The following is a 54,324-nucleotide window of genomic DNA, read 5'->3' on the forward strand; positions in this document are numbered from 1 at the left end:
TCTGTTCGGCAACATGCTGGGCGGTCACGTGGCGCTGAAGATCTTCGCCGGTTTCGTCGTCTCCCTGGGCGCTCTGGCCATGGGCGGCGGGCTGAACCTGCTGGCCTTCCCGGTCGCCGCTCTGTCGCTGGGCATGGTCGTCGCGCTGACGGCTCTGGAATTCCTCGTGGCCTTCCTTCAGGCTTTCGTTTTCGCCGTTCTGGCCTGCATCTATCTCAATGATGTGGTCAACCTGGACCACGCCCACTAAGGGCTGGACCAGTCTCTAAACCCCAACCTCCAAACTCCAACTCTAGGATACACATCATGGACGCTGAAGCCGCCAAGTACATCGGCGCCGGTCTGGCTACCCTCGGCATGATCGGCTCGGCCGTCGGCGTGGGCAACATCTTCGGCCAATTCCTGTCGGGCGCCCTGCGCAACCCGTCGGCCGCCGCCGGCCAAGTCGGCAACCTGTTCGTCGGCGCCGCCCTGGCGGAAGCCCTGGGCATCCTGGCCTTCGTGCTGGGCGTCCTGATGATCTTCGGCTGATCGGTTCACCCGAACGCCTTTTCGAGTCGGCGCCGCTGGGCCTGGGGTCCGCGGCGCCGCCTTCATTCTGATTTTCGACAGCACGGTTATGGCCACGACACCTACCCCTATTGCTGCGATCCCGCCTTCGGTTGAGGCGGATCTGCACACCGAGACGGCGGTTCCGGAAGCCCATCACGAATCGGGCGGCCTGCCGCAGTTCGACTTCGCCCACTGGGGCGGGCAGATCGTCTACCTGCTGTTCCTGTTCGTCATTCTCTACATCCTGATCGCCAAGGTCTTCGCGCCGCGTCTGCGTCGCGTGCTTGACGAACGGGCCGAGACCATTTCATCGGCGGTCGCCACCGCGCGTTCGGTTCAGGCCGAAGCCGCCGGTCAGGCCGAAGCCGCCAAGGCCGAGGTCGAAAAGGCCCGGGCCGAGGCTCGCGCCACCGCCGTCGCCGCCAAGGCCCGCGTCGCCGAGGAAGCTCAGGCGCGTCAGGCCCAGGAAGAAGCCGTCGTTTCGGCGCGCATCGCCGAAGCCGAGGCCGCCATCGCCAAGACCCGCGACGCCGCCATGGTTCATGTCTCGACCGTCGCCGCCGACACGGCTCACGCCATGATCGAGCGTCTGACGGGCAAGGCCCCGACCGCCGCTGAAGTCGCCGCCGCCGTCAAGGGAGCCGCCTGATATGAACATGTTCATGGAGCCGGGCTTCTGGAGCCTCGGCAGCGCTGAACTGTGGGTCCTGGTCGGCCTGCTGATTTTTGTGGCCATCGTCATCGCCGCCGGCGTGCCGAAAATGGTCGCCAAGGCCCTGGACGACAAGGGAGCCAAGATTCAGTCGGAACTGGACGAAGCCGCTCGCCTGCGCTCCGAAGCCGAAGCCATGCTGGCCCAGATCCGTCAGGAGAAGGCCGAAGCCGAAGCCCAGGCCGCTGACATGCTGGCCGCCGCCGAAGCCGACGCTCGTCGCATCGAGGCCGAGGCCAAGGCCAAGCTGGAAGAGGCCCTGACCCGTCGTCAGGCCCTGGCCGAGCGTCGTATCGCCCAGGCCGAGGCCCAGGCCACGACCGAGGTCAAGGCTGTGGCCGCCGACCTGGCCGCCAAGGCTGCTCAGGATATCCTGACCGCCCGTCTGGCCGCCGCCAAGTCGGACCCGCTGATCGACGCCGCCATCGCCCAGATCGGCGACAAGCTGAACTGACCGCGGTTACAGTGACAAGCACATCAGGCCCCGCCGGCGACGGCGGGGCCTTTTGCATTCCAGACGTACGCCCTCCTTAGTGGGCGGGGGCACCGTGGATGAAGCCGGCGGCGCGTTTCTCGCGGGCCAGCAAGCGGGCGAAGACATTGCCCATCACCCCGCCGAAGATCATGTGGGTGATCAGCATCCAGCCGAAGGTGCCGAAGCCGGCGCTGCCCGAGAAGGTGCGCGGATCGCCCATCATGCTGATGATCAGCATCATCGCCACCCAGGCCGCCACCGCGAACAGGATGCCCTTGGTTTCAGGGGTCTTGGTCGGCAGCCGGGCATAGAGAAGCGCGAACAGCGGCCCCATGACCAGGGAACCGATGACGAAGTGGATGGCCCACCCCGCCATCAGGTTGTCGCCCAACTGGAACATGCGGGCGACGATTTCGGGGAAGGGATCGAAGATCTTGGCGAACAGCAGGTTCGCCGCTTCAAGAATGGAGACCGCGACGGTGGCTGCAAAGCCGGCGGCGATTCCCTGTTTTACGCGTGACATCATGAGAAAAGCGCCTCCCAACGCCATCTGCTTTTTGACTACGCGAGGATGAGCATACGCCGTTCGGCGCAAACGCGATCGCACCGCCGTTCACGTTACCGTGTGCGGCGAAGCGTCGCTGTTCAGCGGAAGGCGCGGCGCAGGACGCGGCGAGCGCGTTTGCGAACCCGGATCAGCTGCCGCGAGGGGCGTTTGCGAAGCACCACCTTCTCGGCGCGCAGGGCCTGCTGCCAGAAGACCGGCGCGATCTCCGGCTTCTTCCGCATCAGGCGGCGGAAGGGATAGACCCACTTGGGCCGGGCGTGCTGGGCGCGGATGAACTGGCGCTTGGCCCACCAGGAATTGCGCAGCAGCAGAACCAGTCCCAGAGCGATGACCGGTACGCCGCCGGGGCCGGGCAGGGGGGCGATCAGGATGCCCAGGCCGATGACCAGGAAGCCCAGCGTCATCATGCTCAGACGCTTCGCACGACGCAGCAGCCCGGGCCTCGAACGAGGCCGGCTGTCGGCGCGGAAGGGGATCAGGGCGAGGGTCACGGGCGTCACGGTCGGGGGAGGAGCGGCGACAGCCTTGGGAGAGGCTGTCAGCCTATCCTAGACACGGGTGACAAGGCCGAACCGTGGCGTGCCCATGAAGCTTTCGTAAGAGGCCTCTGAAATGCAAAACGCCGTGTCTCGAAAGACACGGCGTTTCACTTCAAGTCGGGTTCGCAGCCCTACTCGGCGGCGATGTTGGAGCCTTCCGGGGCCGACCAGCGCAGGCGCGGCGAGCGCGCGGCGCGAGTCTCGTCCAGACGCCGCAGGGGCGCATGGAAGGGGGCGCCCTTGAAGCGTTCAACCTCGCCGGCTTTCGCCGCTTCGGCCAGAAGGCGCATGGCGTGGATGAAGCGGTCCAGTTCGGCCTTGGATTCCGTCTCGGTCGGCTCGATCAGCATGGCCCCGTGGACGACCAGCGGGAAATACATGGTCATCGGGTGGAAGCCCTCGTCGATCATCGCCTTGGCGAAGTCGAGCGTGGTGATGTCCGTGCCCTTCAGCCATTCATCGTCGAACAGGGCTTCGTGCATGCACGGCCCCTCGGGGAAGGCCGGGCTCATCAGGTCCTCGAGGCGGGCCTTGATGTAGTTGGCGTTCAGGACGGCGTCCTCGGCCACCTGACGCAGACCGTCCGAGCCGTGCGACATCATGTAGGACAGGGCGCGCACATACATGCCCATCTGCCCCTGGAAGGCGCACAGGCGTCCGAAGGCCTGGGCAGCCTCGTCTTCCTCACGCTCGACCAGCTTGTAGCCGTCGCCGGTGTTCACGACCCACGGAGCGGGGGCGAACGGGGCCAGGGCTTCGGACAGCACGACCGGACCGGCGCCGGGACCGCCGCCGCCGTGGGGCGTCGAGAAGGTCTTGTGCAGGTTGATGTGCATGGCGTCGACGCCCAGGTCGCCGGGGCGCACCCGGCCGACGATGGCGTTGAAGTTGGCGCCGTCGCAATAGAAGTAGGCGCCTGCCTCGTGGGTCAGACGGCTGATCTCCAGGATGTCGCGCTCGAACAGGCCGCAGGTGTTCGGGTTGGTGACCATGATGGCCGCCACGTCCGGACCCAGCTTGGACGCCAGGTCGGCCACATCCACGCGACCGTCGTCGGTCTGGGCGACCTCGACGACCGAGTAGCCGACGAAGGCGGCGGTGGCCGGGTTGGTGCCGTGGGCCGAGGTCGGGACAAGGACCTTGCGGCGCTGCTCATGCTCGCCCTTGGCCTCGTGGGCGGCGCGGATGGCCATCAGGCCGCACAGCTCGCCGTGGGCGCCGGCCTTGGGCGACAGGGCCACCGCAGGCATGCCCGTCAGCGTCGTCAGCCAATGGGCCAGATTGTCCATCAGCTCCAGCGCGCCCTGCACCGTCGATTGCGGTTGCAGCGGGTGGATGTCCGAGAAGCCCGGCAGACGCGCCATCTTCTCGTTCAGGCGCGGATTGTGCTTCATCGTGCACGAGCCCAGCGGATAGATGGCCAGGTCGATGGCGTGGTTCTTCTGGCTCAGGCGCACATAGTGGCGCATGGCCTCGGGCTCCGACAGGCCGGGCAGGCCGATCGGGTCCTTGCGGACAAGGTCGCCCAGGTCCGAACCGTCGGTGGCCGGCTTGGGCAGGTCGACGCCGGTCTTGTTCCAGCCGTCGCCTTCGAAGATCAGGGCTTCGTCCTGCAGCAGGCCGCGCGCGCCCGTCAGGGTCGGGTGCTTGTAGTCGTTGTCCGGCAGGGCGTTCGGGGTGGTCGGACGGCCGACAGTGTTCATCGTGCTCATGGTTCCAAACTCCCTTTAGGCGGCCAGGACCTTGGCGAGCGCACCCGCCAGGATCTTGATGTCGGCGTCCAGCGTGGTCTCGGTCGCGGCGACCAGCAGGACATCGTCCAGACCCGCTTCCGGGGCCAGACGGCTGTAGGGCACGCCCGCCAGGATGCCGTTGTCGGCCAGGGTCTGAACCACCTCGGCGGCGTTCTTGGGCAGTTTGACCGCGAACTCGTTGAAGAAGCGCGGGGTCAGGACCTCGACGCCGGGAATGGCGGCCAGGGCGTCGCGGGTGGCGACGGCCTTCTCGTGGTTGAGCAGGGCCATCTGGCGCAGGCCCGTCTCGCCCAGCAGGCTCATGTGGATGGTGAAGGCCAGGCAGCAGAGGCCCGAGTTGGTGCAGATGTTCGACGTGGCCTTGTCGCGGCGGATGTGCTGCTCGCGCGTGGACAGGGTCAGGACGAAGCCACGACGGCCGTCGGCATCCACCGTCTCACCGCAGTAGCGGCCGGGCGTCTGGCGCAGCAGCTTCTCGCGGGTGGCGAACAGGCCGATGTAGGGGCCGCCGAAGTTCAGGGCGTTGCCGATCGACTGGCCTTCGGCCGCGACGATGTCGGCACCCATTTCGCCGGGCGACTTCAGCAGGCCCATCGACACGGCTTCCGTGACGACGACGATCAGCAGGGCGCCGGCGGCGTGGGCGGCCTCGGCGATCTTCGTGACGTCGGTGGCGGTGCCGAAGACGTTGGGGGTCTGGACGACGACGCAGGCCGTGTCCTTGTCGATGGCCGCGATGACGGCGTCTTCAGCGTCAACGGCGGCGGTCAGGGCTTCAGTCTCGACGCCGACGGCGTGGACCACGGTCTCGGTGGCCTTGACGTAGTGCGGGTGCACGCCGCCCGAGATGACGGCCTTGTTGCGGCGGGTCACGCGGGTGGCCATCAGCACGCCCTCGGCCATGGCGGTCGAACCGTCATAGAGGGAGGCGTTGGCGACTTCCATGCCGGACAGGTTCGCGACCTGGGTCTGGAACTCGTACAGGTACTGCAGGGTGCCCTGCGCGATTTCCGGCTGATAGGGGGTGTAGCTGGTCAGGAATTCCGACCGCTGGATCACGTGATCGACCGTGGCCGGGACGTGGTGCTTGTAGGCGCCGGCGCCGCAGAAGAAGGGCACGGTCGAGGCCGTGGCGTTCTTGCCCGCCATGGCCGAGAGGGCGCGTTCGACCTCCAGTTCGCCCGCCACGCGGGGCAGGTCGACAAAGCCGTCACGGCGCGCGGCCTGCGGCACGTCGACAAACAGGTCGTCGATGGATTTGGCGCCGATGGCGGCCAGCATGGCCTCACGGTCGTCGGGCGTCAGGGGGAGGTAGCGCATTACTTTATTCCGCTCATCCCCGCGGAAGCGGGGACCCAGGTTTAAGCTTCAAACACCGCTGCTTGATCCCAAAGAACTGGGTCCCCGCTTCCGCGGGGATGAGCGGAGAAGGCGGGAGCCTTAAAGGGTGGCGAGGTAGGCGTCGTAGGCGGCCTGGTCCATCAGGGCGTCGACGGCCGAGGCGTCGGAGACCTTGATCTTGGCGAACCAGCCTTCGCCTTCGGGATCGGCGTTGACGGTTTCCGGGGCCGAGGCCAGGGCCTCGTTGCCCTCGATGACCTCTCCGGCCACGGGGGCGTAGACGTCCGAGGCGGCCTTGACCGATTCCACGACGGCGAAGCTGTCGCCGACCGAGACGGTCTTGCCGGCTTCCGGCGTCTCGACAAACACCACGTCGCCCAGGGCGTCAGCAGCGTGCTTGGAGATGCCGACCGTGGCGACGTCGCCCTCGAGGCGAACCCACTCGTGATCTTTGGTGAAGCGCATGTGTCTGATCTCTCAGGCTTTAGGTTTGCGATAGTAGCGGGTGGCCACGAAGGGGGTGGCGACGACTTCGGCGGCGGCGGGTTTGCCGCGCACGATGACTTTCAGGTCCGAGCCCAGCTCGGCGAAGGCCGGCGGGACGTAGCCCATGGCGATGTTGTGCCCCAGGGTCGGCGACGGGCCGCCCGAGGTGATCTTGCCGATGACATTGCCTTCCATGTCGGCGATCTCGGCGCCTTCGCGGGCCGGGGCGCCTTCCTTGACGTGCAGACCGATGCGGACGCGCGAGGGGCTATCGGCCAGTTGCTTCAGGATGGTCTCGGCGCCGTTGAAGTCGGCGGCTTCCTTGCGCGACTTCGACAGGGCGAACGTCAGCGCGGCTTCGACCGGGGTGGTCCCGGCGTCGATGTCGTGGCCGTGCAGCGGCAGACCGGCTTCGAGGCGCAGGCTGTCGCGGGCGCCCAGGCCGATCGGTTTCACGCGGGCGTCGGACAGCAGCAGGTTCCACACCCGCTCGGCGTCGGCGTTCGGCACCGAAATCTCGTAGCCGTCCTCGCCGGTGTAGCCGGAGCGCGAGATATAGCATTCGACGCCGAACAGCATCAGGCGCGCCGAATCCATGAAGCCCATGTCGGCCAGCACCGGTTCGTGCCTGGCCATGACCTCGGCGGCTTCCGGCCCCTGGATGGCCAGCAGGGCGCGGTCGTCCAGGATGGTCAGCTTGGCGTCGCCGTCCAGGTTGGCGTTCAGGAAGGCGAAGTCGGCGTCCTTGTTGCCCGCGTTGACTACGACATAGAGGCCGTCATGGTCCGGCTTTCCGGCCATCAGGTCGTCCATGATGCCGCCCTCGGCGTTCAGCAGCAGCGAGTACTTCTGCTTGCCGGCCTTCAGGATCTCGTAGTCGCCGGGGACGAAGCGCTGGAATTGCTGGATGGCGTCAGCGCCGGTGATCTTGGCCTGACCCATGTGCGAGACGTCGAACAGGCCGGCGTGTTCGCGGGTCCAGCGGTGCTCGGCCAGCACGCCTTCGTACTGGACCGGCATGTCATAGCCGCCGAACCCGACCATGCGGGCGCCGAGCGCGCGATGCGCCGCGTTGAGGGGGGTGGTCTTCAGGGCCTGGTCGCTCATCGAGCATCCTCCGGTCGCGGGTTGCGGCGATAGCTTCGCCGTCGTCGCGCCCCCGCTGTCCTGAAGCCTGAGAGATTCCGACCATCCCCGGAAACGAGGGCGGCCTTGCTCCGTCGGCGCGCCCATGAATCCCGGGAAGGGGGGCGACTTTCCAGCGTCCGTGCGCTTTCGCGGTCCTTTTGCCTGAGCGTTTCCGGGGCGGTTGCGCCTTCGGCCCCGACAGCCGTTTCACGACCGCCGATCTCTCCCGCGAGAGCGCTCGACCTAAGGCCCCGACTCCGGGGCGAAGTCAAGCGGCGCCGGGCTTGCCGTGTACGATCCGAAGGGCCATGAGGGGCGCGAACAGCTCTCGTGACAGGATTGAACGCCGCCATGACCGCCCGCACCGACCTCGCCGCCCACCTGGCCTCTCTCGATCTGCCGCAGGGCCTGAGCCAGACCCTGACGGTCGCCGCCGCCGCCTGCGTCGAAATCCGCAAGATCGTCTCGGGCGGCGCCCTGGTCGGGGCTCTGGGCGCATCGGGCGCGGTGAATGTGCAGGACGAAGAGCAGAAGAAGCTCGACGTCATCTCCAACGACGTTCTGACGGATATGCTTCTGGCCTGTCCGTCCGTGGCGGGCGTGGCGTCGGAAGAAATGGACACGGTTCAGCCCGCGCCCAACCCGGCGGGCGAGTATCTGGTTCTGTTCGACCCGCTGGACGGCTCGTCCAACATCGACATCAACGCCCCCGTCGGCACCATCGTCTCTGTGCTGAAATCACCGTCGGCCACGCCGACCGAGGCCGACTTCCTGCAGTCGGGTCGTCAGCAGGTCGCGGCCCTCTATTGCCTCTACGGCGGCCAGACCATGCTGGTGCTGACGACGGGCAAGGGCGTGGCGGGCTTCACCCTGTCGCATGACGGCCAGTGGCTGATGACGCACGAGAAGATCACCGTCCCGGCGGACACCAAGGAGTTCGCCATCAACATGTCGAACCAGCGCCACTGGGCCGAGAGCGTCCAACGCTACGTCGACGGCTGCCTGCAGGGCGCGGACGGACCCCGGGCTAAGAATTTCAACATGCGCTGGGTCGCCGCCATGGTGGCCGATGTGCACCGCATCCTGATGCGCGGCGGCGTCTTCCTCTATCCGTGGGACAAGCGCGAGCCGAACAAGCCGGGCAAACTGCGGCTCATGTACGAGGGCAACCCCATGGCCTTTCTGATCGAACAGGCGGGCGGCAAGGCGACCACGGACGGCCAGCAGGCCATTCTGGACGTAACCCCGACCGAACTGCACCAGCGCATCCCGGTGGCGCTTGGCTCGGCCAACGAGGTCGATCAGATCGCGGCGGCCTGAACCGTGAGGATCACCGCATCAGACGCGCTTCTGGTCATCGACGCCCAGAACGACTTCTGCGAGGGCGGCGCCCTGGCGGTGCAGGGCGGGGCGGGGATCATGCCCCTGATCAACCGCCTGGCCGAACGCTTCGACACGGTGATCGCCACCCAGGACTGGCACAAGCCGGACCAGATCAGCTTCGCTTCCAACCACGACGGAGCGACCCCCTTCACCGAGATCGAGGTCGCTTACGGCCCCCAGATGCTGTGGCCGGACCATTGTGTGCAGGGGACGCCGGGGGCGGACTTTCACCCCGACGTCGCCCCCGCCGTGGTCAAGGCCCTGGCTGTGGTCCGCAAGGGCTACAACCCGGCGGTCGACAGTTATTCCGGCTTCTTCGAGAACGACCATCGCACGGCGACAGGCCTGGCGGGTCTGCTGCGCGACCGGGGCGTGACGCGCGTCTTCCTGTGCGGCCTGGCCTATGACTATTGCGTCCGCTTCACCGCCGAGGACGCGGTACGCGAAGGCTTTGAGGCCATGGTGATCGAGGACGCCTGCCGGGCGATTGCCCAAGAGACGGCGGCGGCGTCCAAGGCGAGCTTCGCGGCGCTGGGGGTGGTTGAGGTCGAGGCGGTCTCGCTCTTATAGCTGTCATCCCGGCCAAGCCTCGCACCGCGAGGCGCCGAGCCGGGACCGCAGGAAGCTCGACATTCAAACCATCGCGTGTTTGGCGGTCCCGGATCAGGCCTTCGGCCTGTCCGGGATGACGGAAGATAGGGATCAGTGCCCCGCCGCGTAAGCCTCGACCTCGGCGATCCGCGCGGCCTTGTCGGCCTCGCTCAGGAAGCTGCCCTCGAAGCTGTTCTTCGCCAGTTGCGTCACCTGCTCGCGGGTCAGGCCGACGGCCTCAGCCAACTGGATGTAGTTGGCGTTCACATAGCCGCCGAAATAGGAGGGGTCGTCTGAGTTCAGGGTGACGTGCAGGCCGCGGCGCAGCATCTCGGGGACCGGGTGGTCCTTCAGGTCCTTGACCACGCACAGCTTCAGGTTCGACAGCGGGCAGACGGTCAGGGTCATCTGCTCGGCGGCCAGACGCGCGATCAGGCCCTCGTCCTCCATCGAGCGGTTGCCGTGGTCCATGCGGTCGATGTGCAGCAGGTCCAGGGCCTCGTGGACATAGGCGGGCGGGCCTTCCTCGCCGGCGTGGGCGCACAGCTTCAGGCCCAGTTCGCGGGCGGCGGCGAAGACGCGCTGGAACTTGGCCGGCGGATGGCCTACCTCGGACGAATCCAGCCCGACGCCGATGAAGTGGTGCAGGTAGGGCTTGGCGGCCTCCAGCGTGGCGAAGGCTTCGTTTTCGCTCAGATGGCGCAGGAAGCTGAGGATCAGGCCGCTGGTGACGCCCAGCTCGGCTTTGGCGCGGTCCATGCCCGCGATCAGGCCCTCGACCACCACGCCGAAGGGGACGCCCCGGTCGGTGTGGGTCTGGGGATCGAAGAAGATCTCGGCGTGGCGCACGTTGTCGGCGGCGGCGCGCTGGAAATAGGCGAAGGCCAGATCCTCGAAATCCTGACGCGTCAGCAGCACGGCGGCGCCCGCGTAATAGATGTCGAGGAAGTCCTGCAGGTTCGAGAAGTCATAGGCCGCGCGCACGGCCTCGACGCTGTCGTAGGGGATGGCGACGCCGTTGCGCTGCGCCAGTTCGAACATCAGTTCCGGCTCCAGCGAGCCCTCGATGTGCAGGTGCAGTTCGGCCTTGGGCAGGCCGGCGATGAAGGCGTCGAGGGACATGGGGAGGCTCCGTAACTTGGAGCGCAACCTAGCGGTCTGAGGCCTTGCCGTCATCAGCAGCAGCGATCCTCCCCTGCGTAGCGGGGGAGGGGGACCATGCGGAGCATGGTGGAGGGGGCGAGAGCGAACGCCACAATCGAAGGTCAGGCGCGGGTAGCGAAGAGATTCGAGCGGAGCGGTTGAGGCCGCCCCCTCCACCGCTTCGCGGTCCCCCTCCCCCGTAAACGGGGGAGGATTGAGGTTACTACATCCGCTCGGGCGTCTCGATGCCCAGCAGGCGCAGGGCCGTCTCCAGCTGGTGCAGGGTCGCGGCGGCCAGGGCCAGGCGCGAGCCCTTGGCGGCGGCGTCGGGCGCGACTAGGATCGGGCAGGCGGCGTAGAACTTGGAGAAGCTCTGCGCCAGGCGATAGGCGTGCTCGGCGATCAGGTTGGGCGAGCGCTTGTCATAGGCGTCGGCCGTGGCCGCGTCGAAGGCGTCCAGCGTCAGGGCCAGGTCGCGCTCGGCCGGTTCGGCGACGACGATGGGGGTCAGGGCCACGCCTTGTTCCGCCGCCTTGCGCAGCAGGGATTTCACCCGCACGGCCTGATACAGCAGATAGGGGCCGGTCTTGCCCTCGAAGCTCATGAAGCGGTCGAGGTCGAAGACGTAGCTGGTCGTGCGGTTGTTCGACAGGTCCGAGAACTTCAGCGCGGCCACGGCCACCTTGCGGGCGATGTCCTCGAACTCCTCGGCGGGCAGGTCGTCGCCCAGCTTGGCCTCGTGCAGGCGCTCGCGCGCCTTTTCGGTCGCCTGATCGATCAGGTCGCGCAGCTTCAAAACGCCGCCCGCGCGGGTCTTGAAGGGCTTGCCGTCGGCGCCGTTCATGGTGCCGAAGCCGAGGTGCTCCAGCGACTTCTCCGGGGCGTAGCCGGCCAGGTAGGCGGCGCGGAAGACCTGCTCGAAATGCTCGGCTTGGCGCTCGTCGACGACGTAGAGGATCAGGTCCGGGCCGATCGACTTCTTGCGGTCGAGGATCGTCGCGAGATCGGTCGTGCCGTACATGGCCGAGCCTTCCGAGCTGATGACCAGCAGCGGCGGAGGCGACGGCGCTTCTATCACCGAGCCGTCGGCCAGCTTCTTCTTGCGGGTTTCGCCGTCGCGGGCGACGTGGACCACCTGGGCGCCGTCGTCCTCGACCAGCAGGCCCTTGGCCTTCAGGTCGGCGATCATCTCGCCCATCAGGGGATCGGCGTCGCTTTCGCCGTTCCACAGGTCGAAATCGACCGACAGGTCGTCATATTCGCGCTTCAACGCCTCGCGGCTGACGGCGACGAAGTGCGACCACAGGGCGCGATAGCCGGGGCGGCCGCCCTGCAGCTCCGCCGTCGCCTTGCGGGCGCGGTCGCGGAAGGCGGGGTCTTCCTTGGCCTTGCCCGCGGCCAGCGGATAGAGGCGGTCGAGGTCGGCCAGCGTCACCGGCGTCTCGGCCGGGAAGGGGCCGTCGCCCTCGGCCATGAAGGCGTCGGCCAGACCCTCGTCGCCGCAGGCGGTGATCAGCAGGCCCATCTGGAAGCCCCAGTCGCCGAAGTGGGCGTCGCCGACGACTTCGTCGCCGCGCAGGCGGAACAGCCGCTTCAGGCTCTCGCCGATGATGGCGCTGCGCAGGTGGCCGACGTGCATGGGCTTGGCCACGTTCGGGCCGCCGTAGTCGATGACCACCTTGCGCGGTTCGACGCGTGAGGCGCCGGCCAGTTCCTCGTCCGCCGCGACCTCGGCCGCGCGCTGGGCCAGGGCCGCGTTCGACAGCTTCATGTTGATGAAGCCGGGGCCAGCGACCTCGACTGAGGACAGGCGCGGATCGGCGGCCAGACGCTCGGCCACCCTGGCGGCCAGTTCGCGCGGATTGGCCTTCAGCGCCTTGGCGGCGGCCAGGGCGCCGTTCGACTGGAAGTCGGCCAGGTCGGGGCGGTCGGACGCGGTGACGCGGGCCAGGGCCTTGTCCACGCCTTCGGCGGCGAAGGCGGACCCGACCGCTTCGCTGAGAGAGGTCTTGAGATCAGTCATGGCTTTTAGGGATTCGGTTGGGTCTGGCCGGCGGTGACGCGGAAGCGGCTGCCCGAGCGGTTGAACTCGGCCATTTCAGGCGTGACGTCGAAGCCGATCAGGACTTCGAAGTTGTTGCCGCTGGTGGTGGCGTCGGCGCGGGGGATGACGATGGACTGGGCCTGCTGGACCGAGGTGGTCGTCTGGCCTGCGAAATCGACCGGTAGGTCGAAGTATTCCTTGGCCAGGACGGCGTTGTTCCGTTCGGTCACGGCGATCCAGTAGCGATAGGTGCGGCCGTCGCCGCTGGCCTGCGGGCCCTTGCCGAGGTTGAACAGGACGTTGAAGTCCAGGCGGATGGGGTCGGATTCGCGATAGACGCAGTCAGCCGAGACGCCTTCGATCTCGCCGGTGAAGCCGACGCCCGCCGCCGAGGGGCGGCTGAAGTCGGCCATCTCGACATAGCGCGCGGCGTCGTAGAGCACCTTGACGTAGGGGCAGGGGCCGGCGTTGGCACGGCGGTTCAGCGGCGCGATGCGTACGCGACGTGCATTCTGCGAGGTTCCCTGGTCGGGCGATTGTTCGCGGCTTTGCTGGCCGCCCTGGCGGCCGCTGGACTGGGCCTCGGCGGATTGGGGAATCAGCACGGCCGCGATGGAGAGGGCGGCAAGGGCGGTCAGGACGCGACGCATCAGGAGCTTTCCGGCAGTCGAAGGGGGCGTGGAACGATCGGACGTCCGACCAGGCCACGCTCGGTGGTGATAGCGGCTAAAGCGAGGCGCGGCAAACGCGACCACGCAGCCAGTGGCGGCAAGACGCGTGAGCGACTAGGTTCCGCCCATGAACGCGCCCGTACCGCCCTGGAGTTTTGACCGCCGCCCCCTGGACGTGCGCCTCGCCACGCCGCGCGGCTTCTGCGCCGGGGTTGATCGGGCCATCCAGATCGTCGAGCGCGCCATCGAGAAGTTCGGGGCGCCCGTCTATGTGCGCCACGAGATTGTGCACAACCGCCATGTCGTCGAGCGGCTGAAGGGCATGGGGGCGGTCTTCGTCAAGGAACTGGACGAATGCCCGGACGACCGGCCCGTGGTCTTCTCGGCTCATGGCGTGCCCAAGTCGGTGCCGGCGACGGCGCGGTCGCGCGAGATGCTCTTTCTCGACGCCACATGCCCCCTGGTCTCCAAGGTCCACGTCGAGGCCGAGCGCCATCATGCGGCGGGACGGCATATCATCCTGATCGGCCACGCCGGCCACCCCGAAGTCGTCGGCACCATGGGCCAGCTGCCGCCCGGCGCCATCAGCCTGGTCGAGACGGTGGCGGACGCCGAGACCTTCCAGCGGCCAGGCGATCAGCCACTGGCCTATGCGACCCAGACGACGCTGTCGGTGGACGACACCGCCGACATCCTGGCGGCGCTGAAGCGCCGCTTCCCGGAACTACCGGACCCGCACAAGGAAGACATCTGCTACGCCACCACCAACCGTCAGGAAGCGGTCAAGCGTCTGGGCGAGGGCTGCCAGCTGGTGCTGGTGGTGGGGTCAAAGAACTCGTCCAACTCGGCGCGCCTGGTTGATGTCGCGCTGAAGGCCGGGGCGGGCGACGCCCGTCTGGTCGATGACGCCGGCGATGTGGACTGGTCGTGGTTCGAGGGCGTGACCACGGTGGGGGTCACCGCCGGCGCCTCGGCCCCCGAGCCTCTGATCGAGGCCCTGATCGACGCCATCCGGGCCCGTTTCGACGCGACCGTGACCGAGGACGACGGCGCGCGCGAGACTGTTTCGTTCAAGCTGCCGCGCGTCTTGACCGCCTGAGACCGCGCAAGAAAAAGGGCGCGCCCCGCATTCACGAAGCGCGCCCGTTCGGGTCTGGCTGGACCTGAGGTCTTAGAGGCCGGGCAGCTTGAAGCCGCGGTCCTGACGCGGAGCGATCGTGATGCCCTGCTGCGTGCCGGTGAGGGCTTGAAGGCGGGCGTGTTCGGTGCTGGCGTCGATGGTGCGCGCACCATCGGCGGTCTGGGTAACGGTCGCGGTCTGCGTGGCCGGATCGTTCTTGCGCCAGAACATGACGCGGTTGGCCCAGCTTTCTTCCTTGTGCGCCAGATCGCCGAACTCGTCGTCGACGACATAGCGAGCCAGGGGATCGGCGCGGTCGGCGCCGGCCTGGTTGACCAGGATCTGTTCGCCGCCGGTACGCGTCACAGCCTGGCGTTGGCCGAGAAGAATCTGACGGGCGGCGCTTTCCGGCGCCAGTTCCTGCGGACGCGGCTGGCCTGGCGACGGCGGGGTCAGGCCGTACTCGGGCGGCACGGAGAGCGGGGCGCTGGCGACCGTGACGAACTCGTCGGGCACGACCTTGGTCAGGCCGATGCTCTGCTTCATGCTCGAGCAGGCGGTCAGGCCGAGGGCGGTGGTGGCGAGAAGGGCCACGGTGAGGGCGCTACGGATACGCATAGGGTCAGCTCGGCTCCGGGAGGCGCGTCCAATGACGCTGGCTCGGGACGGTAACGAAGAGGGGGTGATTACGACTTTTCGTGGGCCGCGCCAACCGTGGAGCGGCGTTCCGACAGGAAGCTGTCGAGGATCAGCAGGACGACGCCCACGGTGATGCCCGCGTCGGCGATGTTGAAAATCCACGGAAACAGGCCGGTTCCCGAGAAGTCGAGGAAGTCGACCACGCCGCCAAAGCGGATGCGGTCGAAGACATTGCCCAGGGCGCCGCCCATCACCAGACCGATGGCGGCGATCATCAGCTTGCGGTCCGAACGCGTGGCCCAGACGGCCAGGGCGACGGCCACCAGAACCGAGAAGGCGCTCAGGATCCAGCGCCCGGCGCCGCCGCCGAACAGGCCGAAGCTGACGCCTGTGTTCAACACATAGGTCAGGTTGAAGATCGGCGGCATGACCTCGGCGATGCGATAGCCGTCGGGGATCTGCGAGATGTGGGCCGCGTCGATGGCGCCCAGGACCATGGCCTTGGTCAGCTGGTCCAGCACGATGACGACAAGGGCGGTGCCGTAGGCGGCGAGAGCGAGGCGAGAAATTTTCATGCTGAAAGCCGGTTAGCAGGAAGCAGGGCGAGGGCGAAGAGGGAAAGCGACGGGCGCCCGATGGGGACTGGAGCCGGCTGCGGCCTTTCCCCCGGCGGCGCGGCGGCTATAAGCGCTTCATGACCCTGCCTCACGCTCTGCCCCGCCTGTCCGCCGTCGCCGATGACTATGACATCCTGCTGTGCGACGTCTGGGGGGTGATCCACAACGGCCGCGAAAGCTGGCCCGTGGCCTGCGAGGCCCTGACGAAGTTCAATGAGAAGGGCGGCCATGTCGTCCTGATCTCCAACTCGCCGCGGCCCTCGTCGGACGTGGTGGCGCAACTGGATTCGCTGGGCGTGCCGCGCAGCGCCTGGAAGGCCTTCGTCACCTCGGGCGACGCCACCCGCGCCGAACTGGCCCGCCGCGCTCCCGGCCCGGCCTGGATCATCGGCCCCGACCGTGACTTCGTCCTGTACGAAGGGCTGAACCTGACCAGCGCCCATGACGCCTCGGACGCCGCCTTCCTGTCGGTCACCGGTCTGTTCGACGACGCGACCGAGACGCCCGAGGACTATCGCCAGCGCCTGATCCCCGCCGTCGAGCGCGATCTGGAGCTGATCTGCGCCAACCCCGACCGCATCGTGCAGAAGGGCGACAGCATCATCTATTGCGGCGGCGCCATCGCCGACCTGTACGAGGAAATGGGCGGGCGCGTGGTCATGGCCGGCAAGCCCTTCGGTCCCATCTATGAGCTGGCCCTGCGCGAGGCGCAGGGCCTGATGGGCCGCCCCGTCGATCGCTCGCGCGTTCTGTGCATCGGCGACGGCGTGATCACCGACGTCCTGGGCGCCGCCGAGCAGGCGCTGGACTGCCTCTTCATCGCCCAGGGCATCCACGGCGACGCCGCCAAGGGGCCGGACGGGGCGCTGGACCCGGCGCTCGCAGCCGAATTGCTCCGGGCCGAGACGACCTTTGCGCGCTACGCCGCGCTCGAACTGGCGTGGTGAGGCTCGCCATTTCGTCGCACCTGCCGTAAAGCCCGCACATGGTCGAATACGTCACACAGCATCCGTCGGGCGGTTACATCCTCGACGAACTCCACGTCGGCATGGCCGCAGAGAAGATCGTCCACGTCACCGAGGACCGGATTCGCCTGTTCGCCGAGGCGTCGGACGACTTCAATCCAGTCCATCTGGACGAGGAGTTCGCCTCCAAGACCGCCTATCGCGGCCGCATCGCTCATGGCCTGCTCAGCGCCGCCTTCGGCTCGGCGGTGGTCGGCACTATCCTGCCGGGCGCCGGGTCGATCTATATTTCCCAGACCCTGGCCTTCCACTTCCCGGTCCGCATCGGCGATTCGGTCCGCATCGTCATCACGGTGATCGAAATGGATCAGGAGGGCGCCCGCGCCCAGCTGAAGTGCGAGGGCTTCGTCGGCGACAAGCTGATCATGGACGGGGTCGCCGTCGTGCGCGTGCCGCGTCGCCGCAAGCCCTCGGCCCGCTGAGTCTCCGAGGTGGTTGAGGTCATCCGCGGCTGGCGCGATCTGCCGGCCTCGCAGCGCGGGGCGGCGGTGGCCGTCGGCGCCTTCGACGGGGTGCATCGCGGCCACCAGGCGGTCATCGCCTCGGCCCGCGCCGCCGCTGAACGTCTGGGCGTCCCGCTGGGCGTCGTCAGCTTCGATCCGCATCCGCGCCGCCTTTTCCAGCCCGAGGCCGCGCCCTTTCGCCTGATGTCGCCGGACCAGATGGCCCGGGCGCTTGCGCCGCTGGGCGTCGACCGTCTGTACCTGATCCCCTTTGACGCCGAGATGGCGGGGATGAGCGACGAGGCGTTCGCCCGTCGCGTCCTGTCGGAAGGTCTGGGCATCGTCCACGCCGCCGTCGGCTTCGACTTCACCTTCGGCAAGGGCCGCTCCGGTTCGCCCGCCCTGCTGCGCACCTATGGCGAGAGCCTGGGCTTCACCGTCTCCGTCACCGACCGCATCGACGACGCCTCGGGCCTGAAACTGTCGTCTTCGGCTGTCCGTGAGGCGCTGAAGGCCGGCGACATGGACCGCGCCGCCGCCATCCTGGGGCGTCCCTTCTCCATCCAGGGCGAGGTGATCCACGGCGATAAGCGCGGCCGCACCATCGGCGTACCGACCGCCAACGTGGCCATGGGCGACTATATGCGCCCCGCCTATGGGGTCTACGCCACCCGCACCCGCCTGCCGGACGGACGGGTGATAAAGGGCGTCGCCAACCTGGGCGTCCGCCCCATGTTCGAGATCGAAGCACCCTTGCTGGAAGTCTGGCTGCTGGACTTCGATGAGAGCCTCTACGGCCAGACCATCGAGACCGAACTGATCGCCTTCCTGCGCGGCGAGATGAAGTTCGACGGGCTGGATGCGCTGAAGGTGCAGATCGAGGCGGATGCGGCGGCGGCGCGGGCTGTGCTCGGGTCTTCCTAGTTCCCGGACATAGGCTGATCAGCCTCTGCCTTGGCGGCCAAGGCTGCTGCGGCTAGGGCTGACCGCTGGTTGCCGATCTGGATACGCGTCAAGTCAGATTGATAGAGCGCTGAGAGGTAGGCCTTGTCCCAACTTGTCAGACCGGCGGGCGTGGCTACGGTTTCATCGAACAGATTTAGAATGGTGCTGAATTCCCGAGTTTGCCCTGCGGGGTCGATCTGGGCGAAGGCGACCATCGACAAGTAGTCGCTCAGTTGGTCGAGCGAGAGGGACCCCGCCTCGTCGGTATCGACGATGATGATGACCTGGGACAGAAAATCGGAAATGGCTGAGCGAATACGAGATGCGCTGGTCGTCCTTACTGCTGGCGCGTAGGCGTGAACATCGCTCCCATCGGCCATCATGCCCTTCGCGTCATAAAAACCTGGCAACCGCACGGCTAGCTCGCCTGTTTCGGCATTGCCAGGGTAGCTGAGATGCCACCAGCGCACTGGGCGTTCGTCCCTTATGAAGGCGTTAAGCTTGGCGCGTCCCTGATCCGTGCCGCTGCCGCCGGTGTGAAAAGACCTGAAGGACTGACCCACGAGCGAAGCCGCTAGGCCAGAAGGGTCATCCGTAACCGAAATAATGATATTGGGTTTGCATCCTGGGTCGCCAGGCCTGAGGCCCAGGTCAATCGCGACTGCCGATATTCGATCGATAATGTGTTGCGCGGCCTCTGGCTGCAGGTTGGCGACGCTGACGCAAACCTCGCTCCGCCAACGCGCCAGGCCGCGACTACCGGCGGGATTGGCGACCGCCCCAACATACCGAGCGGCCGCTTCCTCGAATCTCCGACCGTTCACGATGATGTCCTCGACCTCAACCGGTTCGCCCAGTGAAGTCGAGGGCGTGGAATCCTGAGGCGCGACGCTGATAAGCGCGGCGGCGAAAAGGGCAGCAACGGACATGATGTCTCTTCAACGAAGGTTCAATTAGAACATGTCGCTCAAGTTGAAGTCACCGCGCATTCAAGTCAATCATGCGGGAACCCTGTTATATCACGCAGGGAAGGTGAGCCGGTATTGTCCGTCCTTGCTGGGCAGAGGCAGGTTTGGTGACGTAACGTCGTAAAAGGCCTAAGACAGCCGGTCGCGGAACTCCGTCCAGTCGAACTCGCGGATCATCTTCAGCTCGTCCGTGGCGCTGTTCCACAGGGCGATGGCGGGCAGGGGGACGCCGTTGAAGGTGTTGGTCTTCACCATCGAATAGTGGGCCTGATCGAGGAAGGCGAGGCGCGTTCCGGGCACAGGGCGCTCGGCGAAGACGTAGTCGCCGATGATGTCGCCGGCCAGGCAGGACGGGCCGCCGAGGCGCACCGTGACGCCGTCCTCGGGCTCATGCAGCATGGCGGGGCGATAGGGGGCCTCGATCACGTCCGGCATGTGGCAGGTGGCCGACAGGTCGGTGATGGCGATGGGCATGCCGTTGTCGAAGACGTCGAGGATCTCGCCGATCAGGATGCCGGCGTCCAGGGCCACGGCCTCGCCCGGCTCCAGATAGGCGGTGACGCCGTAGCGCGCCTGAATGTCGTTGAGAAAGGCGACCAGATCTTCGATCTGATAGTCGGCGCGGGTGACGTGGTGGCCGCCGCCCAGGTTGATCCACTTCACGTCGCCCAGCAGCGGGGCCAGCTTGGGCTCGACCGCCGCCCAGATGCGCGACAGGGGCGCGAAGTCCTGTTCGCAAAGGGCGTGGATGTGGATGCCGTCGATGCTGACCATCTTTTCCGGCGTCAGCTGCGACACGGGATAGCCCAGGCGCGAGCAGGGCTGGGCCGGATCGTATTTGGCGACCTCGCCCTCGGAATGTTCGGGGTTCAGCCGCAGGCCGATCTCGAAGGTCTCGCCGGCCGCGCGAGCCTCGGCAATCAGGTCGGCGAAGCGCGTCACCTGATCGGGCGAGTTGAAGATGACGTGGTCGGACAGGCGCAGGATCTCGGGCAGATCCTCGGCCTTGTAGGCGGGCGAATAGGTGGTCAGTTCGCCCTTGTAGAACTCGCGCGCCAGTCGCGCCTCCCACAGACCGGAGGCGCAGACGCCGTCGAGGTATTCCCCGACGACGTCCGCCAATGACCACATGGAAAAGGCCTTGAGGGCCAGCAGCACCCGCGCATTGCCCCGGTCGCGCACGTCCTTCAGCACGGCCAGATTGCGCCGCACCGCCGCCTCGTCCACCACGAAGGCGGGCGAGGCGACACGGTTCAGGTCGAAGTGCGCAAAGGCGCCCGGATCACCGGCCTGGGTTTCCATGTGTTCTTACTCGGGTCTTAGAAGGCCAGCGGAGCGTCCAGCTCCTCGACGGTCCACGGCAGGCCATGCTTGTTCAGCATGTCCATGAAGGGATCGGGGTCCAACTGCTCCATGTTGAAGACGCCGGCGCCCGACCACTTGCCGGTCAGCATCATGGCCGCGCCGATCATGGCCGGAACGCCCGTGGTGTAGCTGACGGCCTGGTTGCCGGTTTCGGCATAGGCGGCTTCGTGGTCGCAGATGTTCTTGACGTAGAAGGTCTTCTGAACGCCGTCCTTCTCGCCCGTGGCGATGGTGCCGATGTTCGTCTTGCCCTTGGTGATCGGACCCAGCGAGGCCGGTTCCGGCAGCAGGGCCTTCAGGAACTCGATCGGGATGATCTCGCGGCCCTGGAACATCATCGGCTCGATCGAGGTCATGCCGATGTTTTCCAGCACTTCCAGGTGCTTCAGGTAGCTGTCGCCGAAGGTCATCCAGAAGCGGATGCGTTTGATTTCCGGGTAGAACTTGGCCAGTGACTCCAGTTCCTCATGGTACATGAGGTACATGTTCTTCTGACCCACGCCCTCGAAATCGAAGGTCTGCTTGTGGCTCAGGGCCGGGCCCTCGACCCACTGGCCGTTTTCCCAGTGACGCGAGTTGGCGGTCACTTCGCGCAGGTTGATTTCCGGGTTGAAGTTGGTGGCGAAGGGCAGACCCGTGTCGCCGCCGTTGCAGTCCAGGATGTCGAGCGTGTCGATCCGGTCCAGCAGGTGCTTCTTGGTGTAGGTGGCGAAGACCGAGGTCACGCCCGGGTCGAAGCCCGAACCCAGCAGCGCCATCAGGCCGGCTTCCTTGAAGCGCTCCTGATAGGCCCACTGCCACTTGTATTCGAACTTGGCTTCGTCGCGCGGCTCGTAGTTGGCCGTGTCGAGATAGTTGACGCCGGCGGCCAGGCAGGCGTCCATGATGGACAGGTCCTGATAGGGCAGGGCCAGGTTGACCACCAGGGCCGGCTTGACCGACTGGATCAGGGCCGTGGTCGCGGCGACGTCGTCGGCGTCGATGGCCGCCGTGTCGATGGTCACGCCAAAGCGCGCCTTGACCGATTCGGCGATGGCGTCGCACTTCGACTTCGTCCGGCTCGCCAGGGTGATATGCGAGAAGATGTCCGAGTTCATCGCCATCTTGTGGACGGCGACCGAGCTGACGCCGCCTGCGCCGATAACCAGCACCTTGCTCATGTGTGGCTTCTCCTGAGAAGTCTGAAAGGCCTTGGCGACACCGCCGCCGCTATAAAGGGCGGGGCTCTTAACACGATGATGACAGGATCGCTAACGGTCGCGTGTCGCAGGAGTTGCCGGGCTCAGCCCTCGGCCTTCTCGGCGATGGCCATCAAGGCGTCGTGGAGGGACTTGCCCTTGGCGTCGACGACGTCGGCGATACGCCACATGGGGCCTTCCCTGACCAGTTTCAGCGTCTGTTGCTGCGTCTGGCCGTGGTTGGTGAAGGTCACCTCCGCCGTGGCCGCCTTGTCACCGTCAGGCGTCATCTTCAGCGCGGTCAGGGCGAAGCCGTCGGCGTCCTGACAGGCGCAGACGGGGTCATAGTTCAGATAGGGAACCTCGTCGCGGGACTGGGCGTCGCGGAAGTCGACGCCGATCAGGGCGTTGAGGGTGCGCGAATAGAGCGGGTCGCGACCGGGCCTGACCGTCGTCGCCGCCGGGTCCGGCGTGGCCGAGGGCGGGGCGGCGTAGAGGGCGCGAGCGAAGGCCTCGGCGCTCTGTTCGCCGGCGGCGTAGATGGCGGCGCGCCCGGTCAGCGGGGCTTCTACGGGGGCAGGGGTCTTCTCCTCGGCGGGCGAGCAGGCCGCCGTCGTCAGGGCCAGCATCGCCGCCGTCATCATCGCCTGAACGCGCATCTGATCGCCTCCTGTCTGTTCGCATCGACTATGGCGCAGGCGCCGCCCGGTCTGCTAGACGGTTTCAACCATGACCGTTCGCGTGATCCGTCCGATTTCGATTAGCCGCCCGGCGTAGCGCCAGGGCCGTAGAGCCCCGCGCACGTCGGGATCGAATATCGCCGATGCCGTTCAACGGCCTTCACGCTAGACTGCGTCCGCGCCGCCTCCTCGGCGCCCGCGCTAAAGACAAAGATTACCCCATGGCCGACGCCACCAACGACACCGCTTCCGACGCATCGGGCCGCGACTATCGCGACACCGTCTTCCTGCCCGAGACGCCCTTCCCCATGCGGGGCGGCCTGCCGAAGAAGGAGCCGGAAATCCTGGCCCAGTGGGGCGACCTCTATGGCCATCTGCGCGCGACGCGTCAGGCCCAGAAGGCGCCCCTCTACGTCCTGCACGACGGCCCGCCCTACGCCAACGGCGACATCCACATCGGCCACGCCCTGAACAAGACGCTGAAGGACTTCGTGGTCCGCTCGCGCTTCCTGCTGGGCTATGACGTCGACTACGTCCCCGGCTGGGACTGCCACGGCCTGCCGATCGAGTGGAAGATCGAAGAACAGTTCCGCGCCAAGGGTCGTCGCAAGGACGAGGTCTCGAAGGAAGAGTTCCGCACCGCCTGTCGCGAATACGCCGGGAAATACATCGACCTGCAGCGCGACCAGTTCCTGCGCCTGGGCATCACCGGCGACTTCGCCAACCGCTACGCCACCATGGACTTCACGTCCGAGGCGGCCATCGTCGCCGAGTTCCACAAGTTCAAGAACTCGGGCCAGCTGTATCGCGGCTCCAAGCCGGTCATGTGGTCGCCGGTCGAGCGCACGGCTCTGGCCGACGCCGAGGTCGAGTATCACGATCACGTTTCGCCCACGATCTGGGTCAAGTTCCCGGTGGTCGGCGCGACCGACAGCCACCCGGACGACCTGCTGTCCTTCCGTGCGGCCACGCCCTCGGTGGTGATCTGGACGACCACGCCCTGGACCATCCCGGCCAACCGGGCCATCAGCTACGGCCCGGAGATCGCCTATGGCCTCTATGAGGTCACGGCCCTGGAAGAAGGCCTGGACTACGAGCCCTGGGCCAAGCCGGGCGACCGCTTCATCATCGCCGACAAGCTGGCCGAGGACGTGTTCAAGGCGGCCAAGATCAGCGGCTTCACCCGCGTCGACGCCATCAACCCCTCGGGTCTGGAATGCGCCCACCCGCTGGCGGCGCTGGACAGCGGCTATGGCTTCTCCGTGCCCCTGCTGGCCGGCGATCACGTCACCGATGACGCCGGCACCGGCTTCGTCCACACGGCGCCGGGCCACGGCGCGGACGACTACAATGTCTGGCTGGCCCACGGCCACCGCGAGGTGCCGGACACGGTCGATCCCGACGGCGCCTATTATGAGCATGTCCCGCTGTTCGCCGGCCTCAAGGTGCTGGAGATCGAGGGCAAGAAGACCGGCAAGTTCGGTCCCGCCAACGGCGCGGTGATGGAAAAGCTGATCGAGGCCGGCAACCTGCTGGCGCGCGGCCGGATGGAACACTCCTATCCGCACTCGTGGCGCTCCAAGGCCCCGATCATCTTCCGCAACACGCCGCAGTGGTTCATCCGCATGGATGAGACGCTGGACGACGACAACACCCTGCGCGACCGCGCCCTGAACGCCATCGACGCCACCGCCTTCCACCCTGCGGCGGGCAAGAACCGCATCCGGTCGATGGTCGAGGGCCGCCCTGACTGGCTGATCAGCCGTCAGCGCGCCTGGGGCACGCCGCTGGCCATGTTCGTGGACAAGCAGACCGGCCAGCCGCTGCACGACCCCGAAGTCGACGCCCGCATCGTCAAGGCCGTGGCCGAGGGCGGCGCCGACGTCTGGTTCTCGGCCCCCGACGCCGACTTCCTGGGCGCGCACGATCCCGAGCGCTTCGAGAAGGTCACCGACATCCTCGACGTCTGGTTCGACAGCGGCTCGACCCACGCCTTCACCCTGGACCCGCGCACGGCCGCGCACGGCTATGCCGGCGACCGCCCCTCGCACTGGCCCGCCGACCTCTATCTGGAAGGCTCGGACCAGCACCGCGGCTGGTTCCAGTCGTCCCTGCTGGAAGGCTGCGGCACGCGCGGCCGCGCGCCCTTCAAGGCCGTCCTGACCCACGGCTTCACCCTGGACGAAAACGGGGAGAAGATGTCGAAGTCGCGGGGCAATACGACCGACCCCCTGACCATCATCAAGGAGTCGGGCGCCGACATCCTGCGTCTGTGGGTGGCCCTGGTCGACTATTCGGACGACCAGCGCATCGGCAAGCAGATCCTGCAGACCACGGTCGACGCTTATCGCAAGCTGCGCAACACCGTCCGCTATCTGCTGGGCGCGCTGAACGGCTTCGACGAGGCCGAACGCCTGCCCTACGATCAGATGCCGCCGCTGGAGCAGTTCATCCTGCATCAGTTGTGGGGATTGGATGCGACGGTTCGCAAAGCCTATGAGGAATATCGCTTCCAGGACGTGATCCGTCCGGTGCTGGAGTTCTGCTCAGGCGACCTGTCCGCCCTTTACTTCGATATCCGCAAGGACAGCCTCTACTGCGATCGTCCAGACAGCGTCCGCCGCCGCGCCGTGCGCACGGTGATGGACGAGGTCTTCATGCGCCTGACCGCTTGGCTGGCCCCGCTGACGCCCTTCACCATGGAAGAGGCCTGGACGACCCGCTTCCCGGAAGCCGGCACCAACTGCGCCCGTGTCATTCCAGAAACCCCGTTCGAGTGGACCAATGAGGCCGAACGCCGACGTTGGCTGGGCGTTCAAGCGGTGCTGGAAGTGGTCAACGAGGCGCTGGAAGCGGCGCGTCGCGACAAGCTGATCGGCGGCGCCCTGGACGCCTGGCCGGTGGTCACGGCTCCGGCTGAATTGCTGGCCCCGTTCGAGGGTCTGGACGCCGCCGAGGTCTTCCGCACCTCGGGCGCTGAGCTTGTGGTTGGCGGCGACGCTGTCGCCGTCGAGGTCAAGCTGGCCGACTATCCCAAGTGCGCCCGTTCCTGGCGCCGGGTGCCTGACGTCGGCTCCGACGCCGACTTCCCCGACCTATCGGCCCGCGACGCTGACGCCGTCCGGTGGCTGGACGCCCGCAAGGCTTAAAGGATCAGGCCCCTTCGCTTCGGCGGAGGGGCCTTTTCATTGGGCGGGATACCACTACCCGCTCATCCCCGCGGAGGCGGGGACCCAGTGCTTTGGGTGCAGGCGCTGCGCTTGGGATTGTTCCGGGCTTCAAACGAATCCGCGTGAGGCTCTCACTGGGTCCCCGCCTCCGCGGGGATGAGCGGATTTATCCTAGCTCGCATCATGAAAGATCAGCCCCAGCGTCATGCGCTGGCCCGACCGCACCGAGCTGACCCCGTGTCGCATCTGCACGCGATAGTCGCCGCGCATCCCGGCGACGGGCCGTTCGCGCACGGCGAAGATTACGGCCTCGCCCTGTTTCAGCGGCACGACATGGGCCTGTGACTGGGATCGAGGCTTCTGCTCGACCAGCACGAACTCGCCGCCTTCGAAATCGGCAGGATCGCTCAGCAGGATGGCGGCCTGCAGCGGGAAGGCCAGATCGCCGTACAGGTCCTGATGCAGCCGATTGTAGTCGCCGGGTCCGTAGCGCAGCATCAGCGAGGTCGGCCGCGTCTGGCCCGCCGCCCGGCATTGGGCGGTCAGGTCGTCGAGGCTGTCGGGAAAACCCGGCCGATCCAGTCGCGCCGCCCAGCCGCTGGCGATGGGCGCCAGACCTTCATAGAGCCGCGCCCGTAGCCGGAGCAGGGGATCGGGCAGGGGATTGGCGAAATACTGATACTCGCCCTGACCGAAGCCGTGGCGCTGCATGACGATACGGCTGCGGAACCGCTCGGGCTGGTCGTAGAGGGCTTGCAGCGCCTCACAGGTCGCGGGCGTCAGCAGGGGCCCGACCACAGCCCAGCCTCGGGCGTTCAGGTCGTCGGCGATGCGGGGCCAGTCGAGGGCGGGAGCGGCGTCGGTCATGGCCGTCATAGACGCTGGCCGAAGTGACCTGTCTGGCGGCTTTCGGCTGCGGGATCAGAAACGGCGGCGCTGCTCCGCCGACTTCAGCGTCGAACGGACGAACTCGACCGGGGGGTCGGTCTCGGCCAGGACGGCTTCCTTGATGGCGCGCGGCTCGCCGAACAGGTGGCCCTGGCCCATGCCGACGTCCAGTTCGAGGATGTCGACGACCTGTTTCTCGCTCTCGACCTTCTCGGCGATCAGTTCCAGGCCGTAGCGGCGCGTCAGCGGGGCGAAGTCGGCGGCCTGGATGTCGGGCTGGGTCGGCAGGGGCGCGGCGCCGTCCAGATCCAGCAGTTGCTCGATCAGCAGGTCGGCGGCGATCTTGATGAAGCGCACGTCCGAGCGTTGCAGGTCGGCGAAGTCCAGATCCAGGGTCTGCACCTTGTCGATGGAGAAGCGGAAGCCCAGGTCGGCCAGCTTGGCCATGTTGCGGGCCTCGGACGCGCCGCGCGCGTCGAAGGTCGCCTGACCCAGTTCGAAGATCAGGGCGTCCTTCAGGTCGCGGTTCTGGCTGAGGAAGTCGAGGAACTGCGGGAAGAAGGTCTCGTCGCCCAGCGAGGCCAGGGAGATGTTGCAGAAGACGCCGACCTTGCGGTCCTGACGCGCCAGCCGACGCACGATCTGGGCGCACCGGAACAGCAGCAGGTTGTCGATGGCGGGCAGCAGGCCCTCGCCCTCGGCCACCGATAGGTATTCGGCCGGCATCATGACCCGGTTGGACGGATCGCGCAGGCGGGTGAAGCTCTCGTAGAAGACGGTCCGGCGCTGCGGCAGGGTGACGACCGGCTGCAGATAGAGGTCGATGCGGTTTTCCGTCAGGGCGTCGTGGACGGTCTTCAGCAGGGTGTTCGACTGGACCTGACGACGGCCCTCATAGGTGTCGGCGGTGATCGGCGACGAGGCCAGACGCTCGTCGATCGATTCGCTCATCTGCTGGACCAGACCCTCCAGCATCCGCACCTCGCCGGTCAGGGCCTCCGTCTTGGACAGGGCGCCGCTCTCGATGGCTTCGGCCAGTTCGGTCAGGGCGCCTTGCGTCGACTCCATCGCGTCGGCCAGCAGACGGTGCGCCTCGCGGACCTTGGCGACCTCCTTGCGCAGGGCGCGACGGTCCAGGATGCCGGCGATCACGGCGTGCAGCCCGATCAGGACCCCAAGCGCGCCCAGCACACCTGCCGCGCCCGCGCCGGCGCCCATACCGGCGCGCCAGATCGCCGCCCCGATGGTCAGGGACAGGAAGAGGTAGCCGAAGAACAGAAAACCGCCGGTGATCTTGCGCATGGGGCCGGTATCGAGCCGCCTTTCCCTTATGGAATCGGCCGAGTATCGGTCTAACTAGAGATAACGGCTAGGGTTGGGGCGCATAAAACCGCCCTCAAGGGAGGTTAACGCATGGAATTGTTCGATCTGACCGGCAAGGTCGCGGTCATCACCGGCTCCTCCAAGGGCATAGGCAAGGCGATCGCCGAGCGTCTGGCCGAGCACGGCGCACGCGTCGTGATCTCTTCGCGCAAGGCCGGGCCGTGCGAAGAGGTCGCCGCCGCCATCAATGACAGGCACGGCGCGGGCCGCGCCATCGCCATCCCCGCGAACATCGCCTCCAAGGAAGATCTGCAGCGGCTGGTGGACGAGACCAACAGCGCTTTCGGCCAGATCGACATCCTGGTGTGCAACGCCGCGACCAACCCCTATGCCGGGCCGATGGCGGGCATCGCGGATGAGCAGTTCGAGAAGATCCTTCAGAACAACGTCATCTCCAACCACTGGCTGATCCAGATGGTCGCGCCGCAGATGCTGGAGCGCAGGGACGGCGCGATCCTGATCATCTCCTCCATTGGCGGGCTTCGCGGCAACGCCCTGATCGGCGCCTACAACATCTCCAAGGCCGCCGATATGCAGCTGGCGCGCAATCTGGCGGTGGAATACGGCCCGTCGAACGTGCGCGTGAACTGCATCGCTCCGGGCCTGGTCCAGACGGATTTCGCCAAATACCTCTGGGAGAACCCCGAGCTGCTGAAGACCGTGACCGAACCGGCGCCGCTGAAAAGGATTGGCCAGCCTGATGAAATCGCGGGCACGGCGGTCTATCTGTGCAGCCCTGCCTCGGCCTATGTGACCGGGCAGACCCTGGTTGTGGACGGCGGACTGACGATTGCCTGGTGATAAAGACAATAAGGTCGGCTTTTTCCAGGACCTGAACTGGCGGCTGGAGGCGGTGGCGTTCAAGGCGCTGTTCGCCTTCCTGCGGGCGCTGGGCGTCGAAGGGGCTTCAGGTTTTGGCGGCAAGCTGTTGCGCGGACTGGGGCCGCTGACCGGGACCCACAAGACGGTGACGCGCAACCTGCGCATCGCCTTCCCGGACATGGACCCCGCCGAGCGCGACCGTTTGGCCGTGGATCAGTGGGAACAGACGGGACGGACCTTCGCCGAGTTGGCCGTCATGGACCGCCTGACGCCCGAAAGCGGCCGGATCGACATCGTCGGACTGGAGCGGCTGCACGCCGTGCGCGACAGCGGCAAACCGGTGGTCCTGATCTCAGGTCACCTGGCCAATTTCGAGGTCATGGCGGCGGTCATCATGGCGGCGGGCGTGCCCTGCCAGGTGACCTATCGCGCCGCCAACAACCCCTATGTCGACGCCCTGATCCGCCAGAGCCGCGAGCGCTACGGCATCAAGCTGTTCGCGCCCAAGGGCGACGGCACGCGCGAGCTGATGGCAGGGATGAAGCGCGGCGAGTCCATCGCCCTGCTGGTCGATCAGAAATACAATCAGGGCCCGGAGGTCGAGTTCTTCGGCCAGCCGGTCAACGCCTCGCCCGGCGCCGCCCGTCTGGCCCTGAAGTTCGGCACGGTGATGCAGCCTCTGTCGGTGACGCGCCTGCCCGGCGTGCGCTTCCGTGTCACGGCGCACGAGCTGATCGCCGTGCCGGACACCGGAGACAAGGCCGCCGACGTCCTGGCGGGCATTCAGGCGGTCAACCGCTTCGTCGAGGATCGGGTGCGCGAGCATCCCGTGGACTGGTTCTGGGTCCACAAGCGCTGGCCGGCCGCTGTCTATGCTGCGCTGAAGGCTTCGGACGCCTAGTCGATCACGGCGTCGCCGGCGCGGCGGAACGGGCCGTCATAGTTGTCCGGCTGGGTCCGGCGCCGGTCGGGGCCGAAATAGTCGCCGCCCCGGATGAAGGGACGCGGGCGCATGATCACCGCCTCGATCCGCGCCAGAAGCGCGGGGGCGTTGACCGGCTTGGCCACGAACTCCGTCACGCCTGCATCACGCGCCTCTGTGACGCGGCGCTTCTCTGAATGACCCGTCATCATGATGATCGGCAGATAGGGATTGGGGCTGTCCTCAGCCGTGCGGATCAGCTGGGTGAAGGTCACGCCGTCCACCGGCAGCATCCGGAAGTCGACGATGGCCATGTCGGCCGGTCGCTTTTTCAGGGCTTCCAGGGCGGCGGCGCCGTCCTCGACTTCGCGCACCCGGCCCACGCCGACTGACTTCAACATAGCCGAGACGATGGCCCGCATGTTGGGATTGTCGTCGGCGAGCAGGATGTCGAGCGACTGCAGGGCGGACATGGGACACGACACGATCTGACGGCCGCCCGAAGCGCGCCGCGAAGGAAAAGCGGATGGCGAGGGTCAGGCGTCGCGCGCGGCGGCCATGAATTCCAGCGGACTGGCGTAGGCTTCCTGCCGCTCGGCCGACCAGTAGCGCAGGGCGGGCAGTGGAATAGGCACGCCGCTGACGGCGCACGTCACATAGGCGCCGGGGCGCAGCACGGCGAACTCGCCGTCGCCGTAGTGGAGCGTGGCGGGCGAGGGCGAAACAGGAGGAGAAGCAGGCGTCGTCATGTAGCGATGATTGGCATGGCTTGTCGCAAGAGACGAGAGGCGAATCGATGTCATTTGAAAACTGGTCAGTGACAGGAACCGCCGATGATCCGTTCGCCTCTCATGTGGTCCGCTTTCGCCCTGGCGACGGTGCTGGCGACGTCGCCGGTCGTCGCGCAAACGGGCGGGGCGCGACCGACGATTCGTGATCTGGGCCGGACGCCGGGCGTCCTGTCGCCCGGACCGCTGAACGCCATCACCGACGTGGCGGGCGTGCGCGTGGGCCAGGTGACGCTGCGGCGCGGCGACAGTATCCGCACCGGGGTGACGGCCATCCTGCCGCACGGCGGCGACCTGTTCCGTGACAAGGTTCCGGCGGGGCTGTCAGTGGCCAACGGCTTCGGCAAGCTGGCGGGCGCCACCCAGATTCGTGAGCTGGGCGAGATCGAGACTCCTATCGTCCTGACCAACACCCTGTCGGTGGCGCGCGGAATTGACGGAATCCTGGACTGGACGTTGAAACAGCCGGGGCACGAGGACATCCGCTCGGTCAACGCTGTGGTGGGCGAGACCAACGACGGCGGGCTGAATGACATTCGCGCGCGGGTGGTCACCGCGGCCGACGTGGTGCGGGCTATCGAGACGGCGACGCCGGGTCCGGTCGAGCAGGGGGCTGTGGGCGCCGGGACGGGCACCATCGCGTTCGGCTTCAAGGGCGGGATCGGCACCAGTTCGCGCAAGCTGCCCGCCAGCCTCGGCGGCTTCACCGTGGGCGTATTGGTCCAGTCCAACTTCGGCGGGGTGTTGAGCATGGACGGCGCGCCCGTCGGGGTGCCGCTGGGTCGCTACTTCCTGCGTCAAGAGGTCGAGGCCGAGCGTGCGGACGGCTCCATCATGATCGTGGTGGCGACCGACGCCCCCCTGTCGGACCGCAATCTGGAGCGGCTGGCCGTCCGCGCCTTCGCTGGACTGGCGCGGACGGGGGCGGCCTTCTCGAACGGATCGGGCGACTACGCCATCGCCTTCTCTACGGCCGAGGGCGTGCGCCGAACGCTCGGGCGGCGCGGCGGGCAGGCGACGGTCGTCGACTGGCCCAACGACCGCATGTCGCCCCTGTTCGTCGCCGTGGCCGAGGCGACCGAGGAGGCCATCCTCAACTCCCTGCTGAAGGCCGAAACCACCACCTCGATCATCGACGGCAAGCCGGTGACGGTCGAGGCGTTGGATGTCGAGACGGTGAGGGGCCTGCTGGCGGCGGGACGCTAGAAAAGGTCGCCCTGATTCACCGTCGGCGCCTTCGGGCGCGGCGCGGGCTTAGGTGTTAGCGGCGCGACGGGCCGAGGCGCAGCCCCCTCGCCGTCGATGGTCGCGCCCTTCGCGCCGTCGCCGAAGACGATGCGCACCGCCTGACCGGGCGACAGGGCGGCGGCCGAGGCGATCATGGCGCCGGCTTCGTCCTCGATGCGGGCGAAGCCGGGCTTGGGGCGATTGGGATCGAGGGTGGCCAGAGCCCGCGACAGGGCGGCCAGCCGGGTCTCGTCGCGGTCCAGCCGCCGCTTCATCGCCGGGCCGAAGCGGTCGGCATAGGCGGCCAGCCGGTCGCCGCGCCGTTCGATGGCGCGGTCCAGCAGACCTTTGGACAGACGCCCGCCGACCACCGCCAGCTGACGCTCGTGCACGGCGACGTTGCGGTGCAGGCCTGAGCCAAGGCGGCTGGCGGCGTGGTCGAGGCGTTGCTGCGGCAGGGCCAGCAGGTCCTCCGGCCGGGCGGGCAGGCCGCGGGCTGCGGCGCGCAGCCGGGTGCGGCGGTCTTCCAGCAGGCGCGACCCGGCCCGCGCCAGACGCGCCTCCAGATCGCTCAACGCCCAGCGCAGGTCCGACAGCACCGGGGTCGCTATCTCGGCCGCCCCGGTCGGCGTCGGTGCGCGACGGTCGGAGACGAAGTCGATCAGGGTGGTGTCGGTCTCGTGTCCCACGGCCGAGATGATGGGGATGCGGGCCTCGGCCACGGTACGGGCCAGGCCTTCGTCATTGAAGCACCACAGGTCCTCGACCGAGCCGCCGCCGCGCGCGACGATCAGAAGGTCGGGGCGGGGGATCGGGCCATCCGGGCGCATCGCGTCGAAGCCGCGAATGGCGTTGGCCACCTGACCGCTGGCGGCGTCGCCCTGCACCACCACCGGCCAGACGATGACGCGGCAGGGCCAGCGCTCGGCGATGCGGTGCAGGATGTCGCGGATCACGGCCCCGGTCGGGCTGGTGATGACGCCGATGGTCGCGGGGAAGGTCGGCAGGGGTTTCTTGCGCGACGGCTCGAACAGGCCCTCGTCGCGCAGACGCGCCTTCAGCCGTTCCAGCTGGGCCAGCAGGGCGCCGGCGCCCGCCGGCTCCATGCTCTCGATCACGATCTGATAGGAGGAGCGCGCCGGATAGGAGGTGATCTTGCCGGTGACGATGACTTCCAGCCCGCTTTCCGGCTGGGCGCCCAGACCCTTGACCACGCCCTTCCAGATGACGCCGTCGATGGCGGCCTTGTCGTCCTTCAGCGTCAGATAGACGTGGCCCGAGGCGTGGCGGTTCACCTTGGAGATCTCGCCGCGCAGCCGCACGTGACCGAAGCGGTCCTCCAGCGTGCGCTTCAGCGCGAAGCTGAGCTCCGAGATCGACAGGGGCGGATTGTTGTCGCGCGCGGCGGCGGGCGCCTCGGCGGGGCCTTCGAAAGCATAGTCGTCGTCGGAGATCATGGCCCGACCTTAGCCCGTCTTGTCGCAGGCGGGAACGGGGCGGGGCCGCGTCCGTTAGCTTGACCATGGAGCCCGCCGATCCGCCCGGAACCGATCCCGCCGAACGCGCACCGCGTGAGCGGCAGATGTCGCGCCGTAGTCATGCGCCCTCGGTCAGCCCGTGGCTAGTGATCGGCTCCATCCTGTTGCTGGGGGCGGTGATCTATGTCGCCTCCGCATTGTTTTAAAGCCAAGGAAGCCTGATGAAGATCCATGCCCTGACCGCCGCCTCCGTCGCCGCTCTCATGCTGGCCGCCTGCGGTGATAACCGTACCGACGACGTGGTTCAGTCGCCCGCACCCGGCGCGCAACCAGCCCCGGTGACCGAGACGCGCGCCGACGCGGCGACGGCTGACGCAGCCCTGGCCTTCGGCATGTCGCGCTCTCAGTTGGAAGACGCAAATCTTCTGTCCGCCGACAACACCGACCTCGGGGATGTCGAAACCCTTGTCCTGGATGCGTCCGGCAAGTTGACCCACGTGGTGGTCGAACTTGAAGGGCCGGACGACGTGAAGGTGCAGGTTCCCGTCGATCAGGTTCGCGGTCTTGCGCGCAACAACGCCGCCGACAAGGATCTGACCACTGACCTGACGGCGCAGCAGTTGGCGGCCCTGCCGCGCTGGACGCCCCCGGCGAAGTAACCCTTTCTCCCGCTTGACCCGGACGGCGCGGGCGGTCATTGCGCAGACATGAACATTCTGCTCGTCGGATCCGGAGGGCGTGAGCACGCCCTGGCCTGGAAGATCGCCCAGTCGCCGCTGGTTGCGCGGCTCGTCGCCGCGCCCGGCAATCCCGGCATGGCGAAGCACGCCGAGCTCAAGCCCGAGATCAAGGCGACCGACGCCGACGCCCTGACCGCCCTGGCGCGCGAGATGAAGGCGGACCTGGTCGTGGTCGGCCCGGAATCGGCCTTGGCCGAGGGCCTGGCCGACCGCCTCAACAGCGTGGGCATCCCCTGCTTCGGCCCGACGGCCAAGGCGGCGCAGCTGGAAACCTCGAAAGCGTTTTCGAAGGCCTTCCTGCAGCGTCACGGCATCCCGACGGCGGGCTACGGCGTCTATGAGAACGTGGCCGAGGCCAAGGCGGCGCTGAACAACTATGCCGCCCCCTATGTCATCAAGGCCGACGGCCTGGCGGCGGGCAAGGGCGTGGCCATCAGCCCCGACAAGGCCGACGCCGAGGCCGAGATCGAGCGGATGCTGGGCGGCCGCTTCGGCTCGGCCGGGTCGCGCGTGGTGATCGAGGAGTTCATGGACGGCGAGGAGGGCTCGCTGTTCGCCCTGTGCGACGGGAAGCAGGCCGTCCTGTTCGGTGGGGCGCAGGACCACAAGCGCGCCTTCGACGGCGACATGGGGCCGAACACGGGCGGCATGGGCGCCTATTCGCCGGCGCCGGTCTTCACGCCCGAACTGGTGCAGCAGGCCGACGAACGCGTGGTCCAGCCGACCATCCGCATGATGGCCGCCGAGGGCGCGCCCTATCGCGGCGTCCTCTACGCCGGCCTGATGGCGACGGATGAAGGCCCCAAGGTGGTCGAGTTCAACGCCCGCTTCGGCGACCCCGAATGCCAGGTGCTGATGATGCGCTTCGACGGCGACATCGTGCCCCTGCTGCTGGCCTGCGCGCGCGGCGACCTGTCGAAGGCGCCGGCGCCCCGGTTCAAGGACGGGGTGGTCATCACCGTGGTTCTGGCGGCCAAGGGCTATCCCGACAGCCCGCTGGAGGGCTCGGTCATCCGCGGCGCCGATCAGGACTTCGGCCCCCACGTCCAGGTCTTCCATGCGGGGACCAGAAAGCGCGACGACGGCGCTCTGGTCGCGGCGGGCGGTCGGGTGCTGAACGTCTGCGCCCATGGCGCCGATATCGCCGAGGCGCGTGCGCGCGCCTATGAGGCGGTCGCAAAGATCGACTGGCCCGGCGGTTTCCACCGCAGCGACATCGGCTGGCGGGCGCTGGAGCCGCGTTAAGCGGATCATGGAAGAATGGAGCCGCGTCAAGCGGCTCCAAAACACCTAGGTCATGGCGAACAGCAGCCGGCCCTCGCCCATGCGTTCGCGCAAGGGGGCCAGGTCGGCGTGGGACACGGAAAAGCAGCCGTAGGACCGGCCCAGCTTGCCTTCGCGGGCCAGGAAGGCCGGGTCGGCGTAGTCGGCGCCGTGGATGATGATGGCCCGCTCGCGCGCCCGGTCGTTGGAATACTCCAGCCCGTCCAGCAGGACGTTCGGCCCCTGCTGCGAGCCCCAGCTGGCGCCGGCCGTGGCGAAGGCGCCGATCGACGACATGTGGCTGTTCATCTCGTTCGAGAAGCGCTGGGCGAAGCCCGAGTGCGCCGGGTCCGAGCCGCGCCCGTGGCTGGTGCGGTAGGCCGTGACCCAGCCGCCTTCCAGATCGACTTCGTAGAAGCGGTCCTCGCCCGAGAACTTCTGGAAATCGACCAGATACATCCGGTCGCGTTTGCTGATCTTGCGACCGTGGGTGTCCAGCGCGGCGCGGGCGCGCTCCATCAGGTCCTTGCGGACGACGCCGTGCGGATCGATGACGGGGCCGGACGCCTTGGCCTTAAGCACAGGCTGGGCCACAACGGTCGGGACCGGAACGACAGGAAGGCTGGCAGGCGCGGCGCCGGCGAGCTGAACGGTAGAGGCGGCGGAGGAGCACCCCGCCAACAGGGCCGAACCGCCCAAGATCAAGCCACGTCTGGAAAGCCGCATGCGACGCCCCTCGCACGATTTAAACAACTGTATCGGCTTGTTTCACAAAGCCCCGTAACGACGCAACCTGAGCCTTGGCGAAAGCCGCCGACCCGGTAAGGTGACGCCCATAGTTTTGGGAGGGACCGATGAAGAAACTGGCTCTGATTGTGACCGTCGCCGTTCTGGCCGCCACCTCGGCGCAGGCGCAACAAGCCCCTGCGGTCGCTGCCGTTTCGGCGGAACAGCCGACCACGTTCGTCCAAGTGGGGCGACTTCTGGCCGATCCGGCCATCGGCCGGGTGCTGCGTGATAAAACTCTCGTGATCAGAGGGAACCAAGTCGTCGAAATCCGCGACGGCTTCGTAGGCGACGGAAAAGTCGTCGATCTGCGCGGCGCCTTCGTCCTGCCCGGCCTGATCGACAGCCACGTCCACCTGACCAGCCAGCAGAACCCCAACGGGCGTCTTGAGAACGTCACCGAGTCGAACGCGACCCAGGCCATGATCGGTGCGCGCTACGCCCGTCGCACCCTGAACGCCGGCTTCACCACGGTCGCCGATCTGGGGGCCAGCAACGAATCCATCTTCGCCCTGCGGGACGCCGTGAAGCGCGGCGACGTGCCTGGACCGCGCATCATCGCGGCGGGCTCGGCCGTGTCGGTTCACGGAGGTCACGGCGACATCAACGGCTATCGCGAGGACATCATGCATGTCCTGTCGCCGGAAAGCGTCTGCTCGGGCGTCGAGGACTGCATGCGGGCGGTGCGCCTTCAGGTCCGCAGCGGCGCCGACATCATCAAGATCACCGCTACGGGCGGCGTCCTGTCCAATACGGCGGCGGGTCTGGCCCAGCAGTTCAGCGAGGACGAACTGGCCGCCATCGTCGCCTCGGCCCACCGCATGGGGCGCCAGGTCACGGCCCATGCCCACGGCGTTGACGGCATCAACGCCTTCCTCAAGGCGGGCGGCGACTCCATCGAGCACGGCACCTATCTGGACGACGAATCCATGCGGTTGTTCAAGTCGCACGACGCCTGGCTGGTGCCGACCCTGATGGCCGGGGACTATGTGGCCCGCATGGCGTCCGGCCCGGACAACTTCTTCACCCCGGCCCAGACCGCCAAGGCGCTGGAGGCCGGGCCCAAGATGCTGGACATGGCGCGTCGGGCGCACGCGGGCGGCGTCCGTATCGCCTTCGGCACCGACTCGGGCGTTTCGGCCCACGGCGACAACGCCCAGGAGTTCGCCCTGCTGGTCCGCGCGGGTCTGACCCCGCTGGAGGCCATTCAGGCCGCCACCGTCGGCGCCGCCGAGCACCTGAAGATCTCGAACGAAGCGGGCCGTTTGGCGCCGGGCATGCCCGCCGACCTGATCGCGGTCTCGGGCGATCCGCTGAGCGACGTGACCGAACTGGAACGCGTCCGCTTCGTGATGAAGGGCGGTCAGGTCTTCCGTCAGGACTGACGGTTCAGCCGACCCAGCAGGAAGTCGGCGAAGGCCGCTTCCTGCTCCAGCCGAGCGACGACCGGCCAGGCGACGATCCGGTCGCGCCACGCGGGCGGCAGGCGCACCCAGTCCTTCTCCGTCGTGACCAAACCGGCGTCGAACAGGGTCGCGCGGTCGTTCAGGAATGCGAAGTCGCGCTCCGACAGTTCGGCGTGGTCTGGGAAGGGGACGAAGTCCTTCAGGTCGCAACCGGCGGCGATCAGCGAGCGCTCGACCTTCCACGGCTTGGCGATGCCGGCGAAGCCGACCTGCGGTCCTGACGGCGGCGCGGCGGCGGGCTCCAGACGGGCGATGAAGACGTGCAGGGCACCGAAGGTCTCGACCAGTTCTGGATCGGCTTCTGGCAGGTCAGCGGGCAGGAGGATGACGACCGCATCGGTGCGCGCCAGCCCGGCCTGCAGCGGCTCCCGCATGGGGCCCGACGGAAACACGGAGCCATCGCCGAAGGGCCATTCGTCGCCGCGCGTCTCGCCATCGACGACGATCAGGCTGAGGGTCTTTTGCAGCGCCGGGTTCTGATGGGCGTCGTCCAGCACCAGGGCCTCGGCCCCGGCGGCGACGGCGGCGCGGGCTCCGGCCACGCGATCACGGGCGATCCAGGCGGGGGCGTCGCCCGCCAGCATCAGAGGCTCGTCGCCGACCTCGGCGGCGGTGTGGGCGGCCAGATCGACCTGAACCGGCCCTTCCAGCGTCCCGCCATAGCCGCGCGACAGGGCGGCGGCCTTGATCCCCTCGGCATGCAGCAGGCGCAGCACCTCGCGCGCGATCGGCGTCTTGCCCGACCCGCCCACCGTCAGATTGCCGATGGAGATGACCGGGGCGCCGGGATCGACCGGCGTGGTCCTGGCGATACGGTGGGCGGTGACGCCAGCCCAGATCCAGGAGGCGGGCTTGAGCAGCATCCGCGCCACCGGGGCATGGCGGCGGTCGCGGCTGTACCACCAGCGGGGCGTGTTCAGCTTCATCGGCGGCCTCGCGAGGGGGCGGCGGGCAGATGGGCCTGCAACGCCAGCCACAGGCGGTCCAGCCCGGCGGTGGCCTCGGCGGCGGCGCGGCGGCCGCGCTCGCCCATGTCGCGCGCCGCGTCGGGATGGGCGAGCAGCGGGCCGACGATGCCCGGCAGCTCAGCGGGCGACAGAACTGAGATCAGGCCGCCGGAGTTTTTCAACATCCGCGTCACCGCGTTCCAGTTGCTGGCGTCGGGGCCGGTGACGACCGGCTTGCCCAGACGCGCGGGCTCCAGCGGATTGTGGCCGCCCACGGCCCCGCCGCCCAGAGCGGGCGCGAAAGATCCGCCCATCACCACCACGTCGGCCAGCCGCATGAACAGGCCCAGTTCGCCGAGGGTGTCGGCCAGATAGATGTCGGTGTCGTCGGTGATCGGCTGGCGCAGGCTGCGCCGCGCGAAGCTGTAACCGTCCTGGGCCAGCGACCGCGCGATCTCGTCGGCGCGGTCGGGGTGGCGCGGCACGACGATCAGGAACAGCCGCTCGGCCAGATGGTCCAGCGCCCCGACGATGGCCATTTCCTCATGCTCATGCGTGCTGGCTGCGACGACGACGGGGCGGTCGTCGATCAGGGCCGACAGACGGCCGAACTCGCCCTTGTCATAGGGCAGGGGCTCGCCCGACAGCTTCAGATTGACCTGACCGTCGACGCGGGCGCCGAGCGCCGTCAGCCGGTCGGCGCTGGCCTGATCCTGGGGCCAGACATGGGCGAAACAGGCCATCAGGGCGCGGGCCATGCCGGGCGCCTTCTTCCAACCCTCGGCGGTCTTGTTGGTGATGCGGGCGCTGACCAGGGCCAGGGCGACGCCGCGCTTCTTCGCCGCCGTCAGCAGGTTGGGCCACAGCTCGCTTTCGACGAAGACGCCGATGGTGGGCCGCCAGTGGTCGAGGAAGGCGGCGACGGCGCCGGGGCTGTCCACCGGGGCGAACTGGTGGATGACGCCGGGCGGCAGGCGTCCAGCCAGAATCTGCGCCGAGGTCAGGGTCCCGGTGGTGACCAGGACAGTCACGTCGGGGCGGTCCTTACGAATGCGCTCGGCCAGCGGCAGGATGGACAGGGCCTCGCCGACGCTGACGCCGTGGATCCAGATCAGCGGCCCTGCGAGGCGGGCTGCGCCCGCCAGGCCCAGGCGCTCGTCGACGCGCTGAGGGTCTTCCTTGCCCTGCTTGACGCGGCCGTCGAGCAGGCGCGGGGCCAGGGGTTCGATCAGCCGGGTCAGCAGGCGATAGGCGATCAGGGCGGGGCTGAAGATCACGGCCTAGATCCGCTCAAGCCCGACGATGGCGTCGGCGCGGGCTTCCACCGCGTTCAGGCGATCGGTCCAGTCGACGACGACCTCGGACATCTCGGCGCCTTGCGGATACCAGACCTTGTCCCAGACCACGGCGCCCTTGCCGAAGGGCAGGGGCAGGACGGCCCGGTCCCAGCTGTTCAGGCGGATCGCGGGCTTGCAGGAAATGCCGATGAACAGGACCGGGGCGCCTGAAATCTTCGCCATCAGGGGCAGGCCCTCGGCCATTTGCCGCGCCGGGCCGCGCGGACCGTCCGGGGTGACCGCCAGTCCGCCGACCTTCAACTGCTTCAGACCGTCGCGCAGGGCCTGGGTGCCGCCCTTGGACTGCTTGGCCTTGTCCTTGTTGCTGGAGGAACCGCGCACGGCGGGGATGCCGAGTCGACCCACAGCGCGCGCGAAGAACTCGCCGTCGGCGCTCAACGACACCAGCCCCTTGACCCGCTGGGCCCGCTTCATCGGCCAACTGGCCGGGGCCAGGGCCAGCCGCGAGTGCCAGAAGGCGCACAGGACGCCGCCGCCCTCGGCCCAGACCTCCTCGGCGACCTGTTCGTTCTCGTATTCCCAACGGATGGTGGCGTAGCAGAACCGCATCCATTCCGAGAGGATCCATGCCATGGAGGTCTGGATGAGCGGATTACGCAGGGGCCTCATGCGCCGGTCTCGTCGGGCAAGGCGGACGCGCCGACAGGCGCGGGGCCGTCCAGCGACTGCTGCCTGGCCAGACGGGCGTAGAGCCCGCCCTTCTTGACCAGGGCGCTATGCGTGCCCTGCTCGACCACGCGGCCGGCCTCGATGACATAGATGCGGTCGGCGTTCTGAACCGTCGACAGACGGTGGGCGATCATCAGGGTGGCGCGGCCTTGCATCAGCCGCTCCAGGGCGGCCTGAACCAGGGCCTCGCTTTCGGTGTCGAGGGCGCTGGTGGCCTCGTCCAGCAGCAGGATGGGGGCGTTCTTCAGGAAGGCGCGGGCGATGGCGATGCGTTGGCGCTGGCCGCCTGACAGCCGCATGCCGGCCTCGCCGACGCGGGTGGCGTAGCCTTCGGGCAGGGCGGTGATGAAGTCATGAGCGGCGGCGGATCGCGCAGCCTCGATGATGTCTTCGGCTGTCGCGCCCTTGCGACCATAGGCGATGTTGGCGGCCACGGTGTCGTCGAACAGGAAGGGCTCCTGCGTCACCAGGGCGATGTGATCGCGCAGGGACTGCAGCTTCAGTTCGCGGATGTCGCGACCATTGATGGTCACGGCGCCGGCGGTGACGTCATAGAAGCGCGGCAGCAGCGACAGGATGGTGGACTTGCCGCCGCCGGAGGGGCCGACCAGGGCGATGGTCTCGCCCGGCGCGACATGCAGGCTGACGTCCGACAGGGTCGGCGCGCCGCCTTCTTCATTGGCGGCATAGGTGAAGGAGACATGGTTGAAGGCGACCGTGACCGGCCCGGTCTCCAGCTCGACGGCGTCGGTCGCCTCGCGGATCTCTGGCTCGATATCCAGGGCGGTGAACAGGCGACGCGCGGCGGTCATGCCTTCGCTGAGGACGGTGGTCAGATTGGTCACCTGACGCAGGGCCTGTCCCGCCAGCAGCAACATGCCGATAAAGGAGGCGAAGGCGCCGACCGTCATCTGGCCCTGACTGGCGCTCCAGCCCGCATAGGCCATGACAGCGGCGACGATGGCGTAGGCGACGATGTCGCTGGCGGGGCCGGCGAAGGCGCGGCTGTCGGAGCCCTTGATGATGTGGCGCTGGCGACGGGCGATGACCTCGCCGACGCGGGCCTCCTCGGCGGCTTCGCGGTTCTCGATCTTGATGACGCGGACGCCGTCCAGGTTCTCCATCAGGGCGCTGGACAGGGCCTCGGTCTCGACCATGGCGCCGCGCGCGGCCTTGCGCGACTTCTGGCCGAAGCGGCGGATGATCCAGCTGACAACGGGCACGCCCAGAAGGACGATCAGGGTCAGCGGCAGGTCGATGAAGCCCATGGCGACGATGACGCCCAGCAGCATCAGGGCGTTCTGGGTGTAGTTGACCACGCCCGAGGTGAAGGCTTCGCGGACCAGGTTGGCGTCGAACAATACGGAAGAGACGAAGGTCCCCGAATGCTGGCCGCGCAACCTCGACAGGTCGGCCCGGATCATGCCCGAGAACAGTTGCTTCTGGATGTCGCCGACGATCCCATGACCCAACCGGTTCACCAGCGCCGCCTGAGCCGCCATGGCCAGCGACCGGATGATCGCCACCATGATGATGAACAGCGGGATGAGGATCAGCACCCTGTCCGACGGGATGCTGACCAGGCCCCAGACCTGAACCGGCCCTTGGTGCTGGGTGAACAGCAGGTCGATGGCCGGTTCCAGGAACTTCAGCAGCAGGGCGGTCAGGCCGCCCGAGATCGCGGCGCAGAGCATGGAGGCGAAGAAGGCGCCCTTGTGCCGGGACAGGTAGTCGCGCCAGATCCGGCCCAGAAGCGGTCGCAGGGGTTCGCGAGTGTCGGAGGCGGGCGCGGGAACGGTCATTGGCTCTCGGTCGAACGGGACGGGCGTCAAGTCAAGCCGCCGCCGTCAAGCTGATGGTGACGCGGTGCAGTTTCGTCGCTATCTGCGGCCTATGGCGCGCTATGATCTGACAACGCTGATGGGCCGGTTCAAGGCGCATTGGTCCTATTTCTGGGCCGATCACGCCTTCCTGCGCACAGCCTTCACCAACGCCCATTGGCTGGGGCCGGACCTGGTGCGCACCAACCAACCGTCGCCGGGGCAACTGGCCTATTGGCAAAGGCGCGGGATCAGGACCGTCATCAACCTGCGCGGGCAGCGCGACGAAGCCTATTACTGGCTGGAGAAGGACGCCTGCAAGCGGCTGGGCCTGACTCTGATCGACGCCTCGCTGGACTCGCGCGATCCGCCGGGGCGCGACCGCATCGACCGGGCGCGCGACCTGTTCAAGACCATCGAGTATCCGGCCCTGATCCATTGCAAGTCGGGTGCGGACCGAGCGGGGATGATGGCGGTGCTTTATCGCCACTTCCGTCTGGGCGAGCCGATCTCGGCGGCCATGACGGAACTGGGCAAGCGCACGCTGCATAGCCGTGAGGGGCTGACCGGAGTGCTGGATTATACGCTGGAAAAGTATGTCCGCGAGGTCGAGCCGACCGGGGTCAGCTTCGAGGATTGGGTCGCCAGCGACGTCTATGATCCCAAGGCGATCCGCGCCGAGTTCAAGGCCGGCTGGTGGGGCAAGCTGGTCGTGGACCGCTTGCTGAAGCGCGAATAGGACTTAGCCCCAGGGGCCGCGCTTCGGCCCGTGCTGGGCCGTTTCCGCGTCGCGACGCGCCTTGCGGTCGGCTTCCCACTGGCGAAACCAGCGAGCATAATTGCGTTCGCGCCCGAGAACGATCAGCCACAGGACCAGAACGCTGATCAGGGAGATGATCCCGAACAGCTGTTGTCCGTCTATGGCTTGGCCGAACAGGGTCATGGTCGGGGCTCCGGCTTTCGGGACGGATGATGATGCCCGGATTCGGCCGGCGTGATGGGGTCGTTCCAGGCCGTGTCCTGATCCTCGCCGGGACGGGGCGTGTGCGCGGGGCCCTTCTTCACGACCCAGACGACGGCGACCACGGCCAGGATCACCAGCAGCAGGACGATCAGGGTGGGCGTCATGATGAGCACCTCTTCAGAAACGCCAAAGGCGGCTGACGAGAAAGCGCGTCAGCCGCCTGTGCGGTTCCGTAAACCTCGCCGTGAGGCGAAGGCGGCGGATCAGACGTCCGAGCGCGGGTCGATCAGCTTGTGCGCGTGCAGGATGAAGTAGCGCATGTGGGCGTTGTCGACGGTGGCCTGGGCGCGGGCCTTCCAAGCTTGCTTGGCTTCGTCATAGCTGCCGTAGGCGCCGACGAACTCAACCTTGTCCAGGTCGCGGAAAACCGGCTCGGACGGGTGGCGCATCTCGCCGCCGATGACGAGGTGAAGCAGTTGGGGGTCGTGCGCAGTAGTGGGGGCGTCAGCCATGGAGAGGGGGTTCCATTGCGAGAGGGGATGATCAGATGGCCAGCGGGATAGGCGCTGTGCGCCTCACGATCAACGGGTGAAGGGCCGGCGCAGCGCAGATCAGGCTGGTTTGTCGCGGATCGGGACGATTAAAGCGCCATGGGCGGCCCATGTGGTCGCTGACGCGGGCGCCGGCCTCCTCGGCGATCAGGGCGCCGGCGCAGACGTCCCAGTCCCATTTGGGGCTGATGGCGATGGCCGCGTCAAAGGCCCCGGCGGCGACCAGAGCCATGCGATAGGCCAAGGCGTTGCGCTTGGTGAAGCGCATTTCCGGCCAGGGCTCGGCCCATTCGCGCGCCTCCATCAACCGGGCGTCGGCCAGAAGCTCGGCGTCCTCCAGGGTGTCGGTGTCCGAGGCGCTGATGGGGCGGCCCTGCAGCCGGGCGCCGCCGCCGAGCGTCGCCTCGAACATCTCGCCCAGCATGGGGGCGTGGATGACGGCGGCGACGGGGCGGCCGTCCTCGACCACGGCGATGGGCACGCACCACCACGGCTTGTTCTTCATATAGGCGACGGTGCCGTCGATCGGATCGACGACGAAGATGCGCTTTTTCGTCAGTCGCTCGGGGCTGTCCGCCGTCTCCTCGGACAGCCAGCCATAGTCGGGGCGAGCGCTCAGCAGCGTGTCGCGCAGCAACTGGTCCACCGCCAGATCGGCGCTGGTGACGGGCGAGCCGCCCTCTTTGGACCAGACCTTCAGCCCCGCCTCGCGATGCTCGAGCGCCAGCTTGCCCGCCGCCAAAGCCGCGTCGCGGATCAGTTCGAGGTCGGCGCTGAGATCAGTCATTTTCCGGCGATGGCCACCGCGTCGAACATCAGGGAGGGGCTGTTGAAGGAACCCCGGAATTCCAGATCCGATCCGCGCACCAGCCGGGCGTAGAGGTCGATCAGATTGCCCGCCACGGTCACTTCGCTGACCGGATAGGCCAACTCGCCGTTCTCGAACCAGAAGCCGGACACGCCCGCCGACCAGTCGCCGTTGTTGGCGTTCAGCGAGGGGCCGAACATGGAGGTGATCAGCAGCCCCGACCTGGCCTCGGTCATCAGGCCCGCCTTGTCGCGCTCCCCCGGGGCCAGGTGCAGGTTGTGGGTCGAGACACCCGACGGTCCGGCCAGCCCGCGCGAGGCGTGACCGGTCGAGGCCAGGCCCAGCTGGGCAGCGGCGGCGGTGTTCAGCAGCCAGGTGGTGATGACGCCGTCCTCGACGATGTTGCGTCGTTCGACCGCCACGCCCTCGTCGTCAAAGGGGGTCGAGCCGAGGCCGCGCAGACGGAACGGATCGTCGATCATGTCCACGCCCGCCGGCAGGACCCGTTGACCGAGCTTGTCCTTCAGGAAGGAGCTGCCCCGCGCGATGGCCGGGCCGGAAATGGCGCCCAGCAGGGGCGACAGGACCTGGGTGGCGATGCGGTTCTCGAAGATGACGGGGGCGGTGGTCGAGGCGATCTTGCGCGAGCCGACGCGGGCGACGGCGCGCTCGCCCGCCTTCAGGCCGATCTCGGCGGCGCCGGGCAGGTCCGACAGGTGGCGCGTGGCGCGGCTTTCGCCGCCGCGCTCCATGGCGCCGTCCTTCTCGGCGATGACGCCGACGCCCAGCGAGAAGGCGCTGCCCTTATGGCGGCCGTCAAAGCCGTGCGAGGTGACCAGACGCCATTCGCTGGCCGACCAGGAGGCGTGCCCGCCTTCGGACTTGGACACGCCCGTCACGGCCAGAGCGGCGGCCTCGGCCTCGGCGGCGGCGGCTTCCAGCGCCTCGGCGGTGCGCTCGGACGGATCGAACAGGTCGAGGTCGGCGTGCGGGCCTTGCGCCAGCCGGTCTGGCGGGGCCAGCGAGGCGTAAGGGTCTTCGGGGGCCAGTTTGGCCATGGCCACGGCGCGCTCGACCAGACGGGCGCGGGTGGCGTCGGACAGGTCGGAGGCGGAGACGGTGGCCTGACGGCGACCGATGAAGACGCGCAGGCCTAGGTCGCGTGCCTCCTCGCGCTCGACCTCTTCCAGTTCGGCGTTGCGCACGCCGACGGACAGGGAGGCGCGGTGGGCGGAGACCGCCTCGGCGGCGTCGGCGCCGGCCTTCAGCGCGGCGGCGACCAGATCATGCAGAATGTCGGGGGAGGGCGTCTGTGCGGACATGCCCCGATATGGCGGACCCGCCGCCGTATCGCAACCGGCCCGCCGCGCTTCAGAGAATCGACCAACCGATCAGGCTGACCGCCGCCACCAGCAGGGCCAGCCAGGTCAGGATCATGCCGACCGATCGGCCCAGCGACGGGCCTTGCTGGAACAGCAGGCCCAGAGCGTGGATCACCCGGCCCGCGAACAGGGTCCCGCCGACGGCATGGATCAGCAGGGCCGGCGCGCCGAGGAAGGCCAGCAGGATCAGGCCGCACATCCCGGCAGGGATATACTCCGCCGCATTGGCGAAGGCGCGGGTGGCGCAGACCAGCTCGCGCTCGCCGCCGTCCCCGAACTCGACCATGTGCTTGCGGCGACGGCTCACCACCACGCCGGACAGGCCGAACATCAGCAGGATCAGCAGCCCGCCCCACAGGGACGCCGCCTGAATGGTCGGGATCAGGCTCAATGTTCGCGCCCCACAGGATAGAGGCGGAAGCGCTGATCGTAGAAGGGCGTGCGCTCGTAGAACCAGGCCAGGCGGGCGTCGCCATCGGCGGCGAAGGCGGGCTCGGCGGCCAGCTTGGCCTCGAACTCGGCCTTCAGCGCCGGATCGGCCGCCAGCATCTTCTCCGCCAGGGGCGCGATGGCGTAGGCCTCGATGTATTCGACGCGGTTCAGCACCTCGGGGAACATGCCCCAAGCGAAGAAGCTCTCGCTCGACTGCGGCTCCAGCAGCAGGATGGCGACATCGCCCATCGGCTGATCGGTCGGCACGCGCACCGAGCCGACGGGGAAGGTCCAGTCCTTGGCCTCAGGGCGGACCTCGCCGACCGTGATCGGCACATGGCCTTCGTTGGTGCGAGCCGAGACCTTGGGATCAATCAGGCGCAGCATGTCGACGGCGACGGTGCGCGGGGCGGACAGGGTCTCCATCTGCACGCCGTGGGTCTTCAGCCGCTCGATGATGTCGGCGCGATAGGACGGCACCCAGTAGGCGGTCGGGCGCTTCAGCGTCAGCGTCGGGCGCGATCCGAAGTAGGGCACCTGCCACAGCTCCGGGTCCGGCTGGCCAAGCCAGCGCAGCTCGGGACGGCCCGAGGCGACGCTGTCATAGGTGTCGTAGAGGATGCCCTTGAACGGACGGGTGCGGATCGGCTGCTCGTCGCCGACGAAGTTGGCGGGCAGTTCGGCGGGGCGCAGGGCGCGGTCGGCGCTGATGGCGGCGCGCAGGGTTTGGGACTTTTCGGCCAGCAGCTTCAGCGCTTCTTCCAGGAAGACATAGGTCCCCAGAACCCGTTGCTCGTGCGGTTTCAGGCTGTGGTTCTCGATCAGGATGGTCGGGACGTGGGCGGCCGAGCCCCAGCCGTTAGAGTAGCGCTCGCCCAGACCGCCGTCGTTCATGCCCTTCTTCGGGTCGCGGTCATCGATGGCGAAGACCAGCTCGCCGGGGATGTGGCCTTGTGCCTCCAGGGCAGAGTTCATGTCGGGCTTGAAGGCGTCGTCCAGCCATTTGGCGATGGCGGGGCTGCGGCTCCAGACGCCGTCCTCGCCGTTGTAGCCGTAGGTGACGTCGTACTGATAATCGATGCCGTCGGTGACGTGGATGTCGACGTAGAGGTCGGGCTGATACTTGTGGATCAGGCCCATGACGGCCTGCATCTCGGCCTGATCCAGCTTCATGAAGTCGCGGTTCAGGTTCTGGTTGGTCGCCGTGTGACGCCAGCCCTGATTGCGCGGCCCGCGCTGGTTGGGGCGGGAATAGGGGCTGGTACGCTCGTGTCCGTCGACGCTCAGAATCGGGATCAGGATCAGGTTGGCGCGGTCCAGCAGGCCGTCTTTGCCGTAGAAGGCCATGTCGCGCAGCAGCATCATGCCCGCGTCCTTGCCGTCGATCTCGCCCGGATGGATGCCGGCCTGGGCCAGCAGGACGGGCTTGGACGGGTCCAGAGTCGCGCCGTCCTTGGACGCGATCACCGCATAGATGGGACGCCCTTCCGGCGAGACGCCGAATTGCTCGATGCGGATCAGGTCGCTGGCCGCGTCCAGCCGGTCGAACCAGGCGCGGGTGTCGGCGTAGGAGGGCGAGAAGTCATGCCCTGCATCGGCCTCGAAGGCTGTGACCCAGGGATCGGAGGCGTCGCGCAGCAGGGCCTTGGATGCGCCGTTCCACGTCGGCGCGGGCGGCAGGAAGGCCTGGTCCCACGGGGCGACGTTGGGAACGGAGGTCGGGGTCTGGGACATGGCGGGGCTCACGCAGGCGACAAGGGCGGCTACGGCCGCCGCAACGAAGTATTCAGGGCGCATGGCTTTTCGTGGGCTCATCGTCATCGTCTGGCAAGTCACTGACGAGTCTTGGGGGCAAGTCATTGGCAAGGCCTCAGCCCCCGCCGGTCACAGGCGACCAGCCGCCCGCCGCCGCCAGCTCTCCCGCCGAACGGGCCATCTGCCACATCATGTAGAGTAGCACGACGATCAGGGCGCCGACCGCCACGCGCCTCCAGGGCGCGAATGCCGCTGTCGCTGTGCCGGCCACGAAGACGGCGACGCCGATCCAAAGTGGTACTGAACCGGCCAGCTTGGCGAAGCCGGGATCGGCCTGCCCCAGGATGATCACCATCACCGCCACGATCAGATTGGCGCCCAGGATGCAGCCGAACACCAGCTTTCGGTGGGCCCAGAAGTGGGCGTCCAGATCGACGCGCTCATGGGCGCCTTCGGCCGAGACGCGCGGGAAGGTCACGCTGGCGGCCACATAGAAGGTTGCGGCGATGCTCAGGCTGACCAGCAGCAGGAAGGTGTTGAACGGGGCCCCGCGAAAGATGACCCAGGCCTGGTTCCAGAAGGTGGCGATGTCGATGGCCACGAACAGGGCAAGCGCCGGAGTCAGCCAGCCGAAGCGGATGCGTTCGCGCTCATGCAGTACTCGCGCGAAACCGCCGACCAGCTCGGCGACCGACAGGCCCAGCAGCAGGCCGTAGAAGCTGAAGAAGAACTCGAACGCGCTCAATGCGGCCCCCCGACCATGTCGTGAGGCAAGCTAGACGGTTCCCCGCCGCAGCGCCAGACGGCGGCGGGAATGGCCGGGTGTCAGAACTCTTCCCAGTCGTCGGTCGAGGCCGCGGGAACGGCCGACAGGCCGCGTCCGCCCACGGTCTTCAGGGCCGTCACGGTCCGGGGCGCGGGCGCAGGACGCGCCGCCGGGGCGACTTCCGCGCGGATGCGGAACCGGCCCATAAGTTCGGCCAGGCTGGTGGTCTCCTGCGCCAGCGAGTGGGAGGCGGCGGTGGATTCCTCGACCATGGCGGCGTTCTGCTGGGTCATCTGATCCATCTGGTTTACCGCCACATTGATCTCGCCCAGGCCGGTGGCCTGTTCTCTCGCGGAGGCGGCGATATCGGCGACCAGACCGCTGATCTGGGCGACCTCGTCGATGATCCGGGTCAGGGCCTGACCGGTGTCGTCGACCAGCCGGACGCCCTGGTTGACCCGCTCGGTGCTGGAGCCGATCAGCGTCTTGATCTCCTTGGCCGCTTCGGCCGAGCGCTGGGCCAGAGCCCGGACTTCCGAGGCGACCACGGCGAAGCCGCGACCCGCGTCGCCGGCGCGGGCGGCCTCGACCCCGGCGTTCAGGGCCAGAAGATTGGTCTGGAAGGCGATCTCGTCGATCACGCCGGTGATCTGGGCGATCTGCTGGGCCGAGGACTCGATCTCGCGCATGGCCGTGACCGTCTGATCGACCACGTCGCCGCTGCGACGGGCGTTCTGGCGGGTCGTCTCGACGATGTCGCGGGCGCGATCAGCGCCGTCGGAGGCATGGCGGATGGTGGTCGTGACCTCTTCCAGGGCGGCGGCGGTCTCTTCCAGACTGGCCGCCTGTTGCTCGGTGCGACGCGACAGGTCGTCGGAGGCCTGGCTGATTTCGGTGGTGGTCGAGCGGATGCCGGCGGCGCTGCCGATGATGACCGTCATCGTCTCTTCCAGCCGGCCCATGGCCAGATTGAAGTCGTCGCGCAGCTTGCGATAGTCCTCGGGGAAGGCGGCTTCCAGACGATAGGTCAGGTTGCCGTCCGACAGTTGCGACAGGCCTTCGCCCAGCGAGGCGACGACGAGGCGCTGCTCCTCTTCGGCCGCCCGGCGGACGGCGTCGTTGCGCCGGCGTTCGGCCTCGGCGGCGATGCGGCTCTGTTCCTGCTCGGCCCTCAGGCGCTCGGTGTCGGCCAGCTGATGGCGGAAGCCTTCCAGGGCGCGGGCGATGCCGCCGACCTCGTCGGCGCTTTCGGCGCCGCGCACCGGCTCTTCATAGCGACCGGCGTTCAGCGCCTTGACCGAGGCCGTCAGCCGCGCCAGCGGCTGGCGCACCACCTTGTCGGTGACGAAGAACAGGCTGGCCAGAACCAGGGCCAGGATGACCAGACCGCCGATCATCATGGCGACAGCCAGGCGGTCGGAGGGGCCGTTGATGGCCTTGGTGGGGATGTCGGTCACCAGACCCCAGGTGGCGTTCAGGCCGGGCAGCGGCGCGGGGCTGACGCGGCGCTCGATGCGTTCGCCGGTCAGGCTGCGCATGCCGCTCAGCAGGGTGGCCTCGTTGCGGCTGAGGACGGCGCGCACGGCCTCGACCTGATCCTCGGCATAGGGTTTGGTGCGCAGGGCGGCGTTGGGGTGCGACACCCAGGCGCCCGAGCTGGACAGCAGCATGACCTGTCCCGAACCGAGCGGCTTCATCTCGCCCAGCAGGGTCGAGAGATCATCCAGCGCCAGGTCCAGACCGGCCACGCCGATCACCTTTCCGCCCGAGACGACCGGATAGGCCACTGAGGTCATCAGCACCGACTTGCCGCCGACGTCATAGGCGTAGGGCTCGACGATGGCCGGCTTGCCGCTGTTGAAGGGCAGGGTGAAGTAGGGCTGCTCGTAGTCGTTGCCCGCGTTCAGCGGCTGCATGGTGATCACGCCGCCGTCGTTGACCCAGTAGGGCAGGAAGTTGCCGGCGGCGTTCGAGCCCAGATCGACCCGGCCCGCCAGAGAGGCGTCGCGGCCGTCAAAGGCGCCGGGCGCGGCGATGAACCAGCTGCCCAGCACCAGCGGCGTCGCGGTCGCGGCGGGCTTCATCATGGCCATGACCGTGGTGCGGTCGCGCACGCCGGATTCATGGGCCTTGCCGATCATCTCGGCCATCGATCGGGCGGTGGAGGAGGCTTCGCCGATCTTGCCGCTGACGTTGGCCACGGCGCCGTCGCTCAGAGCCTGGGCGTAGTCGTGCGACAGACCACGCGCGACGGTTCGCGTGTTGTGTGAGACGGCGAAGGCCGCGCAAAGCAGCAGGACGCCCGTGACGGCGCCGCCCGCCGTCAGCATTTTGCCAGCGACAGTCAGTTTCTTGAAAGCAAGCATGATCTCTCCCCGATCCTCACAGGCTTAACGGCGAGAGGATTAAGGAGAGGCTATCGCGACTGGAGTTCGGCGATCGCTGTCGGCGCTATTTCCAGATCGGCGTCTTGTCGCCCGGCAGGCCCAGGCGGTCCCAGATATCGTTGACCCGCTCGACCACGGCCTCGTCCATGCGGATTTCCTCGCCCCATTCGCGCTTGGTCTCGGGCTCCCACTTGTCGGTGGCGTCCAGGCCGATCTTGGACCCCAGCCCGCTTTCGGGGCTGGCGAAGTCCAGATAGTCGATGGGGGTGTTCTCGATGACCGTGATGTCGCGGGCCGGGTCCATCTTGGTCGAGACGGCCCACATGACATCCTTCCAGTCGCGGGCGTTGATATCGTCGTCCACGACGATGATCCACTTGGTGTACATGAACTGGCGCAGATAGCTCCAGCAGCCCATCATCACGCGCTTGGCGTGGCCCGGATAGGCCTTCTTCATCGACACCACGGCAATGCGGTAGCTGCACCCCTCGGGCGGCAGCCAGAAGTCCGTGATCTCGGGGAACTGCTGGCGGATCAGGGGGATGAAGACCTCGTTCAGGGCCTCGCCCAGAACGCTCGGCTCGTCCGGCGGACGGCCGGTGAAGGTGGTCAGATAGATCGGGTCTTTGCGCATGGTGATCGCCGTCACCTGGAAGACCGGGAACTTCTCGACCGAGTTGTAGTAGCCGGTGTGGTCGCCGTAGGGGCCTTCGTCCTCGAACTCGTCCAGCAGAACGTGGCCTTCCAGCACGATCTCGGCGTTGGCCGGCACCATCAGCGGCACGGTCTTGCACGGGACCAGCTCGGCCTTGGAGCCGCGCATCAGGCCCGCGAACTGATACTCCGACAGGGTCTCCGGCACCGGGGTCACGGCGGCCAGGATGGTGCCCGGATCGGCCCCCAGAACGACGGCGCAGGGCAGAGGCTCGCGCTTGCCCGCCTTCTTGTGCCGGGCATAGTGCTGGGCCCCGCCGCGGTGGGCCAGCCAGCGCATGATGGCCTTGTCCTTGCCCAGGACCTGCATCCGATAGATGCCCAGGTTGAAGTCGTCCTCGCGGTCGTCCGACGGCCCCTTGGTCACGACCAGACCCCAGGTGATGAGCGGCGCCGGCTCGCCGGGCCAGCAGCCCTGGATCGGCAGGCTGGTCAGGTCGATCTGATCGCCCTTCAGCACCACCTCCTGCACCGGGGCCCTCTTCACCGTCTTGGGCCGCATGGACATGACGGTCTGGGCGAGGGGCAGCATCTCCATGGCGTCCGAGAAGCCGCGCGGCGGCGTCGGATTGCGAAGGAAGGCCAGCAGTTCGCCGACCTCGCGCAGTTCGCCCGCCGTGGTGCGTTGCTTGCCCTCCAGCGTCACGCCCATGGCGACCCGCTTCACCGTGCCGAACAGGTTGGCCAGGCAGGGAATAGGGCTGATCGAGCCGTCCGGCATGACCGGCTTTTCAAACAGGACCGCCGGGCCGCCGTTCCTCAGCAGCCGGGTCTGGATCTCGGTCATCTCCAGATGGGTGGAGACGGGCTCCGACACGCGAACCAGTTCGCCATCGGCTTCTAGGGTCGCGATGAAATCGCGCAGGGACTTGTAGGCCATGCGCTGACGCTTAGGCGGACGCGAGCCGTCTGTCACGCCGTCCGAAGGTGCGATCGATCGCCACGACGATCAGGCCCACGATCAGGAAGAAGACCAGCAGGCCCGCGAAATAGACTGCGGTCCTGCCCAGCCCCAGTCGATCCACGTCCACGAACCAGTAGGGCCACCAGCCGCTCAGCTTGCCGTGAAGCAGGGTCCAGCCGCCATAGATCAGCACCACGACCAGCCACCGGGCCGGATCGACCCAGCGCAGCCGTCCCTTGGGCGTGAAGACCAGCCAGTCGACGGAGAAGGCGATCGGCATGACGTAATGCAGCAGGTTGTTGGCGACCAGCGACCAGCCCTGCGGGTTCCAGGTCGGGGCCAGCAGGAAGTGATAAACCACCCCGACCACGACGATATACATGGTCACGGCGGCCCGGACGCTCTCGCTGAGCGACCAGCGTCCCAGCCGGCTGTTCGGCGCCACGGCCGGCGCCGTCAGGGCCAGGGCCACCAGAATGTTCGACAGGATGGTGAAGTAGCTGAAGAAGTTGAGCGTCAGCTCGCCCGCGCCGGTCTGCGGATTGCCCTTCAGCATCAGCCCGTATTGCAGGCCCAGGGCGAACCAGCCGAGAGCGGCGAAGATCGCGCGGTAAAGGCGGGCCATCAGTAGCCCGGCACGTCTGACACCAGCGCCCACACCGGCAGGCGAAGGGCGCGGGTGGCGGCGTCGATGCCGGCGGAATCCAGATGTTCGCGCCCCGCTTCGATGCGGCGCAGGGCCTCGGGCGTCAGGTCGAGGGCGGCGGCCAGATCGTCCGGCGACACCCCCCTCTGGTCGCGCCAGCGCCGGATGCGGGCGCCGACGACGGCGTCCATCGGATCAATCCCCGGAAAGCCCAGAACCGAACCCATGGCGTCCTCCCGACGCGCGCGTCCTGCGACGCTGTCTATTCAGGCATCCTGATCCCATTGGAAGGCCGCGTCCAGCCAGTCACCCAGACGGCCATCGGGACGGGCCAGGGCGCTGATGCGGGCCATCTCGTCCGCCGACAGTTCGAAGTCGAAGATGTCGAAGCTCTCGCGGGCGCGTTCGACCTTTGTTGTGCGCGGAATGGCGATCACGCCCTGCTGGATGAACCAGCGCAGGGTGACCTGGCCGTTGGTCTTGCCGTGAGCCTTGGCGATCTCGCCGATCACGACGTCCTCGGCGATCTTTCCCTGGGCCAGCGGTGACCAGGCGGTGATGGACGAGCCCAGCTCGCGCGCCGTCTCGATCAGGGTCTTCTGCGACAGATAGGGATGATACTCGACCTGATTGGTCACCAGCGGCGCCTTCGACAGGGCCGCCGCCTCACGGAACAGGCTTGAGGGGAAGTTCGACAGGCCGATGTGACGGGTGAAGTCCTTCTCCCGCGCCTCGTTCAGAGCGTCGATCGTCTCCTTGAGCGAGGGCGTCGGCTTGGGCCAGTGCAGCAGCAGCAGGTCGGGCGTCAGGCCCAGGCTGATCGCAGACTCTTCGGCCTGGCGCAGCAGGGCGTCGCGATGGAAGTGCTCGACCCAGATCTTGGTGGTCACGAAGATCTCGTCGCGGGCCACGATGCCTTCC

General features: G+C 67.6%; 56 protein-coding genes and 1 riboswitch (2 of these 57 running past the window's edge). Of the genes, 18 read left to right on the forward strand and 38 right to left on the reverse strand.

All coding sequences use genetic code 11. The features are described 5' to 3' along the window. From ACFYLW_RS03055 to ACFYLW_RS03070, 4 genes are all read left to right on the forward strand, one after another. A protein-coding gene (locus ACFYLW_RS03055) for a F0F1 ATP synthase subunit A (protein WP_292083989.1) crosses the window boundary here: on the forward strand, positions 1–250 show its final stretch. 536 nt of this gene lie to the left of the window's left edge; 250 of the gene's 786 nt are visible here — the last part of the coding sequence; the start codon falls outside the window, past its left edge; the stop codon is at positions 248–250. 56 nt (positions 251–306) lie between these two features. Next, the gene (locus ACFYLW_RS03060) at positions 307–531 is read left to right on the forward strand and encodes a F0F1 ATP synthase subunit C (protein ID WP_207822907.1); all 225 of its coding nucleotides are present in this window, start codon (positions 307–309) and stop codon (positions 529–531) included. An 88-nt stretch (positions 532–619) separates the two neighbouring features. Beyond that, complete coding sequence (locus tag ACFYLW_RS03065) at positions 620–1,201, forward strand: hypothetical protein (RefSeq protein ID WP_292083988.1); 582 nt, start codon at positions 620–622, stop codon at positions 1,199–1,201. A gap of 1 nt (position 1,202) precedes the next feature. Beyond that, entirely contained in the window at positions 1,203–1,718 is a 516-nt protein-coding gene (locus ACFYLW_RS03070) for a F0F1 ATP synthase subunit B (RefSeq protein WP_390182785.1), read from the forward strand. 76 nt (positions 1,719–1,794) lie between these two features. Here ACFYLW_RS03070 and ACFYLW_RS03075 read toward each other — a convergent pair whose 3' ends face one another. From ACFYLW_RS03075 to gcvT, 6 genes are all read right to left on the reverse strand, one after another. Then, positions 1,795–2,265, reverse strand: coding sequence for a DUF6789 family protein (locus tag ACFYLW_RS03075; protein ID WP_390182786.1), 471 nt, complete (start codon positions 2,263–2,265; stop codon positions 1,795–1,797). Positions 2,266–2,384: 119 nt separating this feature from the next. After that, complete coding sequence (locus ACFYLW_RS03080; protein WP_390182787.1) at positions 2,385–2,798, reverse strand: PGPGW domain-containing protein; 414 nt, start codon at positions 2,796–2,798, stop codon at positions 2,385–2,387. Positions 2,799–2,977: 179 nt separating this feature from the next. Continuing rightward, the gene (gene gcvPB / locus ACFYLW_RS03085) at positions 2,978–4,558 is read right to left on the reverse strand and encodes an aminomethyl-transferring glycine dehydrogenase subunit GcvPB (protein ID WP_390182788.1); all 1,581 of its coding nucleotides are present in this window, start codon (positions 4,556–4,558) and stop codon (positions 2,978–2,980) included. A 15-nt stretch (positions 4,559–4,573) separates the two neighbouring features. Further along, positions 4,574–5,920, reverse strand: a complete 1,347-nt coding sequence (gene gcvPA, locus ACFYLW_RS03090) for an aminomethyl-transferring glycine dehydrogenase subunit GcvPA (RefSeq protein ID WP_390182789.1) — start codon at positions 5,918–5,920, stop codon at positions 4,574–4,576. Between the two features lie 120 nt (positions 5,921–6,040). Further along, positions 6,041–6,406 carry a glycine cleavage system protein GcvH gene (gene gcvH, locus ACFYLW_RS03095; RefSeq protein WP_390182790.1) on the reverse strand — a complete coding sequence of 122 codons (366 nt, stop codon included), beginning with the start codon at positions 6,404–6,406 and terminating at the stop codon, positions 6,041–6,043. Positions 6,407–6,418: 12 nt separating this feature from the next. Then, positions 6,419–7,534 (reverse strand): glycine cleavage system aminomethyltransferase GcvT, encoded by a 1,116-nt coding sequence (gene gcvT / locus ACFYLW_RS03100; protein WP_390182791.1) that lies wholly within the window; start codon positions 7,532–7,534, stop codon positions 6,419–6,421. Positions 7,535–7,695: 161 nt separating this feature from the next. Further along, positions 7,696–7,794, reverse strand: a riboswitch (glycine riboswitch). 112 nt (positions 7,795–7,906) lie between these two features. Between gcvT and ACFYLW_RS03105 the strand changes: the two genes are divergently transcribed. Continuing rightward, the gene (locus tag ACFYLW_RS03105) at positions 7,907–8,875 is read left to right on the forward strand and encodes a class 1 fructose-bisphosphatase (RefSeq protein ID WP_313472084.1); all 969 of its coding nucleotides are present in this window, start codon (positions 7,907–7,909) and stop codon (positions 8,873–8,875) included. A gap of 3 nt (positions 8,876–8,878) precedes the next feature. Further along, the gene (gene pncA / locus ACFYLW_RS03110; protein ID WP_313472083.1) at positions 8,879–9,508 is read left to right on the forward strand and encodes a bifunctional nicotinamidase/pyrazinamidase; all 630 of its coding nucleotides are present in this window, start codon (positions 8,879–8,881) and stop codon (positions 9,506–9,508) included. A gap of 132 nt (positions 9,509–9,640) precedes the next feature. On the opposite strand, the gene ACFYLW_RS03115 is transcribed toward pncA, so the two are convergent. The 3 genes from ACFYLW_RS03115 to ACFYLW_RS03125 all read right to left on the reverse strand — a co-directional run bounded on the left by ACFYLW_RS03115 (position 9,641) and on the right by ACFYLW_RS03125 (position 13,366). Then, on the reverse strand, positions 9,641–10,651 hold the full coding sequence (locus ACFYLW_RS03115) for an adenosine deaminase (protein ID WP_313472082.1): 1,011 nt from the start codon (positions 10,649–10,651) through the stop codon (positions 9,641–9,643). Positions 10,652–10,895: 244 nt separating this feature from the next. Then, positions 10,896–12,695 (reverse strand): arginine--tRNA ligase, encoded by a 1,800-nt coding sequence (gene argS / locus ACFYLW_RS03120; protein WP_390182792.1) that lies wholly within the window; start codon positions 12,693–12,695, stop codon positions 10,896–10,898. 5 nt (positions 12,696–12,700) lie between these two features. Continuing rightward, complete coding sequence (locus ACFYLW_RS03125; RefSeq protein ID WP_292083975.1) at positions 12,701–13,366, reverse strand: Tat pathway signal sequence domain protein; 666 nt, start codon at positions 13,364–13,366, stop codon at positions 12,701–12,703. Between the two features lie 148 nt (positions 13,367–13,514). On the opposite strand from ACFYLW_RS03125, the gene ispH reads away from it, so the two are divergent. Continuing rightward, positions 13,515–14,486, forward strand: a complete 972-nt coding sequence (gene ispH, locus ACFYLW_RS03130; RefSeq protein WP_390182793.1) for a 4-hydroxy-3-methylbut-2-enyl diphosphate reductase — start codon at positions 13,515–13,517, stop codon at positions 14,484–14,486. A gap of 72 nt (positions 14,487–14,558) precedes the next feature. On the opposite strand, the gene ACFYLW_RS03135 is transcribed toward ispH, so the two are convergent. Next, on the reverse strand, positions 14,559–15,125 hold the full coding sequence (locus tag ACFYLW_RS03135; RefSeq protein ID WP_292083973.1) for a DUF3035 domain-containing protein: 567 nt from the start codon (positions 15,123–15,125) through the stop codon (positions 14,559–14,561). Between the two features lie 68 nt (positions 15,126–15,193). Then, positions 15,194–15,721, reverse strand: a complete 528-nt coding sequence (gene lspA / locus ACFYLW_RS03140) for a signal peptidase II (protein ID WP_313472079.1) — start codon at positions 15,719–15,721, stop codon at positions 15,194–15,196. 119 nt (positions 15,722–15,840) lie between these two features. On the opposite strand from lspA, the gene ACFYLW_RS03145 reads away from it, so the two are divergent. Genes ACFYLW_RS03145 through ACFYLW_RS03155 form a run of 3 tightly spaced genes read left to right on the forward strand, consistent with a single transcriptional unit; the run spans position 15,841 to position 18,155 of the window. After that, positions 15,841–16,710, forward strand: coding sequence for a TIGR01459 family HAD-type hydrolase (locus ACFYLW_RS03145; RefSeq protein ID WP_313472078.1), 870 nt, complete (start codon positions 15,841–15,843; stop codon positions 16,708–16,710). Between the two features lie 38 nt (positions 16,711–16,748). Beyond that, complete coding sequence (locus tag ACFYLW_RS03150) at positions 16,749–17,210, forward strand: MaoC family dehydratase (protein WP_390182795.1); 462 nt, start codon at positions 16,749–16,751, stop codon at positions 17,208–17,210. Positions 17,211–17,219: 9 nt separating this feature from the next. Then, positions 17,220–18,155, forward strand: a complete 936-nt coding sequence (locus ACFYLW_RS03155) for a bifunctional riboflavin kinase/FAD synthetase (RefSeq protein ID WP_313472077.1) — start codon at positions 17,220–17,222, stop codon at positions 18,153–18,155. On the opposite strand, the gene ACFYLW_RS03160 is transcribed toward ACFYLW_RS03155, so the two are convergent. From ACFYLW_RS03160 to ACFYLW_RS03175, 4 genes are all read right to left on the reverse strand, one after another. Continuing rightward, positions 18,152–19,105 carry a hypothetical protein gene (locus ACFYLW_RS03160; protein WP_390182796.1) on the reverse strand — a complete coding sequence of 318 codons (954 nt, stop codon included), beginning with the start codon at positions 19,103–19,105 and terminating at the stop codon, positions 18,152–18,154. The two genes, ACFYLW_RS03155 and ACFYLW_RS03160, sit on opposite strands and share 4 nt — an antisense overlap. Before the next feature lie 168 nt (positions 19,106–19,273). Continuing rightward, positions 19,274–20,446, reverse strand: a complete 1,173-nt coding sequence (locus ACFYLW_RS03165) for a carboxynorspermidine decarboxylase (protein ID WP_390182797.1) — start codon at positions 20,444–20,446, stop codon at positions 19,274–19,276. A gap of 17 nt (positions 20,447–20,463) precedes the next feature. After that, complete coding sequence (locus tag ACFYLW_RS03170) at positions 20,464–21,669, reverse strand: saccharopine dehydrogenase C-terminal domain-containing protein (RefSeq protein WP_390182798.1); 1,206 nt, start codon at positions 21,667–21,669, stop codon at positions 20,464–20,466. A gap of 122 nt (positions 21,670–21,791) precedes the next feature. Next, on the reverse strand, positions 21,792–22,346 hold the full coding sequence (locus ACFYLW_RS03175; protein ID WP_390182799.1) for a DUF3828 domain-containing protein: 555 nt from the start codon (positions 22,344–22,346) through the stop codon (positions 21,792–21,794). Positions 22,347–22,588: 242 nt separating this feature from the next. On the opposite strand from ACFYLW_RS03175, the gene ileS reads away from it, so the two are divergent. Then, positions 22,589–25,516 (forward strand): isoleucine--tRNA ligase, encoded by a 2,928-nt coding sequence (gene ileS / locus ACFYLW_RS03180; RefSeq protein ID WP_390182800.1) that lies wholly within the window; start codon positions 22,589–22,591, stop codon positions 25,514–25,516. Positions 25,517–25,708: 192 nt separating this feature from the next. On the opposite strand, the gene ACFYLW_RS03185 is transcribed toward ileS, so the two are convergent. Together ACFYLW_RS03185 and ACFYLW_RS03190 are read right to left on the reverse strand one after the other, a co-directional pair. Beyond that, positions 25,709–26,404: a 2OG-Fe(II) oxygenase gene (locus ACFYLW_RS03185; RefSeq protein ID WP_313472071.1), complete on the reverse strand. Its 696-nt coding sequence runs from the start codon at positions 26,402–26,404 to the stop codon at positions 25,709–25,711. A 54-nt stretch (positions 26,405–26,458) separates the two neighbouring features. Continuing rightward, positions 26,459–27,727: an EAL domain-containing protein gene (locus ACFYLW_RS03190; protein ID WP_390182801.1), complete on the reverse strand. Its 1,269-nt coding sequence runs from the start codon at positions 27,725–27,727 to the stop codon at positions 26,459–26,461. A gap of 111 nt (positions 27,728–27,838) precedes the next feature. On the opposite strand from ACFYLW_RS03190, the gene ACFYLW_RS03195 reads away from it, so the two are divergent. Together ACFYLW_RS03195 and ACFYLW_RS03200 are read left to right on the forward strand one after the other, a co-directional pair. Then, positions 27,839–28,609 (forward strand): SDR family NAD(P)-dependent oxidoreductase, encoded by a 771-nt coding sequence (locus ACFYLW_RS03195; RefSeq protein ID WP_390182802.1) that lies wholly within the window; start codon positions 27,839–27,841, stop codon positions 28,607–28,609. Next, entirely contained in the window at positions 28,599–29,531 is a 933-nt protein-coding gene (locus ACFYLW_RS03200) for a lipid A biosynthesis acyltransferase (protein ID WP_313472069.1), read from the forward strand. Before ACFYLW_RS03195 ends, ACFYLW_RS03200 begins: the two co-directional genes overlap by 11 nt. On the opposite strand, the gene ACFYLW_RS03205 is transcribed toward ACFYLW_RS03200, so the two are convergent. Then, positions 29,528–30,025, reverse strand: coding sequence for a response regulator (locus ACFYLW_RS03205; RefSeq protein ID WP_292083959.1), 498 nt, complete (start codon positions 30,023–30,025; stop codon positions 29,528–29,530). The genes ACFYLW_RS03200 and ACFYLW_RS03205 overlap by 4 nt on opposite strands. Before the next feature lie 63 nt (positions 30,026–30,088). After that, entirely contained in the window at positions 30,089–30,301 is a 213-nt protein-coding gene (locus ACFYLW_RS03210; RefSeq protein ID WP_292083958.1) for a DUF2093 domain-containing protein, read from the reverse strand. 84 nt (positions 30,302–30,385) lie between these two features. Between ACFYLW_RS03210 and ACFYLW_RS03215 the strand changes: the two genes are divergently transcribed. Next, positions 30,386–31,546, forward strand: a complete 1,161-nt coding sequence (locus ACFYLW_RS03215; protein ID WP_390182803.1) for a P1 family peptidase — start codon at positions 30,386–30,388, stop codon at positions 31,544–31,546. Here the strand turns inward: ACFYLW_RS03215 and xseA are convergent. Then, positions 31,543–33,024, reverse strand: coding sequence for an exodeoxyribonuclease VII large subunit (gene xseA, locus ACFYLW_RS03220; RefSeq protein ID WP_390182804.1), 1,482 nt, complete (start codon positions 33,022–33,024; stop codon positions 31,543–31,545). The genes ACFYLW_RS03215 and xseA overlap by 4 nt on opposite strands. Positions 33,025–33,266: 242 nt before the next feature. On the opposite strand from xseA, the gene ACFYLW_RS03225 reads away from it, so the two are divergent. Next, positions 33,267–33,704, forward strand: coding sequence for a hypothetical protein (locus ACFYLW_RS03225; RefSeq protein WP_390182805.1), 438 nt, complete (start codon positions 33,267–33,269; stop codon positions 33,702–33,704). Positions 33,705–33,752: 48 nt separating this feature from the next. Continuing rightward, positions 33,753–35,030 (forward strand): phosphoribosylamine--glycine ligase, encoded by a 1,278-nt coding sequence (purD, locus tag ACFYLW_RS03230; protein WP_390182806.1) that lies wholly within the window; start codon positions 33,753–33,755, stop codon positions 35,028–35,030. A 45-nt stretch (positions 35,031–35,075) separates the two neighbouring features. Here the strand turns inward: purD and ACFYLW_RS03235 are convergent, their stop codons facing one another. Continuing rightward, positions 35,076–35,774: a murein L,D-transpeptidase catalytic domain-containing protein gene (locus ACFYLW_RS03235; protein WP_390182807.1), complete on the reverse strand. Its 699-nt coding sequence runs from the start codon at positions 35,772–35,774 to the stop codon at positions 35,076–35,078. Between the two features lie 128 nt (positions 35,775–35,902). Here ACFYLW_RS03235 and ACFYLW_RS03240 point away from each other — a divergent pair, with 128 nt between their 5' ends. Further along, entirely contained in the window at positions 35,903–37,219 is a 1,317-nt protein-coding gene (locus tag ACFYLW_RS03240; protein WP_390182808.1) for an amidohydrolase family protein, read from the forward strand. On the opposite strand, the gene lpxK is transcribed toward ACFYLW_RS03240, so the two are convergent. From lpxK to ACFYLW_RS03260, 4 genes are read right to left on the reverse strand one after another with little or no spacing between them, the layout of a single operon-like run. Continuing rightward, positions 37,210–38,226 (reverse strand): tetraacyldisaccharide 4'-kinase, encoded by a 1,017-nt coding sequence (gene lpxK, locus ACFYLW_RS03245; protein WP_390182809.1) that lies wholly within the window; start codon positions 38,224–38,226, stop codon positions 37,210–37,212. The genes ACFYLW_RS03240 and lpxK overlap by 10 nt on opposite strands. Continuing rightward, a complete protein-coding gene (locus ACFYLW_RS03250) occupies positions 38,223–39,524 on the reverse strand; it encodes a 3-deoxy-D-manno-octulosonic acid transferase (protein ID WP_390182810.1) in 1,302 nt (433 codons plus the stop codon). The genes lpxK and ACFYLW_RS03250 overlap by 4 nt, the downstream gene beginning before the upstream one ends. Before the next feature lie 3 nt (positions 39,525–39,527). Next, the gene (locus tag ACFYLW_RS03255; RefSeq protein ID WP_390182811.1) at positions 39,528–40,214 is read right to left on the reverse strand and encodes a lysophospholipid acyltransferase family protein; all 687 of its coding nucleotides are present in this window, start codon (positions 40,212–40,214) and stop codon (positions 39,528–39,530) included. After that, positions 40,211–42,076 (reverse strand): ABC transporter ATP-binding protein, encoded by a 1,866-nt coding sequence (locus ACFYLW_RS03260; protein WP_390182812.1) that lies wholly within the window; start codon positions 42,074–42,076, stop codon positions 40,211–40,213. The genes ACFYLW_RS03255 and ACFYLW_RS03260 overlap by 4 nt, the downstream gene beginning before the upstream one ends. A 91-nt stretch (positions 42,077–42,167) precedes the next feature. Here ACFYLW_RS03260 and ACFYLW_RS03265 point away from each other — a divergent pair, with 91 nt between their 5' ends. Beyond that, the gene (locus ACFYLW_RS03265) at positions 42,168–42,833 is read left to right on the forward strand and encodes a protein tyrosine phosphatase (RefSeq protein ID WP_390182874.1); all 666 of its coding nucleotides are present in this window, start codon (positions 42,168–42,170) and stop codon (positions 42,831–42,833) included. A 3-nt stretch (positions 42,834–42,836) separates the two neighbouring features. On the opposite strand, the gene ACFYLW_RS03270 is transcribed toward ACFYLW_RS03265, so the two are convergent. The 13 genes from ACFYLW_RS03270 to ACFYLW_RS03330 all read right to left on the reverse strand — a co-directional run. Beyond that, the gene (locus tag ACFYLW_RS03270) at positions 42,837–43,037 is read right to left on the reverse strand and encodes a hypothetical protein (RefSeq protein ID WP_390182813.1); all 201 of its coding nucleotides are present in this window, start codon (positions 43,035–43,037) and stop codon (positions 42,837–42,839) included. Next, positions 43,034–43,222, reverse strand: coding sequence for a hypothetical protein (locus ACFYLW_RS03275; protein ID WP_312064473.1), 189 nt, complete (start codon positions 43,220–43,222; stop codon positions 43,034–43,036). The genes ACFYLW_RS03270 and ACFYLW_RS03275 overlap by 4 nt, the downstream gene beginning before the upstream one ends. Positions 43,223–43,321: 99 nt before the next feature. Next, positions 43,322–43,570, reverse strand: coding sequence for a DUF4170 domain-containing protein (locus ACFYLW_RS03280; protein ID WP_390182814.1), 249 nt, complete (start codon positions 43,568–43,570; stop codon positions 43,322–43,324). Between the two features lie 31 nt (positions 43,571–43,601). Beyond that, a complete protein-coding gene (locus ACFYLW_RS03285; protein ID WP_390182815.1) occupies positions 43,602–44,396 on the reverse strand; it encodes a 3'(2'),5'-bisphosphate nucleotidase CysQ in 795 nt (264 codons plus the stop codon). Continuing rightward, the gene (locus ACFYLW_RS03290; RefSeq protein ID WP_390182816.1) at positions 44,393–45,739 is read right to left on the reverse strand and encodes a TldD/PmbA family protein; all 1,347 of its coding nucleotides are present in this window, start codon (positions 45,737–45,739) and stop codon (positions 44,393–44,395) included. Before ACFYLW_RS03290 ends, ACFYLW_RS03285 begins: the two co-directional genes overlap by 4 nt. A gap of 49 nt (positions 45,740–45,788) precedes the next feature. After that, entirely contained in the window at positions 45,789–46,190 is a 402-nt protein-coding gene (locus tag ACFYLW_RS03295; protein ID WP_292083941.1) for an MAPEG family protein, read from the reverse strand. After that, the gene (locus tag ACFYLW_RS03300; protein WP_292083940.1) at positions 46,187–47,965 is read right to left on the reverse strand and encodes a M14 family metallopeptidase; all 1,779 of its coding nucleotides are present in this window, start codon (positions 47,963–47,965) and stop codon (positions 46,187–46,189) included. The genes ACFYLW_RS03295 and ACFYLW_RS03300 overlap by 4 nt, the downstream gene beginning before the upstream one ends. 136 nt (positions 47,966–48,101) lie before the next feature. Continuing rightward, entirely contained in the window at positions 48,102–48,731 is a 630-nt protein-coding gene (locus ACFYLW_RS03305; protein ID WP_292083938.1) for a hypothetical protein, read from the reverse strand. 80 nt (positions 48,732–48,811) lie between these two features. Beyond that, positions 48,812–51,118 (reverse strand): methyl-accepting chemotaxis protein, encoded by a 2,307-nt coding sequence (locus tag ACFYLW_RS03310; RefSeq protein WP_313472052.1) that lies wholly within the window; start codon positions 51,116–51,118, stop codon positions 48,812–48,814. An 85-nt stretch (positions 51,119–51,203) separates the two neighbouring features. Next, a complete protein-coding gene (locus ACFYLW_RS03315) occupies positions 51,204–52,733 on the reverse strand; it encodes a UbiD family decarboxylase (protein WP_390182817.1) in 1,530 nt (509 codons plus the stop codon). 10 nt (positions 52,734–52,743) lie between these two features. Continuing rightward, positions 52,744–53,382: a Pr6Pr family membrane protein gene (locus ACFYLW_RS03320; RefSeq protein WP_390182819.1), complete on the reverse strand. Its 639-nt coding sequence runs from the start codon at positions 53,380–53,382 to the stop codon at positions 52,744–52,746. Further along, a complete protein-coding gene (locus tag ACFYLW_RS03325; protein WP_390182820.1) occupies positions 53,382–53,630 on the reverse strand; it encodes a helix-turn-helix domain-containing protein in 249 nt (82 codons plus the stop codon). The genes ACFYLW_RS03320 and ACFYLW_RS03325 overlap by 1 nt, the downstream gene beginning before the upstream one ends. A gap of 39 nt (positions 53,631–53,669) precedes the next feature. Continuing rightward, positions 53,670–54,324: the 3' portion of an aldo/keto reductase gene (locus tag ACFYLW_RS03330; RefSeq protein ID WP_390182821.1), read on the reverse strand. 200 nt of this gene lie beyond the right edge of the window; 655 of the gene's 855 nt are visible here — the last part of the coding sequence; its start codon lies off the right edge, out of view — the gene reads right to left on this strand; it ends in the stop codon at positions 53,670–53,672.

The organism is Brevundimonas sp. NPDC007368 (assembly GCF_042869015.1).
GTDB lineage: Bacteria > Pseudomonadota > Alphaproteobacteria > Caulobacterales > Caulobacteraceae > Brevundimonas.

Excerpts from the sequence above, each read along its gene's own strand:
- ACFYLW_RS03170 (WP_390182798.1), bottom strand. The coding sequence starts at position 21,669 with ATGAGCAAGGTGCTGGTTATCGGCGCAGGCGGCGTCAGCTCGGTCGCC.
- gcvT (WP_390182791.1), bottom strand. The coding sequence starts at position 7,534 with ATGAGCGACCAGGCCCTGAAGACCACCCCCCTCAACGCGGCGCATCGC.
- ACFYLW_RS03210 (WP_292083958.1), bottom strand. The coding sequence starts at position 30,301 with ATGACGACGCCTGCTTCTCCTCCTGTTTCGCCCTCGCCCGCCACGCTC.
- lpxK (WP_390182809.1), bottom strand. The coding sequence starts at position 38,226 with ATGAAGCTGAACACGCCCCGCTGGTGGTACAGCCGCGACCGCCGCCAT.
- ACFYLW_RS03265 (WP_390182874.1), top strand. The coding sequence starts at position 42,168 with ATGGCGCGCTATGATCTGACAACGCTGATGGGCCGGTTCAAGGCGCAT.
- ACFYLW_RS03125 (WP_292083975.1), bottom strand. The coding sequence starts at position 13,366 with ATGCGTCGCGTCCTGACCGCCCTTGCCGCCCTCTCCATCGCGGCCGTG.
- argS (WP_390182792.1), bottom strand. The coding sequence starts at position 12,695 with ATGACTGATCTCAAGACCTCTCTCAGCGAAGCGGTCGGGTCCGCCTTC.
- ACFYLW_RS03320 (WP_390182819.1), bottom strand. The coding sequence starts at position 53,382 with ATGGCCCGCCTTTACCGCGCGATCTTCGCCGCTCTCGGCTGGTTCGCC.
- ACFYLW_RS03280 (WP_390182814.1), bottom strand. The coding sequence starts at position 43,570 with ATGGCTGACGCCCCCACTACTGCGCACGACCCCCAACTGCTTCACCTC.
- ACFYLW_RS03275 (WP_312064473.1), bottom strand. The coding sequence starts at position 43,222 with ATGACGCCCACCCTGATCGTCCTGCTGCTGGTGATCCTGGCCGTGGTC.
- ACFYLW_RS03235 (WP_390182807.1), bottom strand. The coding sequence starts at position 35,774 with ATGCGGCTTTCCAGACGTGGCTTGATCTTGGGCGGTTCGGCCCTGTTG.
- ACFYLW_RS03260 (WP_390182812.1), bottom strand. The coding sequence starts at position 42,076 with ATGACCGTTCCCGCGCCCGCCTCCGACACTCGCGAACCCCTGCGACCG.
- xseA (WP_390182804.1), bottom strand. The coding sequence starts at position 33,024 with ATGATCTCCGACGACGACTATGCTTTCGAAGGCCCCGCCGAGGCGCCC.
- ACFYLW_RS03135 (WP_292083973.1), bottom strand. The coding sequence starts at position 15,125 with ATGCGTATCCGTAGCGCCCTCACCGTGGCCCTTCTCGCCACCACCGCC.
- ileS (WP_390182800.1), top strand. The coding sequence starts at position 22,589 with ATGGCCGACGCCACCAACGACACCGCTTCCGACGCATCGGGCCGCGAC.
- ACFYLW_RS03145 (WP_313472078.1), top strand. The coding sequence starts at position 15,841 with ATGACCCTGCCTCACGCTCTGCCCCGCCTGTCCGCCGTCGCCGATGAC.
- gcvPB (WP_390182788.1), bottom strand. The coding sequence starts at position 4,558 with ATGAGCACGATGAACACTGTCGGCCGTCCGACCACCCCGAACGCCCTG.
- ACFYLW_RS03190 (WP_390182801.1), bottom strand. The coding sequence starts at position 27,727 with ATGCGCAAGATCACCGGCGGTTTTCTGTTCTTCGGCTACCTCTTCCTG.
- lspA (WP_313472079.1), bottom strand. The coding sequence starts at position 15,721 with ATGAAAATTTCTCGCCTCGCTCTCGCCGCCTACGGCACCGCCCTTGTC.
- ACFYLW_RS03255 (WP_390182811.1), bottom strand. The coding sequence starts at position 40,214 with ATGAGGCCCCTGCGTAATCCGCTCATCCAGACCTCCATGGCATGGATC.
- ACFYLW_RS03060 (WP_207822907.1), top strand. The coding sequence starts at position 307 with ATGGACGCTGAAGCCGCCAAGTACATCGGCGCCGGTCTGGCTACCCTC.
- gcvPA (WP_390182789.1), bottom strand. The coding sequence starts at position 5,920 with ATGCGCTACCTCCCCCTGACGCCCGACGACCGTGAGGCCATGCTGGCC.
- ispH (WP_390182793.1), top strand. The coding sequence starts at position 13,515 with ATGAACGCGCCCGTACCGCCCTGGAGTTTTGACCGCCGCCCCCTGGAC.
- ACFYLW_RS03175 (WP_390182799.1), bottom strand. The coding sequence starts at position 22,346 with ATGCGCGTTCAGGCGATGATGACGGCGGCGATGCTGGCCCTGACGACG.
- purD (WP_390182806.1), top strand. The coding sequence starts at position 33,753 with ATGAACATTCTGCTCGTCGGATCCGGAGGGCGTGAGCACGCCCTGGCC.
- ACFYLW_RS03075 (WP_390182786.1), bottom strand. The coding sequence starts at position 2,265 with ATGATGTCACGCGTAAAACAGGGAATCGCCGCCGGCTTTGCAGCCACC.
- ACFYLW_RS03325 (WP_390182820.1), bottom strand. The coding sequence starts at position 53,630 with ATGGGTTCGGTTCTGGGCTTTCCGGGGATTGATCCGATGGACGCCGTC.
- ACFYLW_RS03300 (WP_292083940.1), bottom strand. The coding sequence starts at position 47,965 with ATGTCCCAGACCCCGACCTCCGTTCCCAACGTCGCCCCGTGGGACCAG.
- ACFYLW_RS03310 (WP_313472052.1), bottom strand. The coding sequence starts at position 51,118 with ATGCTTGCTTTCAAGAAACTGACTGTCGCTGGCAAAATGCTGACGGCG.
- ACFYLW_RS03225 (WP_390182805.1), top strand. The coding sequence starts at position 33,267 with ATGAAGATCCATGCCCTGACCGCCGCCTCCGTCGCCGCTCTCATGCTG.
- ACFYLW_RS03185 (WP_313472071.1), bottom strand. The coding sequence starts at position 26,404 with ATGACCGACGCCGCTCCCGCCCTCGACTGGCCCCGCATCGCCGACGAC.
- ACFYLW_RS03315 (WP_390182817.1), bottom strand. The coding sequence starts at position 52,733 with ATGGCCTACAAGTCCCTGCGCGATTTCATCGCGACCCTAGAAGCCGAT.
- ACFYLW_RS03115 (WP_313472082.1), bottom strand. The coding sequence starts at position 10,651 with ATGTCCCTCGACGCCTTCATCGCCGGCCTGCCCAAGGCCGAACTGCAC.
- ACFYLW_RS03240 (WP_390182808.1), top strand. The coding sequence starts at position 35,903 with ATGAAGAAACTGGCTCTGATTGTGACCGTCGCCGTTCTGGCCGCCACC.
- ACFYLW_RS03065 (WP_292083988.1), top strand. The coding sequence starts at position 620 with ATGGCCACGACACCTACCCCTATTGCTGCGATCCCGCCTTCGGTTGAG.
- ACFYLW_RS03205 (WP_292083959.1), bottom strand. The coding sequence starts at position 30,025 with ATGTCCGCCCTGCAGTCGCTCGACATCCTGCTCGCCGACGACAATCCC.
- ACFYLW_RS03285 (WP_390182815.1), bottom strand. The coding sequence starts at position 44,396 with ATGACTGATCTCAGCGCCGACCTCGAACTGATCCGCGACGCGGCTTTG.
- ACFYLW_RS03070 (WP_390182785.1), top strand. The coding sequence starts at position 1,203 with ATGAACATGTTCATGGAGCCGGGCTTCTGGAGCCTCGGCAGCGCTGAA.
- gcvH (WP_390182790.1), bottom strand. The coding sequence starts at position 6,406 with ATGCGCTTCACCAAAGATCACGAGTGGGTTCGCCTCGAGGGCGACGTC.
- ACFYLW_RS03270 (WP_390182813.1), bottom strand. The coding sequence starts at position 43,037 with ATGACCCTGTTCGGCCAAGCCATAGACGGACAACAGCTGTTCGGGATC.
- ACFYLW_RS03105 (WP_313472084.1), top strand. The coding sequence starts at position 7,907 with ATGACCGCCCGCACCGACCTCGCCGCCCACCTGGCCTCTCTCGATCTG.
- ACFYLW_RS03150 (WP_390182795.1), top strand. The coding sequence starts at position 16,749 with ATGGTCGAATACGTCACACAGCATCCGTCGGGCGGTTACATCCTCGAC.
- ACFYLW_RS03160 (WP_390182796.1), bottom strand. The coding sequence starts at position 19,105 with ATGTCCGTTGCTGCCCTTTTCGCCGCCGCGCTTATCAGCGTCGCGCCT.
- ACFYLW_RS03290 (WP_390182816.1), bottom strand. The coding sequence starts at position 45,739 with ATGTCCGCACAGACGCCCTCCCCCGACATTCTGCATGATCTGGTCGCC.
- ACFYLW_RS03215 (WP_390182803.1), top strand. The coding sequence starts at position 30,386 with ATGATCCGTTCGCCTCTCATGTGGTCCGCTTTCGCCCTGGCGACGGTG.
- ACFYLW_RS03165 (WP_390182797.1), bottom strand. The coding sequence starts at position 20,446 with ATGGAAACCCAGGCCGGTGATCCGGGCGCCTTTGCGCACTTCGACCTG.
- ACFYLW_RS03195 (WP_390182802.1), top strand. The coding sequence starts at position 27,839 with ATGGAATTGTTCGATCTGACCGGCAAGGTCGCGGTCATCACCGGCTCC.